Genomic DNA, 51,022 nt, shown 5'->3' on the forward strand with positions numbered 1-51,022 from the left:
CGTCGCCCAGCAAGGTTATGACATTGGTATTGGTACCGATGGTGATGCAGACCGTTTGGGTATTATTGATGAAAAAGGTAACTTCATTCATCCGAACGAAGTGCTCATCTTGTTGTACTACTACTTACTGAAATACAAAGGCTGGAAAGGCTCCGTAGTACGAAACATCGCAACCACACATCTGCTGGACAAAATCGCTGAAGATCACGGAGAAAAATGCTTTGAAGTACCAGTCGGCTTTAAGCACATCAGTTCACAAATGGAAGCCGATGACTCGCTGATCGGTGGTGAAAGCTCTGGCGGTTTGACTATCCGTGGTCACATCAAAGGCAAAGATGGCGTGTTTGCTTCCAGCCTGTTGGTCGAGATGATTTCCGTTACTGGTAAGAAACTCTCCGAGCTTCTCGATGAAATCTACGGTAAGTATGGCTATGCCTATATGGCTGAAGGGGACTGCAAATTCAAACCTGCTCAGAAAGAAGTGCTGTTCAACAAGATTTATGTTGAAAAACAATTGCCAGCGTTCGAGTTTGAGATTGAAAAAGTCAGCTACGAAGACGGTGCAAAAGTTTATTTCAAGAATGGCGGTTGGATCATCGCTCGCTTCTCAGGCACTGAGCCGCTGCTACGAATTTTTGCAGAGATGCAAGACAAAGACACTGCGGAACGTGTTCTTCAACAGTTTAAAGATTTTTTATCTTTATAACTGGTCTTGTGCCCACTTCAAGCACATCGGCTAAAACTGAAGCATTTTGATTAAGTTAAGCTAAAGACGAGGAACACTTGCCCGGCAGTACTGCCGGGCTTTTTTACTTCTAAGGAATAATAAGACTAAGCAAATGCCAGAACGCCCTGAGTCTCCACTCTAACAGCAACACTATCACCAACATTTAAAGCTTCGGTTGATGTTGCTAATAGGCGATCACCATTAACGTCAATCACATATCGACAGTGATCCCCCATAAAGTGCTGCTCTAATACCTTCACTGCACTGTCTTCATCCGCTTGAATTTGCACGTGCTGTGGACGCAGCAACAAAGAACAATCGGCCTGATATTTAATATCCTGTTGCGCGCTCGCTTCTACCACCCCTAAGTGGGTCTCGAATTCACTCTCAGAAACTCTGGTTGCAGCAAGATAACTACCACCACCTAGAAAATCAGCAACGAACTTACTGGAAGGTTGGTAATACAACTCTGAGGCCGTACCGTATTGCTCAATGACACCATTGTTCATCACGGCCATTTTATCGGCAAAAGCAAAGGCTTCTTCACGGCTATGCGTAACGAAAATCGCGGTTACGCCCTGCTGTTTGAAGATCTTACGTATCTCACGAATCAACTCGTGTCGTACTTGGGTATCAATGTTAGAAAACGGCTCGTCCAGCAATAGCAAATCTGGTTTATAAGCCAGTGAACGCGCAATCGCAACACGCTGCTGTTGACCACCGGACAGCTGATGCGGGTAACGATCACCATAGCCTTTGAGATGCACTAAGCCTAACATCTCTTCCACTTTCAAAAGCTTCTGCTGGGCGGTTTCATGCTTTAAGCCAAATGCGATATTCTCAGCCACTGTGAGATGTGGAAATAACGCATAATCTTGGAAAATCATACCAATGTTACGCTGCTCTGGTGGTAGCCAGTTTTCTCCATCATCAATGGTCACGCCATTGAGGCTCATTGTGCCCGAAGATAAGGGAAGCAACCCCGCAACCGCTTTGAGCAATGTTGTTTTACCGCAACCACTAGCACCTAACAGACAAACAATCTGACCTTGCTCAACCTCAAGTGACAGCGACTCTAAAACAGTTTGGGCATCGTACTGACAGGTCAGGTTTTTAATTGATAATGCGCAACTCATCAGTGATTTTGCTCCAGTGAACGGTTAACAACAATAAGCGGGATTAAGCCAACAAGAACCAACAGCACGGCTGGTAAAGCTGCCAACTCTAATTTTTCATCAGAGGCAAAGTTATAAACGTAAGTTGCCAATGTTTCAAAATTAAATGGACGCAACAGCAGTGAGGCATTGAGCTCTTTCATTGATTCGATAAACATCAGCAGAGCAGCAATTAAGGCACCACGTTTTACCAACGGGAAATGAACCCGCCACAACATGGCATTAGGTGTGCAGCCCATGGTACGTGACGCCATATCCAATGAAGGCGAGATTTTATTTAAGTTACTCTCGACACTGCCAATTGCAACGGCGGAGAAACGCACCACCATGGCAAAGATCACAGCGAACATTGAGCCCGAAAAAATCAGTCCCGGCCTGCCCCATTCCATCGCTTTTGCAATATCATTGACTCTATGATCCATAAACAGCACGGCAACCATCACACCAATCGCCAGTACTGTACCTGGAACAGCATATCCCATTGAAGATAAGCGCATAAATGCCAACGATATCCGGTTACCATTGACTCGGTAAGTAAAGTTCACCACTAAAGCGACGGCAACACCGATGAAAGCAGCGATGACAGAAACGACCAAACTGTTCCACGCGTACTCACGGAACTCAGGCGTCCAGCTTTTCGCAAAGTAGGTAATCGAATAATCAATCAATTGTATTAATGGAATAATAAACGCTACGGCAACCAGACCCCAACACCATGCCAGCGCAACCCATTTTTTCCAGCCAGTCAGCTCATAACGAAAATCTTCATGGCTGTTGAACTGACTTTGGAAGAGCTTTTGTTTTCTTCGGCTGTAACGTTCGGTACTCAGTAGCAATACGATAATCACCAGCATCATTGCCGAAATTTTAGCGGCGGCATTAAGATTTGAGTATCCGAGCCAGGTATCGTAAACCGCAGTGGTTAGGGTATTGACGGCAAAATAACTGACGGTGCCAAAGTCACCAATGGTTTCCATCGCGACAAGTGATAAGGCTACCGCTATCGAAGGGCGCACTAAAGGCAGAGATATCCGCCAAAAACTTTCCCAAGGCGAACACTTCAGCAGACGCGCACTTTGCAGCAACGAGACATTCTGCTCCATAAATGCAGCCCGACAAAGGAGATACACATACGGATAGAGAACAAGAGAAAGAACAAATGTTGCACCGGCCAGAGTTCGAATATCAGGGAACCAATATTCCCTCACACCCCATCCCGTGATATCACGCAAGAAAACCTGAATAGGTCCTGCAAAGTCGAACCAATCGGTGAATATGTATCCAATAATGTAACCCGGCATCGCTAAGGGTAAAACCAGAGCCCACTGCAACCACTTCTCGGTGGGTAGTTTGCACATGGCCATCAGCCAGGCACACGGGATACCAAAAATTAGAGACAACACCATCACACCAATAGCCAGTGTGACCGTGTTATAGATGTAGGTCGGCATTACTGTTGCCATTAAATGCGCAAACAGTTCATCCGTTTCACCAATCGCGGTGTAGAAGATCGCTAAGATCGGCAAAACCAGGAACAGAGTTATAACCCCACTGCTGGTTTTCCATGGAGAGTGTTTATCTTTCATTGCCTAATTTACTGCAAGGCTGCATGAAACATAAATGCGGTTGCAAATACATCTCATATCCTTTAATCAAATGGGGGTACTGTTATACCCCCACTAGGGATTAAAGGTCAAATTTGACTTCATCTATTAGCTTGATCGCTTCTTCATGATGAGATGCGATTTCATCTAGAGAAAGAGTGTCCGCTTTAAAGTCACCCCAAGATTCCACAAGGGCAGAACGCTTAACGCCTTCTTTTACTGGGTATTCGAAATTCACTTCTGCGTACATTTTCTGTGCTGTATCACCAGTTAAGAATTCCATCAGCTTAAGCGCGTTTTCTTTGTTTGGTGCATACTTCGCCATCGCCATACCAGAGATGTTTACGTGTGTGCCCGTCGTTTCCTGGCTAGGGAAGTTAATGTAAACCGCATCAGCCCAAGCTTTCTGCTCTTTGTCATTGATCATGTTGCCAAGGTAGTAACTATTACCAAGAGAAACGTCACATAGACCTTCTTTGATTGCTTTCACTTGGTCACGGTCGTTACCTTGAGGCTTACGAGCCAAGTTAGCTTTCACGCCTTCTAGCCACTGTTTAGTTTCCGCTTCACCTTGATGAGCGATCATAGATGCAACTAGAGATACGTTGTAAGGGTGCTTACCGCTACGAGTACAAATTTTACCTTTGTATTCTGGCTTAGTCAGATCAGCATAGTTAAAGTCTGTACCTAGTTTGCCAACACGGTCGCGAGAAGAGTACACACTGCGAGTACGTAGTGTCAGTGCAAACCACTCATTCTCTTTGTCTTGGTATTGAGCTGGTACGTTCTGTTCGATGATTTCGCTATCTACTTTCTGAACAAGACCTTTATTCGTTAGTTCAGCTAGGCGGCTGATATCTGTTGTCAGTAGTACGTCTGCTGGACTGTACTCGCCTTCCTGTGCCAGTTTTTCAGCGATACCTGTTTTCGCGAATTTTACGTTTACTTTAATGCCAGTCTCTTTAGTAAACTCGTTAAACATAGGTTCAACCAGGAAAGGTTGACGGTAAGAGTAGACGTTTACTTCTTCAGCAGCCATTGCTGTAGGAGCCAAAATTGCGCAAGTTAGCGCTGAAAGAGCGAACAGATTTTTCATTGTTTAATCCTTTACCATGCTAATGATAACGTTTATCAGTTGCGTTATTATATGTATCTTCAATAGTAAAACAACGACCAATACAAAAAAACCTGCTACTACGAGCAGGTTTTTGATTATGTGAAGTGTAACAATATGCTACATGGTAAATCTTATTTTGATGTAACGAATTCTGGGTAAGCACCTACGCCACAATCGTGCATATCCATGCCTTCCATCTCTTCTTCTTCGCTTACTCGGATACCAACCGTTGCTTTCAAGATACCCCAAACAACTAGGCTTGCACCAAATACCCAAGCAAAGATAACTGCCGCACCAAGAAGCTGAGAACCAAACGATGCATCACCGTTGCTTAGAGGCACTACCATTAGGCCAAATAAGCCACACACACCGTGAACTGAAATCGCACCCACTGGATCATCAATCTTAAGCTTGTCTAGGCCGATGATGCTGAATACTACTAGTGCACCAGCTACTGCGCCGATAGCAACTGCGTATAGTGGTGATGGTGATAGAGGATCCGCCGTGATAGCAACCAAACCAGCCAACGCACCGTTTAGGATCATAGTAAGGTCAGCTTTGCCCCACGTAGTCTTACATACAAACAGTGCTGCAATTGAACCTGCTGCTGCTGCTGCATTGGTGTTTAGGAAGATTTGACCAACTGCAGTTGCGTTCTCGAAGTCTGAAACCATTAGCTGAGAACCGCCGTTAAAGCCGAACCAACCAAACCATAGAATGAACGTACCTAGTGTTGCTAGAGGCATGTTTGAACCTGGGATTGGGTGGATTTCACCATTTTTGCCGTATTTACCTTTACGAGCACCCAGTAGCAGTACGCCAGCTAGAGCTGCAGATGCACCTGCCAAGTGAACAATACCTGAACCAGCAAAGTCACTGAAACCAGCTTCAGAAAGGAAACCACCGCCCCAAGTCCAGTAACCTTCAATTGGGTAGATAAATGCCGTCAGGATTGCAGAGAAGACTAGGAATGACCATAACTTCATACGCTCAGCAACCGCACCTGACACAACAGACATCGCTGTTGCAACAAATACCACTTGGAAGAAGAAATCTGATTCTAGTGAATGGTCTGCGCCTTCACTTTGTGAACCAATCAAACCACCGAATGATGGTAACCAACCGCCTTCACCGTTACCAACGTACATGATGTTGTAACCAACAACTAAGTAAGTAGTACATGCAATCGCGTACAAGCAAAAGTTTTTGGTTAAAATTTCTGTTGTATTTTTCGAGCGTACTAGACCTGCTTCAAGCATCGCAAAGCCCGCTGCCATCCACATTACCAACGCACCAGAAATGAGGAAGAAAAAGGTGTCAAATGCGTAACGTAACTCCGTTACAGTTGTTGCTAATTCCATAATAATTCTCCAATCCCTTGAAATACTTAAAGTGCTTCTGCGTCCATTTCACCAGTACGGATACGCACAGCATGACTCAGGTCATAAACAAAAATCTTGCCATCGCCGATTTTTCCGGTTTGCGCCGCTTTCGTGATTGCTTCCACCACGCGATCCACATTATCGGCATGGGTTGCAATTTCTATTTTCACTTTTGGCAGAAAATCAACCTGATATTCTGCGCCACGGTACAATTCCGTGTGACCTTTTTGGCGGCCAAAACCTTTAACTTCTGATACTGTCATCCCTTCGATGCCGACGTCAGCTAGCGCTTCACGAACATCGTCTAACTTAAACGGCTTAATAATGGCATTGATTATTTTCATTAAATTCTCTCCGAAGCATTCATCCTGAAACACTTCCTCTAATCCAATCTGCGTGCCAAGTTTTTAAGTAATTGATTTTAAAATACTAACAACTAATTTTATCGATACAAATAAAAAGAGCGCACCATTACGGTGCGCTCGCTTCCCAAAAACAAGGCAATTGCCAGTTCATTACCCAAAACTGTGCATCAAATGTTCAAGAAATCTTTCCATTGCTCTATAAGAGATACAAAGTCCTCTATGCCACAACTGGCAGTACTTTCTGAGTCGTAGAAATCAAATTCATTATCTAAATCTATCGACTCCTCATATCCCTGTGCCAGAGTATTCTCCTGCACCAGAACTTCATCACCATGAACCATAATGCTAATTTCTGTGCCAGTTAAAGTATGCTCTTGAGAAGGCGAAGAAAAAGAAGCTTCGATTAGCGCTTCAACCTGACGCATTTTGGCAGGGTCTTTACCAATTTCCTCTTGCAGCCAGCGCCCTACAATCTCATGCCCCATACTGCATTTTACGTAGTACTCGCCCATCAACGTATTGCGGATGAATTCAAATTCCATTGAGATTGCCTTTTCGTATCAATTTGGTGCGGAGTATACCTAATTAAGCATGGATCCCAAAATGACTTGAAAACGCACCTCTAAAAGCAAGTCAGAGACTGTTTTGGGGCATAAAAAAAGCACCTCTTCTGAGGTGCTTTCTATTGGTGCATTTCGCTAATTATGCAGGCTCTTGGAAGATAACCGTGTCTGCTTTCTTAGTGTACTGATCCATCTTATGGAAGTTTAGGTAGCGATATGTGTCAGCCGCTGTTGCGTTGATCTTCGCTGCGTACTCTAGGTACTCTTCCTTAGTTGGGATACGACCCAGGATTGCACCTACTGCCGCTAGTTCTGCTGAAGAAAGGTAAACGTTAGCACCCGTACCCAGACGGTTCGGGAAGTTACGCGTTGATGTAGACATCACTGTCGCTTTGTCTGCTACGCGAGCTTGGTTACCCATACATAGAGAACATCCCGGAGTTTCGATACGTACACCTGCACGACCGTAGATACCGTAGTAACCTTCTTCCGTTAGCTGGTCACGGTCCATCTTAGTTGGCGGAGCCACCCATAGACGCGTGCTTAGCTGACCACCCCATTGCTCAAGCAGTTTACCTGCAGCACGGAAGTGACCGATGTTAGTCATACATGAACCGATGAATACTTCATCGATTTCAGTACCTTGTACTTCAGATAGTAGACGCGCATCATCTGGATCGTTTGGAGCACATAGAATTGGCTCGTTGATTTCCGCCAGGTCAATCTCGATTACGTGCGCGTATTCCGCATCCGCATCCGCTTCCATCAGCTCAGGGTTAGCCAACCACTCTTGCATCGCAGTAATACGACGCTCGATAGTACGACGGTCACCGTAACCTTCAGAGATCATCCACTTAAGCATGGTGATGTTCGAGTTCAGGTACTCTTCGATCGACGCTTGAGACAGTTTAACTGTACAACCTGCCGCTGAACGCTCTGCCGAAGCATCTGAAAGTTCAAACGCTTGCTCAACCGTTAAGTGCTCAACACCTTCAATCTCTAGTACGCGACCAGAGAATTCGTTGATCTTACCTGCTTTCTCTACTGTCAACAGACCTTGTTTGATCGCGTAGTAAGGGATCGCATGTACCAGGTCACGTAGTGTGATACCCGGTTGCATTTCACCTTTAAAGCGAACCAGGATTGATTCTGGCATATCCAGTGGCATAACACCTGTTGCCGCTGCGAATGCAACCAGACCAGAACCTGCCGGGAATGAAATACCCAGAGGGAAACGAGTATGCGAGTCACCACCTGTACCTACAGTATCAGGCAGAAGCATACGGTTTAGCCATGAGTGGATAACACCGTCACCTGGACGTAGAGAAACACCACCACGGTTCATGATGAAATCAGGTAGAGTGTGATGAGTGTTCACGTCAACTGGTTTAGGGTATGCAGATGTATGACAGAAAGACTGCATTACTAGGTCTGCAGAGAAGCCCAGACACGCAAGATCTTTAAGCTCATCACGAGTCATCGGACCGGTTGTATCCTGAGAACCTACTGTTGTCATCTTAGGCTCACAGTAAGTACCTGGACGTACGCCTTCTACGCCACAAGCTTTACCAACCATCTTCTGTGCAAGCGAGTAACCTTTGCCTGAGTCAGCAACATCACCTGGCTTACGGAAGATAGCTGACGACTCTAGACCTAGAGATTGACGCGCTTTGTCTGTCAGACCACGACCGATGATCAGTGGAATACGACCACCAGCACGTACTTCATCAATCAGTACGTCTGTTTTTAGCTTAAATTCAGCCAGAGTTTCGCCAGTTTCGTGGTTACATACCTTGCCTTCAAATGGGTAAACGTCGATAACATCGCCCATGTTCAGCTTAGATACGTCAACCTCGATTGGTAGCGCGCCCGCGTCTTCCATTGTGTTAAAGAAGATAGGTGCAATTTTACCACCAAGCACGTAACCGCCAGCACGTTTGTTTGGTACGTTAGGGATATCATCGCCCATGAACCAAAGTACTGAGTTAGTTGCAGATTTACGTGAAGAACCTGTACCTACTACGTCACCAACGTAAACTAGCTGATGACCTTTAGATTGAAGATCTTCGATCTGCTTGATTGGACCAATACTACCTGGTTGATCAGGATTGATACCTTCACGCTCGTTTTTAAGCATTGCAAGTGCGTGAACAGGGATATCAGGACGAGACCAAGCATCAGGTGCTGGAGACAGGTCATCGGTGTTTGTTTCACCAGTAACCTTGAATACAGTCAGAGTGATTTTTTCTTGTAGCTCAGGCTTAGACAGGAACCATTCCGCATCAGCCCAAGATTGTAGAACTTGTTGTGCAAACGTATTGCCTGATTTAGCTTTCTCTTCAACATCGTAGAAAGCATCAAACATAAGTAGAGTGTGAGATAGCTCTTTTGCAGCAATTGACGCAAGTGCATCATCGTCCAGTAGATTAACCAATGGTTCGATGTTGTAACCACCTTGCATAGTACCTAGCAATTCAGCAGCTTTTTCACGGCTTACAAGTGGAGAAGAAACATCACCTTTTGTCACAGCTGTTAGGAAACCAGCTTTAACATACGCCGCTTCATCAACGCCTGGTGGAATACGATTCTCTAGCAGGTCAAGAAGAAACTCTTCTTCACCTTGAGGGGGATTTTTAAGAAGCTCCACAAGGCCTGCAACTTGCTCAGCATCTAGTGGTTTAGGTACAACTCCTTCGGCAGCACGCTCTGCGACGTGTTTACGGTAGGCTTCAAGCACGACTTTTTCCTCTCATTGCGGTTCCTCCTCTATTATTACTATTCTTAAAGTAAAGGAGTGAACATCCTTGGAAACTTGGCTCTCCATTGCCCTTGTTTTCATTCAATAATGATTGAGAAACAGCGCCGTAGAGGCCAAACTGTGGGCCAAATAATAGCAAATTTAACCTTCAATTAAAATGTCATCATTTTGACCAACATAGCAACTTACGACTAAAGTCCTGCTAATTTTGACCAAATATGTCGAGGTTAAGCTTTCTTGTGGCAATTAATTAAACGAGGTTCCTACGATCAAATACACAGCTTCCAAGTTCTGCTCTGTACGACCATAAGCCAACATTATAGGCCCGATTGGCGAATCGACCCCAAAAAATACTGAGCCCGCGTTATATAAAGGCGCGTCATTCAGTTTCAAATCATTATCTGACCACACACCGCCATATTCTGCTGATGCGCCTATATACACCGGAGCCTCAAACAACCCGAAATCATTATCGAACCATTTATAGCGGTAGACCAGACTGCTGAAGAATAAATCCTGTCCAATTAAGCTATTTCTCGGAATACCAGAAAGGTTCAAAAAGCCACCTAACTCCCGTGGGTCGAGTGGAATGGTAGAATTTTTGCTCTCAACAAAGCTATATTCAGCATGTCCGACTAAAGTATGACGCTGATAACTCACTGCTCCCTTAAATCGAGCAGAAATTTCATACACGGTATCCTCGACCGTGGCCTCCGAATCTAAGAAGTTGTCGCCTTCCGGACTTTTATCGTGAGAGACCAAATATTCCAGATCAACAAGCAAACCGTGAGTAGGAAAAGCAAAGTCATCCAGAGTATCTAAACGGTATTTCGCGAACAGCCCAAGTCGATCAAAATCCAACGCTCCAGCAGAGGCAAGCGTAGAAAGCTCAACCTTCCCTTTGGAATAGCGGCCACCCAAACGTAACTCTTGCCATAACGTTGGCTGAAGGCCAATCGAAATCTCTGAGGTAAAATCACTGTACGAGACAGGAAAAAAATCATCCACGGCGCTGATATCTGGGTTTTGAAAGTCGCTAAGCGGTAAGTGTCGACTTTCATTACTGTAGGCCATTCTGGCAGAAACAAAAAGCTTCTGGGTGGACAGAATCGGAGAGTACAATTCAGCTTCAATCAACTTATCCGTGCCCATTTCTACATTAAATGCCAGTTCTGCACCGTGAGAGTTCAGGTTGGTAAAGTTGGTGGACATGCCGATGCCGTATTGACTGTCGGTGTCAAAATCATCTTCAAGGAAAAATCTAAAATTGAGATAGTTGGGACCCCATGACTTCTCGTTCACAGTGAATACCAGACGCGTAGAACCTGCGACTTCCTCATAGTCATAAGTAATCAGCTCGAAACGATCGAGTGCGTAAAGGTTTTCAACTGCTTTTTCGATTTCTTCCATCGGGATTTTACGTCCCGTTTCTAAATGCAGGCGATTAGTCAGCAGAACGTCACTATAGTGCGTGTTGTTTACAATCACGACCTCATCGACCACACGGTCATCTCCGTGTACTAATGCTTTTCGCGCATCTTGTTTGCGTTCGATGTATTTCTGGTAATCCGCACTTGATACACTTAACCCCTTGAGTTTCGACGCCATCTCTTTGGTGATCTCATACCCAGACTGAAACGCCGATGGCATTTTATCGAACTCAACGGTTTCCATCTGACCGACATTAGGACGAATGTAAACATCTTGTTCTTCAAGCGCTTCTACTTGTTGTTGAGTACTGCGGCGCACAAGATAGTTAGAGAGTTGGTCTGCGACGGTAAACAGGCCAGTAAAATCTTCCTCGTTTTTATAATCGGTACTGATATCTACGGCGATGACAACATCAGCTCCCATTGCGCGAGCAACATCGACTGGCATGTTATTCACCACGCCACCATCAACCAGCATGTGACCGTTTAACTGGTAAGGAGGAAGCGCGCCGGGCACAGACATGCTGGCCATCATTGCATCGATTAGGTAGCCGTTGCCTATTACCACCTCTTCAAGCTCTAAGATATCAGTCGCAACAGAGCGATAAGGTATGGCTAGTTCATCAAAGGAATCGAAACGCCCCAGATTCCCAGTGGTCTCGCGCAGAATACGCAGCATGTTCTGGCCTTGCACCACGCCGTTAGGAGCACGGATTTCACCAAACCTCAGCCCAAGGTCCGTGTAAATTTGATAACGGTCTTCATATTCTTTATCTCGAACTCGGCGTTGACTTCGGTCTACGCGATCCCGATAGCCACCATTCCAGTCGACAGTGTAGATAAAGCTTTCAATCTCATCGGCACTCATGCCCGTGGCGTACAGACCACCAACATAGGCCCCCATGCTGGTTCCCGTAATGATATCAACAGGGATCTGCATCTCTTCTAGAGCTTTGAGGACACCAATATGAGCCGCACCTTTTGCACCACCACCAGCAAGAACCACAGCAATTTTTGGACGCGATACTGATGTATCGTCCTGAGTTTGAGCCACAGAAGGCGTAACGATCAAAAAGAGGCTAACCCAAAGCGTTAAATAGCGATTTAATGGGCTTAATGACAACTTTTTGAACATTCACATCTTCCTTTATTGAATCTCTGGTCACATGGACGTGCTGATGACAGGTGGTTAACATCACCTTAACTCTTCACACGCCCTAATATGTACTAAGAATTGACCAGTTAAACAAGTTTATGAATTCTATTTAGCGAGTTTACCAATCAAATAACTCATTAAGCCAGCTAGACTTTTTCTCACACTGTTGTTTTATCTGACCTGTTTTATCCCAAACTGGCAGTTTATATTCACTACGACAGTTCATTTCTAAACTTCCGTCAGCGGCTTGTTTAAAGCCCAACGTAGTCACTTCTTTAGGCCAAGGAAGCTCTAAACGTTCAGGGATACGCAGAGACAGATATTCAGAATATACCCGCAAAGCACCGCTTGCCCCTGTCAGATTGGTTGGCTTGTTATCGTCTCGTCCCAACCAAATGGTTGTCACTTCTCGACCATCAACACCAACGAACCAGCTGTCTCGTGTATCGTTACTGGTGCCCGTTTTACCGGCTAGTGCAGCCCATGCAAATTGGTTCTGTAAAAAACGTCCCGTGCCCTGAGCAACACCTTGCTTCATCGCGTACGTGGTCAACCAAGCTGCTTGTTCATCAACCTCTCGCGAGGAGCGAGGGAGTGACTGATACAACACGTTACCGTCCATATCAATAACTGAGCTCAGTGCCGACAATTTAGCGCGCTTACCTGAGTTCGTCAGAGTTTGATACATCTGTGCCACCTCTAAAGGCGTCAAAGAGAACGCGCCAAGGAACATAGAAGGAACTGGACGAATCTCATCTTTATTCACCCCTAAAAGCTCTAGTGTATTGGTAACTTCAGGGATACCAAGCTCCATACCCAAACGAACCGTTGGCACGTTAAGAGAGCTCGCTAATGCAAGATAAAGGGGAACATCACCGCGGTATTTTCGGTCATAATTCCGAGGTGTCCAAACCGTGCCTTCACTGCCTTTCAAACTTAAAGGCGTATCGTGCAAAGTCGTACCCAAGTTGTACTTATCTGGCTGGCCAAGAGCCGTCAGGTAAATAGCTGGTTTCACCAACGAACCAATTGGGCGGCTCGCGTTGAGTGCCCGGTTGAAGCCCTCATAACCGACTCGTTTACCACCAACCATAGCGCGGATTTCACCACTGTGACGGTCAACGGCCACCGCAGCTGCTTCTAGATCTTTGCCGCCTCGCTTGGCCAAATCAGGGATCTTCTTGGCAATCGCCTGTTCCATTTTGCTTTGCGACACCGGATCCAGTGATGTGAATACACGTAAGCCTGTTTCCGCTTTAAACTGATCGCCGACTTTTTCTTTCAGCTCGAGATTCAGCTGCTGGAAATAAGCTGGCTGACGGCTGGCAATACGAGGCGTTTTTTGTGTGTCTAACGATCGGCTCGCAGCTTGTTCATACTCTTGAGCTGTCAGCATATCTTGATCCATCAGCAAACGCAGTACCAAGTCACGGCGCTCTTTGGTGCGTTCTGGATAGCGAACCGGGTTGTAATATGAAGGGCCTTTTACCATCCCCACCAGCATCGCGAGTTGATCAACGCGCAACTCTTGAATCGGAGCGCCGAAGTAATAGCGAGAAGCCAAGCCAAACCCGTGGATCGCTTCACCGCCACTTTGCCCCAAATACACCTCATTTAAGTAGGCTTCCAAGATACGGTCTTTGCTGTAGCGATAATCCAAGATCAACGCGATGTAAGCTTCGCGAAGCTTACGCCACAATGTCTTGTCACGGGTTAAAAATAGGTTTTTAGCAAGCTGCTGTGTCAACGTACTGCCACCTTGAACCGTACGGCCAGCTTTGATGTTGGCAAGGAGAGCACGTCCAATTGCCAGCGGCGAAACACCGTCATGTTGGTAAAAATGACGATCTTCGGTAGCAAGCAGTGCATCGACCAAAATTTCGGGAATTTGATCCCGGCGCAGGAATAGTCGTTGCTCATCCTGATCTTTTTCCAGCATCCCCAGCATTTTTGGTTCAAGACGCAAATAGCCGAGATCACCCTTAGATTCCAGAGACTGGATACGTTGCAAGCCACTGTCAGAGAAATGCAGCATGACATGACGATCCGGCTCCGGACCATCAGCAAATTCAAATGGGCGACGAATTAATTCGATGCGAGTCGAAGAGGAAGAGTATTCACCAGGATAACTAGGGTTACTCACCTTACGGTAGTTGAGTACGTCCAGTTCATTCCTAAGCTCTTTAATGGTGAGGTTTTCACCCGGGTTTAAATTTAAAATTCGGGCATAGACAACCGTAGGTAATTCAAACAGCTGACCATCAAAGCGCTCTTTTACCACGCTATCCAAATAGATGCCGACAAACAGCAATACCGCCGCGAGCGCAATGCCTGCTTTCCAACCAAACGACCACAACGTCTTTAACCAAGAACGTTTGCCATTGGTTGGCTTTTTGCTCGGAGTACGTTTGGTACGCCTAGCCCTACGGTCCGTTGTCTCTTTCTTCGCAGGCGCTTTGCTCGCGCTTGACTTCTTACTGTTAGTCATTATTCAATTGTCTTTTCGTTTTCGTTGTCGCTACATGGTTTGCTGGATCATCTGGCCACACGTGTTTCGGATAACGGCCTTTCATCTCTTTTTGCACGTCTTTATAGCTACCCTTCCAAAAGGCTGAGAGATCCGTGGTCACTTGTAATGGGCGCTGTGCCGGAGAAAGCAACTCAAGTACCAAAGGTTTTCGCCCAAGAGCAACCGTTGGCGAAGCAGACTCTCCAAACATTTCCTGCATCCGCACAGACAATACTGGCTCATGTCCGTATTGATAACGAATGCGTTTTTTGGTGCCCGTTGGTAGCTGATAGTCTTCCGGTAACCATTCATCAAGATTCTGATTCAAAGGCCATCCCAAGCGGGCATTTAATGCTTCGGTTAGATTAACTTTATTCAGTTCCTTTAACGACGATACTGACGCCATGTATGGCTCTAACCACTCTTCTAATGATTCGAGTAAACTTGCTTCATCAAAACCTGGCCACTGTTGTTCAGGTAACCATTCCACGGCGCAGCGAATGCGGGTAAGTAAGCTTTCTGCAGCCGGAGTCCAGTTTAGACTGCCTATGCCCTGACGGCGGACATAAGTGAGTAAAGCTTGTGTCATTTTTTCTTTACCCGGGCTAGGTAACGGCGCTCTATCAACAACTATCTGACCGATTTTTAATTGCTTCTCAGCCACTAAACGCCCTCTTTTTTCATCCCAATCTATTATTTCTTCAGATGAAAATAGCGAGCTAAAAGTCGATTGCAGTATATTAACGTCCAATTCACATGCCAAATGAATTTGACTCGAATTAGAGCGTGAACGCATCAAGTCAACCGTCACTAAATACTCACATTCACCCAAGGTATCTTCTGGACGACACTCCGCTCCATGGCCATTCGCCAGAGTAAATCGACCATCCTGATTGCTGCGTTGCTGCGCAATACGATCCGGAAACGCCAGACTCAGCACCAGCGGCAGTGCACTCTCATCAACATCTGAAAGAGAAAATGCACTATCCAGCTTAAGTGCAAGAGATTGCGCGCGTTTGAACAACAGTGATTTTTTCGGATGCGTGCCCATCACCCAACGATGCAAACTATGCGCGATATTAGTAACGTTTCTTTCCGGCTCTTCAATAAGGGCGACCGCTGCTAGCGCGGTATTTAACATTTTCTCACTGTGATGCGCAGATTTTATCAACATAGCTGCAGCGCGAGGCTCAACACCAAGTTCATGCGCCTGTTTACCGTCAGCAGTTAACTGACCTTGTTCTGTTAACTGCCCGAGAGAAATCAACAGCTGCTTCGCCTGACTCAAAGCTGCATAAGACGGAATATTAAGCCATTTGAGTTCCTGAATGTCGCTCGCGCCCCAAAAGGCTAACTCCATCACCAGACTGGCAAGATCTGAATGCAAAATTTCAGGCTGTGGCACCACAGGTTGCTGTTTTAACTGGCTTTCGGAATACAGACGAACGCAGATCCCCTCTTCGATTCGTCCTGCCCGCCCCATACGCTGAATGGCCGATGACTGGGCAATACGCACTTGTTCAAGACGAGTAAGTCCATTTTTTAGATCAAAACGCGCTATCCGCTCTAACCCTGAGTCAACGACAAGACGAATCCCTTCAATGGTCAGGGAGGTTTCCGCAATATTGGTTGCCAGTACGACTTTGCGCTTCCCCTTCGACGCAGGAGAAATGGCCTTTTGCTGATCGGCAAAACTCAATTGCCCATATAGCGGACATACTTCAACCTCTGCAGGCAAATGAGATAATCGCTCCTCAACCTGCTTGATAGCCGCAACGCCGGGAAGAAACGCCAACAATGAACCTGACTCTTTATTCATCAAGCTCTCAATCGTTTTTGCCATAAGACTTGGCAGATGATCGTTGACGCCTAACGGTGCATAGCGGGTTTCGACATCAAAACTTCGCCCTTCTGACTCAATAAAACTCGCTTCGGGTAACAGCGTTTGCAACGCATCTTGATCGAGTGTTGCCGACATCACCACCAGCTTGAGATCATCACGCAGCGCGTCCTGAACTTCTAAACTGAATGCCAAAGCAGTATCTGCATGAATACTACGCTCATGAAATTCATCGAAAATCAGTAGATCAACACCATCCAGCTCAGGGTCGTTTTGGATCATGCGCGTCATGATCCCTTCAGTCACGATCTCCAATTGCGTTGCAGCGCTTACCTTTGTCTCACCACGGACACGATATCCGACCCTCTGGCCAACTTGTTCACCTAATTGCTCGGCTAAATACCGCGCGATATTGCGTGCTGCTAATCGTCTTGGCTCAAGCATGATGATTTTTCCGGCCACCAGTTGGTGTTCCAGAAGTTGTAGAGGGAAGTAAGTCGACTTACCTGCACCCGGAGCGGCTTTTAAGATCACCTGATGTTGATTTTTGACCGCCGTAAGTAGCTGAGGCATCACGGCTTCAATCGGCAATTGTGACAAAGGAAATACCTTATGGTGTAATGATGGCAACATTGTACATAAAAAGTTTCCCGTCTAAATAAGCAAAATGCATTTCGAACCCGCTTTAGAGTCAGCAACTCTACTCAAACGCTATAAACGCTTTCTTGCCGATATTGAACTTGATAACGGCGAAGTTCGCACTATTCATTGTGCCAACACTGGTGCCATGACTGGTTGTGCCACGCCCGGTAACAAAGTTTGGTACTCAACTTCCGATAATCCTAAGCGGAAATACCCCAATAGTTGGGAGTTGAGTGAGACTGAACTCGGCCACCGTATTTGTATCAATACCGCGCGGGCTAACCAGTTAGCCGTTGAGGCTATTGAAAATAATGTCATTTCAGAGCTTTGCGGTTACGACACACTTCAAACTGAAGTAAAATATGGCAATGAAAATAGTCGAATTGATATCTTGCTCAGCGCAAGTGATAAACCAAAGTGTTATATAGAGGTGAAAAGCGTCACACTTCTTGATGAGACTAGCTCAAATGGGCAAGGATACTTTCCTGATGCGGTCACTACTCGTGGACAAAAGCATTTGAGAGAGCTCACAGAAATGGCACAAACTGGAAGTCGAGCCATACTTTTATTTACTGTTTTACACTCAGGTATTGAAAAAGTATCTGCGGCACACCATATAGACGCACAATATTCACAATTACTTAAACAAGCACAAGAAGCTGGAGTAGAAGTTCTCTGCTACAAAGCTGAACTGAGCAGTACTGACATAACACTGATTTCTGCTGTTGATTTCATCAATTTAGAGAAAAAATGATGTTGTCTTCACATTGACGATAAGTTTGCAAATCAGTATTTGCTTGCACCGCCTCTTTTTGCTATAGATACCCGCCTTAAATAAACTGCGTAGCAGTTGACTAGGTGTAAGTAGGAGATGCTGTATGCCAGAATCAAAGAAGAAAACAATTGGCATCCTAGCCATTGCAGGCGTGGAGCCATATCAGGAAAAACCTGGTGAAGAATACATGTCACCAGCACAAGTTGAACACTTTACTAAAATCCTAACGGCTTGGCGTGATCAACTAAGAGTTGAAGTGGATCGTACTGTTCACCACATGCAGGACGAAGCAGCAAACTTCCCGGATCCAGTTGACCGCGCTTCTCAAGAAGAAGAGTTCAGCCTAGAACTGCGTAATCGTGACCGTGAACGCCGTTTGATCAAGAAGATTGAAAAGACGCTAGACAAAATCAAAGATGATGATTTTGGCTACTGTGAGTCTTGTGGTGTTGAGATTGGCGTTCGCCGTCTTGAAGCACGTCCAACTGCAGACCTTTGTATTGACTGTAAAACACTTGCAGAAATCAAAGAGAAGCAGATGCAAGGTTAATTCCTACGCATTTTGATTATTGAAGGGAGCTCTGGCTCCCTTTTTGTTTTGGCTTATACCAATCTGAATAAGTAAATGACCAATTTATTGCGCAGGAATAATCGCTTAGAGCAAGAATGATTAAGTACTTATTTAGATTGGTATCATCTGAGATACACACGAATGACAAGCTATGTTGGCCGATTCGCTCCATCTCCTTCCGGTCCGCTGCATTTTGGCTCCCTGGTCGCTGCCCTTGGTAGTTATTTCCAGGCAAAAGCTAATCATGGCGAATGGTTAGTTCGAATAGAAGACCTCGATCCACCCAGAGAAATGCCCGGAGCATCAGAAGCAATTTTAGAAGCGCTGCAAGCTTACGAGCTATTCTGGGACGGCGAAGTGGTTTATCAGAGTCAACGTCATCATCTTTACCAAGCCCAAATTGATGCCTGGCTCGAAAACGGCGATGCGTACTACTGCCAATGTACACGTAAGCAAATTAAAGAGCACGGCGGGTTTTATCCGGGTACTTGCCGAGATAAAAACTTGAAAGAAGGCGCGATACGCCTAAAAATGACCAAACCAGTTGCCAGCTTCGTTGACCAGAAACATGGAACAATACAAATCCCTGAGCAGTTGGTTAATGAAGATTTCATTATTAAACGTCGAGATGGGTTATTTGCCTATAATCTTGCGGTAGTATTAGATGACATCGACCAAGGGGTGACCGAAGTCGTTCGAGGTGCTGATTTAATCGAGCCTACAGGACGTCAGATCAGCTTGTACCAAATTCTTGGTCAACCCGAGGTAAGTTACTTGCACTTACCACTGGCGATGGACAAAAACGGCAATAAACTGTCGAAGCAAAATCACGCAACGGCTATTGATATTAATGACCCTAAGCCAGCTCTGCTACGCGCTATGATGTTTTTGGGCTTTGATATTCCCGAAGAGATAAAAGCCAACAAGATTGCAGAGATTCTTCGTTGGGGCTGCGAAAACTGGCGGTTAGAACAACTTCCAGCAGAGATCGAGATCACCGCATGATTCTCAAATGCCCCTGTGTAGTGCTATCATTAGCCGCAAAATCAGCCCTAGGGCACAGAAAACTAACCAAAGCAAAATTGGATTAAACCCAGTTATTGCCAGATGCAGATGAATACAAACGACTATACAACAAGCGAACCTGCCACAATTCCAGAGCTCGCTCTCAATGTAATAACTCGTGAAGAGCACAACATTTCGCGCAAACAGATCAGTGATAATGCACTGAAGGTACTGTACCGCCTTAATGGAGCTGGTTTCGATGCTTTTCTTGTAGGTGGCGGGGTTCGAGACTTACTGCTTGGACAAAAACCTAAAGATTTTGATATTGCGACCAACGCGACGCCAGAGCAAATTAAGCAGCTGTTTAGAAACTGCCGCCTGATTGGCCGTCGTTTCCGTCTGGCTCATATTATGTTTGGGCGAGACATCATTGAGGTCGCGACTTTCCGTGGTCACCATCAAGAGCACAAAAACAAAAGCATCTCCCAGCAATCAAAAGAGGGCATGCTGCTACGTGACAACGTTTACGGCACCATTGATGAAGATGCTGAACGTCGGGATTTCACGATCAACTCGATGTACTACAACATCGCTGATTACTCTATTCATGACTATGCCCGTGGTATCGAAGACTTAGAGGATCGTCTGGTTCGCCTGATTGGTGATCCCGAGACCCGCTACCGCGAAGATCCCGTGCGCATGCTGCGCGCAATTCGTTTCGCGGTAAAACTCGATTTTGATATCGAAGAAGATACAGCGGCACCGATCGAAGAGATGTCAACTCTACTACGTGACATCCCGTCTGCTCGCCTGTTCGAAGAGTCATTAAAGCTACTTCAGTCTGGGCAGGGTCTGGAAACCTACCACCTGCTGCGCGAATATAACCTGTTCCAACAGCTTTTCCCTGCGATTTCTGAGCACTTCACAGAGGATTACTCATCTCACACTGAGCAGATGTTGGATCTGGTACTCGATTCCACAGATATGCGTATGGAAGAAGGTAAACGCATCAACCCTGCGTTTATGTTTGCTGCGATGTTGTGGTATCCACTTTGCGCCGTTGCCGACAAGCTGATGGAGCAACGTCATCTTGGTCACTACGATGCCATTATGGAATCGAGTAACATCATTCTGGATGAGCAAGTTCGCACCATCGCCATACCACGACGTCACACCGCGACTATCCGCGAGATTTGGCAACTGCAATTGCGTCTCCCACGACGCAACGGTAAACGTGCATTCCGCCTAATGGAGCTCAATAAATTTAGAGCTGGTTTCGACTTCCTTGAAATGCGCGGTGAAGTTGAAGGTGGCGAGACTGAGAAACTTGCCAAATGGTGGGGAACTTTCCAAAATGCAGGCCGTGAAATGCGCCAGGCAATGGCAGCCGATCTCGATGATCAGACACCTAAAGGCCCGCGTCGCCGTAAAACCTTCCGTAAGAAAAAGAGTAAGCCTAAATCATGATCACAGCGTACATTGCGGTAGGCAGTAACTTGGCTGAACCCGTCAGCCAAGCAAAGCAAGCGATCGAAGCTCTAAAAGCGTTGCCTGAATCAGAATTTATCAAAGCTTCAGAACTCTACAGCAGCACGCCAATGGGGCCACAGAACCAGCCGGATTACATCAATGCGGTCGTGGAGATCAAAACTAATTTGACGCCTCTGCAACTACTTGATTGCACCCAAGCAATTGAGCTGGAGCAAGGACGTGTCCGTAAAGATGAGCGTTGGGGGCCAAGAACACTGGATCTCGACATCATACTTTATGGCAATGAGGTGATTAATTCCGAAAGACTTACCATTCCTCATTATGGAATGAAAGTACGCGAGTTCGTTCTTTACCCTCTTGCGGAAATTGCACCAAGTTTACAACTCCCTGACGGGACCGAGGTCTCTTCACTACTGAAACAAGTAGATCGAAACGGCCTCAATATTTGGCAGTCATAGCCAACTCCTAGTAAGGATAAAACAATGAAAAAAATGACCATCAACGACCTGATGAAGTGGAAACAAGAAGGTCGTAAATTTGCTACTTCTACCGCTTATGATGCAAGCTTTGCTCAGCTTTTTGAAAGCCAGGAAATGCCAGTACTGCTAGTGGGTGATTCACTGGGTATGGTACTGCAAGGTGAAAACGATACTCTGCCTGTAACGGTAGACGATATCGTATACCACACTCGCTGTGTACGTGCAGGCAGCCCAAATTGTATGCTGATGGCAGATATGCCATTCATGAGCTACACCACACCAGAGCAAGCCTGCGAAAACGCAGCGAAAATCGTTCGTGCTGGCGCAAACATGGTGAAGATCGAAGGTGGTGATTGGTTAGTAGATACCGTTAAAATGCTCACTGAACGTGCTGTTCCTGTATGTGCACACCTTGGCCTGACACCTCAATCTGTAAACATCTTTGGTGGTTACAAAGTACAAGGCCGCGATCAGGATAAAGCGGATCGCATGGTAAAAGATGCACTGGCGCTGCAAGAAGCTGGCGCTCAAATCATACTACTAGAGTGTGTTCCTGCATCACTAGCGGAACGCATCACTCAGTTACTCGACGTGCCTGTAATAGGCATTGGTGCGGGTAATGTGACAGATGGTCAAATTCTTGTGATGCATGATATGTTCGGCATTTCAGCCAACTACATGCCAAAATTCTCCAAAAACTTTCTTGCTGAAACAGGTGATATGCGCAAAGCCGTTGCAAAATACATGGAAGATGTAGCAAACGGCGTATTCCCAGACGACGCTCATACCATTGCCTAGAGGACAAGTTCATGCAAACTTTTGCAGAAATTTCAGCAATTCGTGACCAAATCAAAACCTATAAGCGTGAAGGTCGTAAAATCGCGTTTGTCCCGACAATGGGCAATCTGCACGATGGTCACTTAACATTAGTTCGTAAAGCGCGTGAATACGCGGATATCGTGGTCGTAAGCATCTTTGTCAACCCAATGCAGTTTGAACGAGCTGACGATTTAAATAATTACCCACGCACACTCGATGAAGATCTGAGCAAGCTAGCAGCTGAAGGTGTCGAGTTAGTATTTACCCCAACACCAGAGATTATCTACCCAGAAGGTTTAGATAAGCAGACTTCTGTTGATGTTCCAGGTCTATCAACCATTCTAGAAGGTGCGTCACGTCCGGGTCACTTCCGCGGCGTAACAACCATCGTCAATAAATTGTTTAATATCGTCCAGCCGGACGTGGCTTGCTTTGGCGAAAAAGACTTTCAGCAACTTGCCGTCATCCGCAAGATGGTTGAAGACCTTGCTATCGACCTTGAGATCGTTGGTGTCCCTACTGTACGTGAAATGGACGGACTCGCGATGAGCTCCCGAAATGGTTTGCTCACGCTGGATGAACGTCAGCGCGCTCCCGTTCTTGCTCGTACCATGCGCTGGATTAGTAGTGCAATGCGTGGTGGTCGTGATGACTACGCTTCCATTGTAGAAGATGCGAATGATCAGTTGCGTGCTGCAGGGTTACACCCAGATGAAATCTTTATCCGTGATGCCCGCACGTTACAAGCGATTACTGCTGAAACCACTCAGGCTGTTATTCTGATGTCAGCATTCTTGGGTAAAGCTCGTCTTATCGACAATCAGACCGTTGATATTACGGTAGAAGCCAAAGACACCTCAGAATCTGGCGATGCAAGTGCAGCCAGCGCTGAGTAAGCATTAGCCAAAATAGAAAAGGTCGACTTAGTGTCGACCTTTTTTGTATCTAATCGCTCCCGAAAAACTGCCAGAGAGCGTAAATAAAATTTATGAGCGCAGACCAATACCTTTAGTCACCAAGTAGTGAGCAATGGCATACAGTGCGATCACAAAAACGCCCAGCACACTGAATGACGTCACAATACCCACATCAGAAACGCCTAGGAATCCGTAACGAAATGCGTTCACCATATACACAATCGGGTTGATTTTTGATACGCCCTGCCAGAATTCAGGCAGCAAGCTGATCGAATAAAATACCCCGCCCAGATAGGTCAGTGGCGTCAGCACAAAAGTAGGAATGATCGAAATATCGTCGAAGGTTTTTGCGTATACCGCATTAATTAAGCCTCCGAGTGCAAACACAACTGAGGTTAGGAATACGGTAGCGATAATGATGCCCCAGTGATCCACTTGCAGATCCACAAACAACAGAGAAACACAGGTTACAATCGCGCCGACCAATAAGCCACGTGTCACTCCACCCATCACGTAACCCATGATGATCACATAATTCGGCACTGGCGCAACCAGCAACTCTTCAATATTTTTTTGTAGCTTGGCACTAAAAAAGGACGAAGCGACATTGGAATAAGTGTTGGTGATTACCGACATCATAATCAGGCCAGGAACGATATATTCCATGTAGGTAAAACCACTCATTTCACCGATTCTGGAACCAATCAAATTACCAAAAATGATGAAATAGAGTGTCATCGTAATCGCTGGCGGAACCAGAGTTTGTACCCAAATGCGAGAGAAACGCGTGATTTCTTTGCCCAGCAAACTGCGAAATGCCGTCCAATATAATCCGTACATTTACTTGCTCCCTTCTCTAACAATGCTGACAAACAACTCTTCCAGTCGGTTAGCTTTATTTCGCATCGACAGTACCTTGATACCGTGATCAGTAAGTTGGCTAAACACCGAGTTCAGGCCCTGGCTTTTATCCAGTTCAATCTCAAGCGAACCTTCAGACAAACTCTGGCAATTCACTCCGGCCAGCTCAGGCACGTCACCATCACACTCAATATCAAGAATAAAGGTTTCAACGCTTAGCTTGCTGAGCAACGCCTTCATCGTCGTGTTTTCAATCAGCTCACCACGATTGATGATTCCGATATTACGACACAACATCTCGGCTTCTTCCAAGTAGTGCGTTGTAAGGATAATAGTGATCCCCTGCTCTTGGTTGATCTCTTTAAGGAAGTCCCACATGGAACGACGCAATTCAATATCAACACCGGCAGTAGGTTCATCCAGGATCAACAGTTTTGGTTCATGCATTAAAGCACGGGCGATCATTAGACGACGCTTCATACCGCCAGACAGATTGCGTGCACGCTCTTTACGCTTTTCCCACAGATCAAGCTTCTTGAGGTATTTCTCAGCACGCTCTTTTGCCAGCGCTTTTGGTACGCCGTAATAACCGGCCTGCTGTATGACGATCTGTTCAACCGTTTCAAACTGGTTGAAGTTAAACTCCTGAGGAACCAGACCTAAATTTTGTTTTGCTAATTCCAGATCGGTATCAATGTCGTATCCAAAAACTTTGGTTTTTCCGGAAGTTTTATTAACAAGAGAAGCAATAATGCCGATTGTGGTTGATTTCCCTGCACCGTTTGGGCCGAGAAGCGCATAAAAGTCACCTTTTTTTACTTGTAGACTGATGCCTTTTAACGCTTCAAAGCCGCCTGCATACGTCTTGCGTAGCTGTTCGATTTCTAATGCGTACATAATGGAGCTCTTTTTTTGGAGATACCGTATATGTTCCGATTTTAACGGCAGTTTTCAACCCTAAGCCAAAAATAGTTTTTAACTTCCAGAAGTTGATTCTCGAATACCCTTACCAATCTCGCAGTTGTTAATTGATAGGAATCATGGATAATTTTCTATACTGCTCAGATGAGTGATCTCTAGGCGAAATAGTCAGAGATTGATGTAATGACATTGTGTATAGTTGGAACAGACATTTAAGGGAAGTAACATGCCAGAGATTAAACAACTATTCGATAACAACTCAAAGTGGTCAGAGTCGATTAAAGCAGACCGCCCAGAGTACTTTACTAAGCTCGCTGAAGGGCAAAATCCAGATTTCTTGTGGATTGGTTGTTCAGACAGCCGTGTACCAGCAGAACGTTTAACTGGCCTATATTCAGGCGAATTGTTCGTTCACCGTAACGTTGCGAACCAAGTTGTTCATACTGACTTAAACTGTCTTTCTGTTGTTCAGTATGCAGTTGATGTACTTAAAGTGAAGCACATTATTGTTTGTGGACACTATGGATGTGGTGGTGTTACTGCATCAATCGATAATCCACAACTTGGTTTGATCAATAACTGGTTACTGCACATTCGTGATTTGTACTTTAAGCACCGTAAATACATTGAGTTGATGCCAGAGTCAGAGCGTTCTGACAAGTTAGCGGAAATCAACGTAGCTGAACAAGTTCACAACCTAGCAAACTCCACCATTCTGCAAAATGCATGGGAACGTGGACAAGAAATTGAGCTTCACGGTGTTGTATATGGTATCGAAGATGGCAAGCTAGAGTACTTAGGTGTTCGCTGCAATTCTCGTGAAACCATTAATGACAGCTACAACAAAGCAATGGAAAAAATTCTTAATCCAGAACACAAACTGCTTTGTCGCTAATCTCTTTCTATAAGCTATGAATACAAAAAAGCCCACTGATGTGGGCTTTTTCATTATTAACAACGGCAATTATTCTTGAGGAACTACTTTACCGATGAATGGTAAATGACGGTATTTCTGAGCGTAATCGATACCCACACCTACTACAAACTCATCTGGAATTTCAAAACCGATCCAATCTACCGGTACATTTACTTCACGACGAGATGGCTTATCCAGTAGTGTACAAATTGCGATAGATTTAGGTTCACGAAGAGACAGGATTTCACGAATCTTGTTCAGCGTGTTACCCGTGTCGATAATATCTTCAACAAGCAGAACGTCTTTGCCTTTGATATCGTCGTCTAAATCTTTCAGGATACGTACATCACGTGAGCTTTCCATCGTGTTGCCGTAACTTGATGCTGTCATGAAATCAACTTGGTGAGTCAGGTTAATAGCACGTGCTAAGTCGGCCATAAATACAAATGAACCACGTAATAAGCCAACCAAAACAAGGTCTTCGCTGCCTTGGTAGCGCTCTGTTATTTGCTTGCCTATTTCACGAACTCGCTCCTGAACTTCTTGCTCAGAAATCATGACTTCTACTGTGTGTTTCATACTGTGCTCAATTTAATTGTTGGGTTGAGGTAAGTCGCACGCAAACGATCACCTAATCTTACGGCGTGTAGTGTATCACCACGCTCATTGGGTTGAAAGTCACAACCCAATGCCAACATTTCTTGGAAGCTCGACCTCATTTTCTCAAAATGACGGGAAATGCATCAACAATCATGAAATTGCTGTCTACAAATCACACAACAACTGTTGACCTTGCACATATGCACCATTACACTCATCAATTGCTTTAAGCAATTATTAAAATAATCAATTAGGGGGATTTCCCCCCATATACAACTAAAATGGCAAGGTAAATATAATGGACTCAATTGTAAAGAGAGCCCGTACTAGGCTTTCCCCTATCAAACGTAAGCAACAACTCATGGAAATCGCGTTGGAAGTGTTTGCTCGTCGTGGCATTGGCCGTGGTGGTCACGCAGACATTGCAGAAATAGCGCAAGTTTCGGTTGCTACCGTATTTAACTATTTCCCAACCCGAGAAGATCTTGTTGATGAAGTGTTGAACCACGTAGTACGTCAGTTCTCTAACTTCCTTTCAGATAACATCGACTTAGATATACACGCTCGCGAGAATATTGCCAATATCACCAGCGCAATGATCGAGTTGGTAAACCAAGATTGCCATTGGCTTAAAGTATGGTTTGAGTGGAGTGCGTCAACACGTGATGAGGTTTGGCCGTTGTTCGTGTCAACCAACCGCACCAATCAGCTACTGGTACAAAACATGTTCATTAAAGCGATTGAACGTGGTGAAGTGTGCACCACACATAATCCAGAGCATTTAACGAACCTTTTCCATGGTATTTGCTACTCGTTGTTTGTTCAGGCAAACCGTTTTAAAAGCGAAGATGAACTGAAGAGCCTCATCGACTCATACCTTGATATGCTTTCTATTTACGATTGCGTTCAATAAAGTTTTAAATCAGAACTAACCAAGCCCAGCGTCTGGGCTTTTTTGTATCTAAAAACTAACCTTTCACGTACAAAAAAGCCGCTGAAATTTCAGCGGCTTTCGTTAATCAGTCAGTAAAGAATCTTACTTCTTCTTAACTGCTTTTTTGTTTGGAAGGTCAGTGATTGAACCTTCAAATACTTCAGCAGCCAGACCTACAGACTCGTGTAGAGTTGGGTGAGCGTGAATAGTCAGAGCGATATCTTCTGCATCACAACCCATCTCGATCGCAAGACCGATTTCGCCTAGTAGTTCACCACCGTTAGTACCAACGATAGCACCACCGATAACGCGGTGAGTTTCTTTGTCGAAGATTAGCTTAGTCATACCGTCTGAACAGTCAGATGCGATTGCACGACCTGATGCTGCCCATGGGAATGTTGCCACTTCGTACTTGATACCAGCTTCTTTCGCTTCTTTTTCAGTCTTACCAACCCAAGCAACTTCTGGCTCAGTGTACGCGATTGAAGGAATAACTTTAGGGTCGAAGTAGTGCTTCTTACCAGAGATAACTTCAGCAGCTACGTGACCTTCGTGCACACCTTTGTGAGCAAGCATTGGTTGGCCAACAACATCACCGATAGCGAAGATGTGAGGAACGTTAGTACGCATTTGCTTGTCAACGTTGATGAAGCCACGCTCGTCGATTTCCAGACCCGCTTTTTCACCGTCGATTAGCTTACCGTTTGGTACACGGCCGATAGCAACTAGAACAGCATCGTAGCGCTCTGCTTCAGCAGGTGCTTTCTTGCCTTCCATTGAAACGTAGATACCGTCTTCTTTCGCTTCAACTGCCGTTACTTTAGTTTCTAGCATCAGCTTGAACTTGTTTTGGATACGTTTGGTGAAAACCTTAACGATATCTTTATCTGCCGCAGGGATTACCTGGTCAAACATCTCAACAACGTCAACTTTAGAACCTAGAGAGTGGTAAACCGTACCCATCTCCAGACCGATGATACCACCACCCATGATAAGTAGTTTTTCTGGCACTTCTTTTAGTTCAAGAGCGTCAGTTGAGTCCCAAATACGTGGGTCTTCATGTGGGATAAATGGCAGTTTGATTGGGCGAGAACCCGCCGCAATGATTGCGTTGTCGAAGTTAACAACCGTTGACTCGCCTTCACCTTCTACAAGGATAGATTTAGGGCCAGTAAACTTACCGTAACCGTTAACAACCGTTACGTTACGCATCTTAGCCATGCCACCTAGGCCGCCAGTCAGTTGGTTAACAACTTTCTCTTTCCAGATACGGATTTTGTTGATGTCAGTTTGCGGTTCGCCAAATACAACGCCGTGTTCAGCCATTGCTTTCGCTTCTTCAATCACTTTAGAAACGTGAAGAAGTGCTTTCGATGGGATACAACCCACGTTCAGACAAACACCGCCAAGAGTGCTGTAACGTTCAACTAGTACAGTTTCAAGACCTAGATCCGCACAACGGAATGCAGCGGAGTAACCAGCAGGACCAGAACCAAGTACAACAACTTGGGCTTTAATTTCTTTGCTCATTTTGACCTCTTGTAGTCATTATCCCTAACAGGCTGAGTAGTTTTTTGATTCTTTTTGTTTAAGTAAGACTTTTAAACAGTGATTTTCAGACCGCTAACAGTTTACAGAGATGTTAATGGCGTGAAAAGTAAATCAATTTAGCCTGTGAGCTAGACAACAATTCATTTATGAAAACCCTGAAGAGAGTAAGGGACATAACCAAATTGTCGATAATTGTTATTCGTTATTCGCTATAAACAGAGGCGGCTAAATTGCCGCCTCTCATTCATCCACTTCTTAAAGAACTAGACGACGAATGTCAGATAGACATGCGTTTAGGTAAGTGATGAAACGCGCACCTTCTGCACCATCAATCACACGGTGGTCGTATGATAGAGATAGTGGAAGTTGTAGACGCGGTTCGAACTCTTTACCGTTCCATACTGGTTTCATCTCTGACTTAGACACACCCAGGATACCAACTTCTGGCGCGTTTACGATTGGAGTAAACGCCGTACCGCCGATACCACCAAGGCTAGAGATTGTGAAACAGCCGCCTTGCATGTCTGCTGCAGTTAGTTTGCCTGCACGAGCTTTCTTAGAAACTACTGCTAGTTCTTCCGATAGTTCGTAAATGCCTTTCTTGTTCACGTCTTTGAATACTGGAACAACCAGGCCGTTTGGCGTATCAACTGCAATACCAACGTTCACATATTTCTTCAGAATCAAGCTTTCGCCATCTTCAGAAAGAGAAGAGTTAAATGCAGGGAACGCTTCAAGCGCTTTAGCAACAGCTTTCATGATGAACACTAGTGGAGTGATCTTCATGCCAGTGTCTTTCTTCGCTTCAATCGCGTTCTGCTCTTTACGGAAGTTTTCTAGCTCAGTGATGTCTGCGTTATCCCACTGTGTAACGTGCGGGATCATCACCCAGTTACGGTGTAGGTTAGCACCAGAAATCTTCTTAATACGAGATAGAGGTTGAACTTCTGTCTCACCGAACTTGCTGAAGTCCACTTTTGGCCAAGGTAGTAGACCAAGAACTGCACCGTCGCCTTTGCCAGATGCTGCTGCACCAGACTCAAGACGCTTAAGCGCTTCTTTCACGTAGTTCTGAACGTCTTCTTTCAGGATACGGCTCTTACGACCAGAACCTTTAACGTTAGAAAGATTTACGCCAAACTCACGAGCTAGACGACGAACAACTGGAGACGCGTGAGCATACTCATCGTTCTCTTTGAAATCACCAGTCGCTGCTGGAGCTGCTGCCGCTGGAGATTCTGCTTTAGGAGCTGGAGCTGCTGCAGGCGCTGCTGCTTGAGCTGGAGCCGCTGCAGGAGCAGGTGCTGCGCCAGCCACTTCGAATACCATGATTAGTGAGCCAGTAGACACTTTGTCGCCAGCTGCAATCTTGATTTCTTTAACCGTACCAGCAAATGGTGCAGGTACTTCCATAGAAGCTTTGTCACCTTCTACAGTGATCAGAGATTGCTCTTCTGTAACTGTATCGCCAACTGCTACCATGATTTCAGTAACTTCTACTTCGTCGCCGCCGATATCTGGAACGTTAACTTCTTTTGCTGCAGACGCTGCTGGTGCTGCCGCTGGAGCCGCTGGAGCCGCAGCTGCAACAGGTGCTGCTGGAGCGCCTGAACCTGCAACTTCGAATACCATGATTAGAGAGCCAGTCGATACTTTATCGCCTGCTGCTACTTTGATCTCTTTTAGTGTACCCGCGAATGGTGCAGGTACTTCCATAGAAGCTTTGTCGCCTTCTACAGTAATCAGAGATTGCTCTTCTTCGATGCTGTCGCCGATAGCTACCATGATTTCAGTAACTTCAACTTCGTCACCACCGATGTCTGGTACGTGAACTTCTTTCAGTTCTGCTGCCGCTGCTACTGCTGGAGCTGCTGCTGGAGCTGCTGCCGCAGGAGCAGGTGCAGCTTCAGCTGCACCCTCGGCTTCGAAAATCATGATTAGAGAACCAGTAGAAACCTTGTCGCCTTCTGCAACTTTGATTTCTTTAACGATACCCGCTTGAGAAGCAGGAACTTCCATAGAAGCTTTATCGCCTTCAACAGTGATCAGAGACTGCTCTTCTTCAACCTTGTCGCCAACGCTCACAAGAATCTCAGTAACTTCAACCTCATCCGCACCGATGTCTGGTACATTAATTTCGATTGCCATTTCTTATCTACCTTCTTTATTAAGCGTATAGCGGGTTAGTTTTTTCAGTGTCGATGTCGAATTTCTTAATTGCTTCAGCAATTACAGATTTCTCAACGTCGCCACGCTTCGCTAGTTCAGTTAGCGCTGCCACTACTACGTAACCTGCGTTCACTTCGAAGTGACGACGTAGGTTTTCACGGCTGTCTGAGCGACCGAAGCCGTCAGTACCAAGAACTTTGAAAGACTCAGCAGGGATGAATGCACGAACCTGCTCTGCGTAGTTCTTCATGTAGTCAGTTGCTGCGATAGCTGGCTCAGTACCCATTACAGTTTGGATGTAAGGAACTTGCGCTTCCGCTTCTGGGTGTAGCATGTTGTAACGCTCTGCTGCTTGACCGTCGCGAGTCACTTCGTTGAATGATGTTACAGAGTAAACATCAGACGCGATGCCGTAGTCGTCGCTTAGGATTTGAGCTGCTTTACGTACTTCGTTCATGATAGTACCAGAGCTCATTAGCTGAACTTTCGCTTTATCACCAGCGTAGGTTTCTAGCTTGTAGATACCCTTACGAATGCCTTCTTCAGCGCCTTCTGGCATTGCTGGCATTGCGTAGTTCTCGTTCATTAGCGTTAGGTAGTAGTAAACGTTCTCTTGCTCACCGTACATACGACGGATACCGTCTTGCATGATTACTGCAACTTCGTATGCGAATGTTGGGTCATAAGAGATACAGTTAGGAACCGTACCCGCCATGATGTGCGAGTGACCGTCTTCATGCTGTAGACCTTCACCGTTCAGCGTTGTACGACCAGCCGTTGCACCTAGTAGGAAACCACGAGCTTGTTGGTCACCAGCCATCCACGCCATGTCGCCAACACGTTGGAAACCGAACATTGAGTAGTAGATGTAGAACGGGATCATTGGTAGATCGTTCGTGCTGTATGACGTTGCCGCTGCAACCCATGAAGACATCGCACCCAGCTCGTTGATACCTTCCTGAAGTACCTGACCAGATGTCGCTTCTTTGTAGTAAGACACTACGCCACGGTCTTCTGGAGTGTAAGTCTGGCCGTGTGGGTTGTAGATACCAATTTGACGGAACAGACCTTCCATACCGAAAGTACGAGCTTCGTCAGCAATAATAGGAACGATGTTCTTACCAATGCCTTTGTCTTTTAGCAGTACGTTCAGAGTACGTACAAACGCCATAGTGGTAGAGATTTCACGCTTCTGCTCTTCAAGTAGAGGCTTGAACTCGTCAACCGCTGGAATCACTAGCTCTTGAGTAAAGTTAGGCAGACGCTGTGGCGTGTAACCGTGTAGCGCTTTACGACGAGCGTGTAGGTATTCGTACTCTTTAGAACCTTCTTCAAGTTTCAGGTACGGAAGTTCTTTCACTGCTTCGTCAGTCAGAATGTCTTGAAGACCCAGACGATCACGCATGTGTAGTACGTGAGTCATATCCATCTTCTTAACTTGGTGCGCGATGTTCTTACCTTCTGCCGCTTCACCCATGCCGTAACCTTTAACAGTCTTAGCTAGGATAACCGTTGGACGACCTTTAGTTTCTTGTGCGTTCTTGTACGCAGCGTACAGCTTAGAAGACTCGTGACCACCACGTTTAAGTGCGAAGACTTCGTCGTCAGTCATGTCTGCTACAAGTGCTGCAGTTTCTGGGTACTTACCAAAGAAGTGCTCACGTACGTATGCACCATCTTTAGATTTGAATGTTTGGTAGTCGCCATCGATAGTTTCGTTCATAAGCTGAAGAAGCTTACCAGTCGTATCTTTAGCTAGTAGTGAATCCCAGTTGTTACCCCAGATTACTTTTACTACGTTCCAGCCAGCACCTTTGAACAGACCTTCAAGTTCTTGAATGATCTTACCGTTACCCATTACAGGGCCGTCTAGACGCTGAAGGTTACAGTTGATTAGGAAACATAGGTTGTCTAGCTTCTCACGCGCAGCGAAAGAGATAGCACCACGTGATTCTGGCTCATCCATCTCACCATCACCCAGGAACGCGTATACGCGCTGCTCAGAAGTATCTTTTAGACCACGGCCTTCCAGGTACTTAAGGAAACGAGCTTGGTAGATAGAAGCAATTGGACCCAGACCCATAGATACGGTCGGGAACTGCCAGAATTCAGGCATTAGTTTAGGGTGTGGGTATGACGGGATACCTTTACCATCTACTTCTTGACGGAAGTTATCTAGCTGCTCTTCAGTTAGACGGCCTTCAACGAATGCACGAGAGTAGATACCTGGAGAGATGTGACCTTGGTAGTAAACTAGGTCGCCACCATCCTTCTCGTTTGGAGCACGGAAGAAATGGTTGAAACATGTTTCGTAGAATGCAGCAGAAGACTGGAAAGACGCCATGTGGCCGCCTAGTTCTAGGTCTTTCTTCGATGCACGCAGAACGATCATAATTGCGTTCCAGCGAATGATGGAACGAATACGACGCTCAAGTGTTGTGTCACCAGGGTAAGCTGGTTCTTGATCTGCAGGAATCGTGTTGATGTAGTTGGTGGTGATTCCAGTTGGCATGTCAACACCGCCTAGACGTGCTTTATCTAGAACTTGCTCAAGTAGGAACTGAGCACGCTCTACGCCTTCTTCACGTACAACTGACTCAAGTGCTTCTAGCCATTCTTGAGTTTCCAGTGCATCTACGTCATGCTTCATATCAGACATGGCGATCTATCCTTCTGTTGGTTGGATCTATAAAACAAACAAATCGTCGTTACGAGTCATTGCCCTGTTGCATTCGACGTAAAGAGCGTTCACGACGAGACTCTTCTCTGGTCAAATCCAACAATGTTTCTTCAATATAAGCTAAGTGTGAATGAGACATCTCACGTGCCTTTTCTGGCTGACCAGATACGATCGCATCCACGATATTAGCTCGGTGTTTACTTACTTTTTCGACCGCTTCAGGGCGGCGACGTAACAATTTAAAATTCTGTAGAATATTTTGCTCAAGCAAAGGCGCCAAACTACGCACAATGTGCAGTAACACAACGTTATGAGCGGCTTCCGTTAAAGCAATCAAGAATTGCATCACCTCAGCAGATTCAGCTTCGACGTCATTGTTTGATTGCACTTTACCAATTCGTTCAAGGCAGGCTTGAATACGCGCAAAATCTTCTTCGGTACCACGAACAGCTGCAAAATAAGCGGCAATACCTTCCATCGCGTGACGCGTTTCCAGTAAATCCAGCTGAGTTTCAGAGTGACTAGACAATAAATTTAGCAAAGGATCTGAAAAACTTTTCCAGATGTTATCGCTAACAAACGTGCCACCACCCTGACGACGAGTAAGAAGACGCTTGGCTTCAAGGCGTTGAATCGCTTCACGGACAGATGGACGAGACACATCAAACTGTTTTGCCAGTTCGCGCTCTGGTGGCAACTGCTGCCCCGGAGACAATGTTCCTTCCACAATCAACCGTTCTAACTCTTGTTCAATAACATCAGAGAGTTTTGGCTGACGAATCCTTTGATAAGCCATAATTTATTATTCTTTTACTCTTGCAGGTAATTGGTAATACCAATTTTAAGTTGGGGCAGAAATTAACATAATTAAAACGTCACTGTCCAGCCAAAAATTGACCTAAATCATAGAACAGGCCTAGTAAGAACAGTCCGATAACAATTGACCATTAAAACGGCAATAAAATTGGTCTTACCAATTACAATAAAAAAACAACTGGGTGAATAACGTGCTAGCGATTTTGGAAAGCAATTACAGGAAATGCCAAAACAATCCGCTCATTTATTAACCATTTTTTTAGGGTCACTTGCAAAAATGTAGTTAACTTTCTACAAAAGAAATTTTTTCATATACAAAAAAAGCATGTGCGAACACATGCCTTATTGATATTAGCCTCTGCAATTTACATATTTATCACAACTTTATTTCAAATAAGTTGTCGATATTTCACCCAGTCAAAGCTAAGACCAGGATCACTTTTTCTAAGAGGCGCTATATATTGATGCCCCGTAATTCTATGGGGAGTGACTTTAGGATAATGCGACATGATCGCTTGAGTTAAATCCGCAAGTGATTGATATTGCTCGTCGGTGTACGCAACAAATTCGGTACCTTCCAGCTCAATTCCTATCGAATAGTCATTACAACCCGTCCGACCAGCAAAGCTTGATTGCCCCGCATGCCATGCCCTATCAAGAAACGAGACAAACTGTACAACCTCTCCATTTCTCTTGATTAAGCAATGTGCCGAAACTCTCATTTTGTGAATCACATCAAAAAATGGATGCTCATTCGGATCCAGATTTCCAAGAAAAAAGTCCTCTATGTAAGAACCTCCGAACTGACCTGGCGGCAAACTGATGTTGTGCACCACTAAGAGAGAGATATCTTTTACATCTGAGCGAGCATCAAAAAATGGCGATGGGACGTGCTTGGCTTGCGTCAGCCAGCCATTCTCGATAATTGGGCGCATATCAACCTCACTTGTTTGAAAATTAACTGCTGAAATTATTGACACCGGAGAGTATCATTCGTTGCCATCTCCCTTTCAATACTAGATTTGCGATGAAGAACAAACACAACAGCCAAGAACGCCTGGAATTCCTGAAACAACAACTTCCTTTGGAAATCACCCGATCCGTCGCCGATACCTTAAAAGAAGACCTGGGTGGCACTGTGGATATCAATAACGATATCACCGCATCGCTTATCCCTGCAGATGCTGTCAATACCGCGACCATTATCACTCGTGAACACGGTGTGTTTTGTGGTCAGGCGTGGGCAGATGAAGTCTTTAAGCAGCTTGGTGGTAAAGTGACCATCGATTGGCACGTAAAAGACGGCGATAAAGTAGAACCAAACCAAACGCTTTGTACGCTTTCTGGCCCGGCTCGTGATTTGCTGACGGGCGAGCGTAACGCAATGAATTTTATTCAGACGCTTTCAGGCTGTGCAACTATCACTGCTGAGTATGCGGCGAAAATTGCCCATACGGAATGTCGTCTATTAGATACTCGTAAAACCATTCCGGGTCTGCGCAGCGCACTGAAATACGCGGTGGCTTGCGGCGGTGGCTTTAACCATCGTATCGGCGTATTTGATGCTTACCTGATTAAAGAGAACCACATCATCGCCTGCGGTGGTATTACTCAAGCTATTAAAACGGCCAAAGAGTTGAATCCGGGCAAGCCTGTAGAAGTAGAAACAGAAAGCTTAGACGAGCTAAAAGAAGCGATTAACGCAGGTGCCGATATCATCATGCTCGACAACTTCACCAAAGAGATGATGCGCGAAGCAGTAGAAATCAACGCTGGCCGCGCTGCACTAGAAAACTCTGGCAATATCACCTTAGAAACCATCGCAGAATACGCAGAAACTGGTGTGGATTACATCTCCGTCGGTGCGCTAACCAAGCACCTGAAAGCGATGGATCTTTCGATGCGCTTCAAATAAGCACCACAGACCGAAATCAGATTAATTTAATCAACTCAGATAGTTGTAGTCTAATTGTTGTAAATAGAGGGCCATTTGGTCCTCTATTTTTTTAGCCATAAAATAGAACCACTCGCAAATCGTTGCACATGATATGCAACTGAACATCAAAGATTTTTATCTCACTCGAGCACTCTTTTTTTGCTGGTTTTCACCCCTTCCAACTCTCCCTACTCTTGCGCCAATGCAACTGCATTATTTATGTCATGAGAAGGAAGAAAAAATGAAATCAACTAAACAGAAAAAACAGCAGGGTTTTACGCTGATTGAATTAATGATTGTGGTGGCAGTGATTGGTGTTTTGGCAGCTATTGCTATTCCTCAATATCAAAACTATGTAGCCAAGTCTGAACTGGGAGCTGGCTTAGCAACAATTACCTCTGTACGTACAAATGTTGAAGACTATATGGTAACAAATGGCTCTTTTCCCGATGGAACTACGGCAGGCCAATCACTTGCGGATCTGGGTGTAATTCAACCTAAAAATGGAACTATCTCATTTGACTCAGCAAAAGGAAATATACTCCTTACTTTCGCAGCTGCCGGAAACAGCCCTGACATCAACAACGCCAAAATTGCCCTTAACAGAGCTGCTGGCGGGAAATGGGAGTGTAAGGCCAGTCCTGCACAAAAACTTCTGCCAAAATCATGTACACAAGACGCTACCTTGTAATCAATGCTAACCAACCTCTCAACAATTCTTCGCCAATCAGGGTTCCTTAGCTTAGCCCAAGAAGAATCGTTAATAGAGCAAGTTAACGCTTCTGGTATTTCGATGCCAGAGGCGTTAGTCAATTCTGGTATATTCACTACCAGCGAACTCGCGTCTCACCTGAGCTCAACCTTCGGTCTCCCCTGCTCTAGATTATCTGACTATGCTTACACGCCATTGTGTCAGCAACTGGGGCTGCGTGAACTGATCACTAGTCACCATGCATTGCCACTGGAGCGAACGCCATCAACCTTAACCCTAGCCATTGCCGATCCCACCAATCAGCAAGCTGAAGATGATTTTCGCTTTGCTACCGGATTACAAGTCGATCTCGTCATTGCGGATTTTTCTGAACTTGACGCAGCTATCCGGCGCTTATATGGGCGCTCTATCGGTCAGGAGAAACCTGGCTTAAAAGAGATCAATCAGGATGAGCTTGCCAACCTCGTTGACGTCGATGCCGACGAAGTTGACAACATTGAAGACTTAAGCCAAGACGAATCACCAGTTAGCCGTTATATCAACCAGATTTTGCTCGATGCTGTGCGTAAAGGGGCATCCGATATCCACTTTGAACCTTACGAAAAAATGTACCGGGTAAGGCTGCGTTGTGACGGTATTTTGATTGAAACTCAACAGCCGCCCAGCCTGTTAAGCCGTCGTCTTTCTGCCCGCATAAAAATTCTATCCAAGCTTGATATTGCAGAAAGGCGCTTACCACAAGACGGGCGAATCAAGCTTAAACTCAATCAAGACACCGCGATTGATATGCGAGTGTCAACCTTACCGACGCTATTCGGCGAGAAAATCGTATTGCGGTTGCTCGACAGCAGCTCCGCGTCACTCGATATCGACAAACTGGGCTACAGCGACCAGCAAAAGCAGTGGTACTTAGATGCATTACGTCAACCACAGGGGATGATTTTGATGACCGGCCCGACGGGAAGCGGTAAAACGGTTTCGTTGTACACCGGCCTAAATATTCTCAACAAACCAGAAATCAACATCTCGACGGCTGAAGACCCCGTTGAAATCAACCTATCAGGCATTAACCAGGTTCAGGTTCAACCTAAGATCGGATTTGGTTTCGCCGAGGCACTGCGCTCCTTCCTGCGCCAAGACCCTGATGTCGTCATGGTAGGTGAAATTCGTGACCTTGATACCGCAGAGATCGCGATTAAAGCCGCACAAACCGGCCACTTAGTGCTCTCCACTCTGCACACTAATTCAGCGGCGGAGACCGTTGTCCGCTTATCCAATATGGGGGTTGAGAGCTTTAACCTCGCCTCTTCACTCAGTCTTATTATTGCCCAACGCTTGGCTCGTAAGCTGTGTCCTCACTGTAAACAACCACAAGCACTGACCGCACCGTTGCAACATCTTGGGATTCAGGTGTCAGACGATATTTACCAAGCTAACCCCAATGGCTGTAACCATTGTACACATGGCTATTCGGGACGAACTGGCATTTATGAAGTGATGCGTTTTGATGAATCGTTATCTGAAGCGATGATTAAAGGTGTTTCGGTACACGAACTCGAAAAAATCGCCATCCGTAACGGCATGAGCACACTGCAAATGTCAGGTATCACAAAACTCAAACAAGGGATCACCAGCTTTAGTGAACTACAACGCGTGCTCTATTTTTAATTCATTTTTTAATCAGTAGTCATGTAGCCTATGAAAACCACAACGCCACAACTCAAGAACTTCCGCTGGAAAGGCATTAATAGCTCAGGAAAAAAGACCTCAGGGCAAACTCTGGCCATGAGCGAAATTGAAGTACGCGAACGCCTCAACGCCCAGCATATAAAAATCAAAAAACTGAAAAAAGGCAGTATTTCTTTTCTGTCCAGGCTGAGCCACCGCGTAAAAGGCAAAGACATCACCGTGTTTACCCGCCAAATTTCTACCATGCTGGTTACTGGCGTCCCACTCGTTCAGGCTTTGAAGCTGGTCTCCAATAACCATAAAAAAGCTGAAATGAAATCTATTTTGATGAGCGTAACGCGAGCGGTAGAAGCCGGTACACCGATGTCTAAAGCGATGCGCACTGCCAGTACACACTTTGATGCGCTCTATACCGACCTCATCGCGACGGGAGAGCTATCGGGTAATCTGGCCGAGGTGTTTGAACGGCTGGCAACTTATCGGGAAAAAAGTGAGGAACTCAGAGCCAAAGTCATTAAGGCACTGATATATCCGGCAATGGTTATATTAGTTGCATTAGGCGTTTCCTTCCTTATGCTGACGCAAGTGATTCCTGAGTTTGAAAAAATGTTCGTCGGCTTCGGTGCAGACTTACCTTGGTTCACCAGACAAGTATTAGACCTGTCCAAGTGGATGCAAACTTGGGGAGCGTTTATTGGCCTAGGAACACTGAGTCTTGGGATATCGGCGCGCATAATGGTTAAACGCTCTGACTCCTTCCGCTTAATGATGGATCGAGCCATACTCAAAATCCCCGTGTTAGGACCTGTGCTATCAAAGGCGGCTATTGCCAAGTTTAGCCGGACTCTGGCCACCAGCTTTAGTGCAGGTATTCCTATTCTGACCAGTTTAAAAACCACATCGAAAACGTCTGGCAACCTGCATTATCAACTGGCGATTGAAGAGGTCCATCGTGATACCGCTGCTGGCATGCCGATGTATGTCGCAATGCGTAACTGTGACGTATTCCCTGAGCTGGTACTGCAAATGGTCATGATTGGTGAAGAGTCAGGGCGACTCGATGATATGCTCAATAAAGTTGCGACGATTTATGAATTCGAGGTAGACAATACCGTCGATAACTTAAGTAAAATTCTCGAACCCCTGATTATTGTTTTTCTCGGTGTGGTTGTTGGTGGATTAGTCACAGCAATGTATCTGCCAATCTTTAACTTAATGAGCGTAATGGGCTAGAATGGAGCCATATCCAAATGGCTTTGTAATTAATCCCATCAAAACAGCACCTTGCTCGTTTGATTTACCAATCAAGAGACAAATATGGAAGTGTTCCAGTACTACCCATGGTTATTCGTTGTATTCGCCGTGGTTTTCGGCTTGATCGTGGGAAGTTTCCTGAATGTCGTCATTTATCGACTACCTAAAATCATGGAATTGGAATGGCGACGTGAATGCGCGGAATCATTCCCAGAATACAATATCGATCCTCCGAAAGAAGTGCTCACCCTGAGCGTACCCCGCTCTTCTTGCCAACAATGTGGTACGCCTATTCGTATTCGCGATAACATCCCAGTTATCAGTTGGTTACTTCTGAAAGGTAAGTGCCACAACTGCAGCGCCCCGATTAGCGCAAGGTATCCACTTATAGAAATACTGACAGCAGCATGCTCTGGCTATGTCGCATTTCATTTTGGCTTCAGTTATTTCACCATTGCACTGATTTTTTTCACCTTCATTCTGATAGCAGCAACATTTATCGACCTGGATACCATGCTTCTGCCAGATCAATTAACATTGCCATTAACTTGGGCTGGCATTGCCCTAGCATTGATAGAAGTAAGTCCTGTTAGTCTGAAAGACGCCGTGATCGGTGCCATCGCTGGCTATTTATGCCTCTGGTCGGTGTATTGGGGCTTTAAGCTGCTTACCGGTAAAGAAGGCATGGGTTACGGCGATTTTAAACTGCTGGCTGCTCTCGGTGCTTGGCTAGGTTGGCAATCTTTACCTATGATCATTTTGCTTTCTTCCGTCGTAGGCGTCATATTTGGAATAATTCAGCTACGATTGCAGAAAAAGGGGATCGAAAAGGCCTTCCCTTTTGGTCCTTACTTAGCGATTGCCGGATGGGTAAGCATGCTCTGGGGTGATCGGATTCTAAATTGGTATTTCACATCAATTCTGGGAGTGTAAATGGCATTGGTTATAGGCTTAACAGGCGGTATCGCCAGTGGTAAAACCACTGTGGCGAATCTGTTCAAGCAACAATTTAAAATCGACATCGTTGATGCGGACATTGTTGCAAGAGAAGTAGTAGAACCCGGAACTCCAGGGCTAAATGCAATTATTGAGCACTTTGGTAACGATATTGTTCTTGATAACCAATTGCTTGATAGAGCTAAATTGAGAGAACGTATATTTTCCAATCCGGAAGAGAAAGAGTGGCTCAATCAGTTATTGCATCCGATTATTCGAGAAAAAATGCTCGAGGATTTACAGCAAGTCACATCAGATTACGCATTGCTCGTTGTACCATTACTGATAGAAAATAATCTTGAAAGTCTGTGTGATCGCGTTCTGGTGGTCGATGTCGATCCAAATACGCAAATATCTCGCACAATGAAACGAGATAACGTCAGTGAAGAACAGGCTCGTGCGATACTCGCATCTCAAGTGTCTAGGCAGCAACGACTCGATATCGCCGACGATGTGGTTAAAAATAACCCAGACGACCATGAACTTTTGCTTCAAATCACAGATTTGCATGAAAAGTATCTAGCCATGTGTAAGAAAGATCTGCGAAAATAAGAATGAAACTCACCAAGGCTTACGTCGATGACCACGCACAAATTTGAACATCCTTTAAATGAGAAAACTCGTATCTATCTAAGAGTAGAGTCTCTACTGCGTCAGGCTCACTTGGCTTCTGGTTTTGCTGACAGCCATCAGCACCAGCTATTTTTCCGTGCTTTATTTGATATGGTCGAGATCTTTGAACAGCTTCAGCTTAAGAGTGAGCTAGCCAAAGATCTTGAAAAGCAACGCCTATCCTATCGCCACTGGCTGAACGTAGAAGGCGTTGACCAAGATGCACTGACTGCGTTACTCAATGAGATTGATGTTGTGCATAGCCAACTGATGTCGGCTGAACGTTTTGGGCAAGCAATTAAAGATGATCGCTTCTTAAGTTCAATCAGGCAGAGATTCAACCTACCTGGTGGTGCTTGTTGCTTTGACTTGCCAGCGCTGCATTTTTGGTTGCATTTACCAATCGAACGTAAAAAGCACGACGCGCAAAAATGGCTACAGAGTCTAAAACCACTTTCTGATGCATTAAACTTATGGCTTAAATTAACCCGTGAAACCGGGCAGTTTAAAGCTCAAATCGGACGTGCTGGCTTCTTCCAAAGTGATGCTGATGAAGCCAACATTCTTCGTCTCCATATTCCTATGGAACACGGCGTTTACCCTATGATTTCAGGTCATAAAAACCGCTTTGCGATTAAATTTATGTCTTTTGAAAGTGGGCAAGCCTGCACACAAGATGTTGAGTTCGAGCTAGCAGTTTGTAGCTAGCCTAAATTCACTCTACTACAATTTTTATACCCTTCTTATTATCTATATATTTGTTAGTACACAGAACACAAAGGGACGAACAATCCATGTCTAAAATTATTATCGTTCAATGCCCCCAGTGTGGCGCCGACGTTGAGTGGGGAGAGCAAAGCCCACATCGACCTTTCTGTAGCAAAAAATGCCAAATGATTGATTTTGGTGAATGGGCAGATGAAGAGAATGCCATTGCTGGCGCGCCAGATATGTCGGATAGCGACGGCTGGTCAGAAGATCAGTATTAAAAAGAGCCTAGATCCCAGGTTATAGATCCTAGGGGGCGATTGTTGGAAGCACTCTGCAAAACTTAAGCTTAGGTATATGTTGCTTGGGATTACGGATTACGGATTACGGATTACGGATTATTTTTCAATCAACCTCATTTGACGTCAAATACTTCTGTATTCTGTAATCAGTATTCCAAAACAACAAGCACTTGAGCTCCCATTTCTAACTGAACTGACCACATATACTCCTAGAACCTAGGACCTAGCCACTCAGGACCTGTCATTTCCTGTATTCGGTAATCTGTATTCCAAAACAACAAGCACCTGAGCTTCCATTTTTAACTGAACTTACAACAGACACTCATAGAACCTAGGACCCTAGCCACCTAGGACCTTTCTTTACCTAGGACCTATAAATAAAAAAACGGAGCCCTAATGGACTCCGTTTAATGAGAACGCTTGTTATAGCATTACTTCTTAGCAAGTTTCTCTTTGATACGAGCAGACTTACCAGAACGCTCACGTAGGTAGTACAACTTGGCACGACGTACTGCACCACGGCGTTTAACTTCGATGCTATCAACGATTGGAGAGTGTGTTTGGAACGTACGCTCAACACCTTCACCGTTAGAGATCTTACGTACAGTGAAAGCAGAGTGTAGACCACGGTTACGGATTGCGATTACAACGCCTTCGAAAGCCTGTAGACGCTCACGGTCACCTTCTTTTACCTTAACTTGAACAACAACAGTGTCACCTGGTGCAAATTTAGGTAGGTCTTGTTTCATTTGCTCTTCTTCAAGAGCTTTGATGATGTTACTCATTTTTAAAATTCCTAGAATAAACTGATACTAAATAAATTAGGTTACTTTGCATTATGTTCGTTAACGGCTTTATGCTCATTAACAAACTCGGCAAGTAATTGTTCCTGTTCGTCAGTCAGAGCTAGGTTTTCCAGGAGCTCTGGTCTTCTTAGCCAAGTTCGGCCTAGCGACTGCTTTAGTCGCCATTGACGAATATCCTTATGATTGCCTGACATCAGCACCGCAGGTACCTCTTTGCCATCCAACACTTCAGGGCGCGTGTAATGAGGGCAATCCAACAAGCCATTAGCAAAAGAATCTTCTTCCGCTGACGAAAAATCCCCTAATACGCCCGGAATAAACCGAGAGACAGAGTCAATTAACGTCATGGCTGGTATCTCACCACCCGTCATCACAAAATCTCCAATCGACCATTCTTCATCGACTTCAGATTGAATGATGCGCTCATCTACCCCTTCATAGCGACCACAGATAAGAAGTAAATTCTCATTTGTTGCCAGCTCTTCAACTCCTTGCTGGTCGAGCTTGCGACCTTGAGGAGAAAGGTAAATGACTTTCGTCTTACCCGGTGAGGCATTTTTAGCAGCATGAATGGCATCGCGCAAAGGCTGAACCATCATCAACATGCCAGGGCCACCACCGTACGGTCGGTCATCGACAGTTCGATGTTTGTCGTGAGTGAAATCTCGAGGATTCCAAGTCTCAATCGACAAAAGACCTTTTTTAACCGCTTGACCTGTTACTCCAAAATCAGTAACAGAACGGAACATTTCAGGAAAAAGGCTAATAACGCCAACCCACATGTTTATCTCGCCCTGTATTTTTGGAGATTAGAATCCAGGATCCCAGTCAACTTCGATCCGTTGAGCTTCGCGATCAACTTTAATGATCACTTGCTCTTCAAGAAACGGGATTAATCGTTCCTTTTGCCCGAAAGCATCTTTAAGATTTGCTTTAACAACCAAAACATCGTTTGAGCCAGTTTCTAGCATGTCAGTGACGACACCCAGATCGTAACCTTTAGTGGTTACTACTTGCATCCCAAACAATTCACGCCAGTAGAATTCATCTTCTGACAATTCCGGAAGTGCTGCAGGGTCAATAGCAATTTCAAAGTTAGTCAGTAAATGCGCGTCTTCGCGAATATCCAGACCTTCCAGCTTCACCACCATACCTTTGTTATGGCGCTTCCAGCCTTCTACTTTGTATTCAACCCAGTTGCCCTTATGGTTTATAAACCAAGGGCTGTAATCGAAAATGCTTTCAGCATTGTCTGTGTAGGAAAAAACTTTAAGCCAACCACGAATGCCGTAAGTAGCACCTAACTTGCCTACAACAATCTTTTCGTTGCTCATTGTTTCTTTACCTTTCATCGACATAAACTAGTTTCTACTTCTAAAGTAAGAATTAAGCCGCTTTTTGAGCGTCTTTAACTAGTTTTGCAACGCGGTCAGATAGAGACGCGCCTTGACCAACCCAATGGTTAACGCGGTCTAGGTCTAGACGTAGACCTTCTTCTTGACCTTGAGCTGTTGGGTTAAAGAAACCAACTTTCTCGATGAAACGGCCAGTTGCAGAGTTACGGCTATCTGCTACTACGATTTGATAAAATGGACGCTTTTTAGCGCCGTGACGTGCCAAACGAATGGTTACCATGTCGTCCTCTTTTGCTTTCTCAAAAATAAAATTAACCCCAAAAATCATTCAATATACTGAACAACCTGGGGTCTCGTGCCAAAATAAAGCTCCGGAATTCTACTCTTATCCCGGAGCAATGCAAGGGGTTTAGATACTTTTTCACCAACATAAATTGAAATTAAAGTTTGTGATGTAGCTAACACCCTGAAACTATAGTGTGATTGACTGGTTATCGACCAAATGGGTTGAAACCACCGCCTCCGCCCATGCCACCCATCATGCCTTGCATGTTGCGCATCATACCTTTCATGCCGCCCTTTTGCATTTTCTTCATCATCTTCTGCATTTGGGTGAACTGTTTTAGCAGGCGGTTAACGTCTTGCACCTGTACACCTGAACCCGCTGCGATACGTTTCTTACGCGAACCTTTGATGATTTCCGGGCGCTGACGCTCTTTCATTGTCATCGAGCTGATGATCGCTTCCATCTGCTTGAACATCTTGTCATCAACTTTGTCTTTTACATCAGACGGTAGCTGAGACATGCCTGGAAGCTTGTCGAGCATACCCATCATGCCGCCCATGTTTTGCATTTGACCTAGCTGTTCGCGGAAGTCTTCCAAATCGAAGCCTTTCTTCTCTTTGAACTTCTTAGCCAGTCTTTCTGCTTTCTCTTGGTCAACGTTACGTTGCAGGTCTTCAATCAAAGACAGAACGTCACCCATGCCAAGAATACGTGATGCAACACGATCTGGGTGGAATGGTTCTAGTGCGTCAGTTTTCTCACCAACACCCAAGAACTTAATTGGTTTACCTGTGATATGACGAACCGATAGCGCCGCACCACCACGCGCGTCACCATCAACCTTGGTAAGAATCACACCAGTAAGTGGTAGTGCATCACCAAAAGCTTTTGCCGTATTCGCCGCATCCTGACCTGTCATTGCATCAACAACAAACAGAGTTTCTACAGGTTTGATCGCAGAGTGGAGATCTTTAATCTCTCCCATCATCTCTTCGTCAATCGCCAAACGACCCGCAGTATCGACAATCAACACGTCGTAGAATTTTTTCTTTGCGTGATCGATCGCAGCGTTGGCGATATCAATTGGCTTTTGGTCTGGTGACGATGGGAAGAAGTCTACACCGATGTCAGAAGCTAGCGTCTCTAGCTGTTTGATTGCCGCAGGACGGTAAACGTCGGCAGAAACAACCAGTACTTTCTTCTTATCACGTTCTTTTAAAAGCTTAGACAGTTTACCTACAGATGTGGTTTTACCAGCACCTTGTAGACCCGCCATCAGAAGTACAGCTGGCGGTTGAGCGGCTAGGTTAAGTGCTTCGTTAGACTCACCCATAACAGCTTCAAGCTCAGCTTGAACAATCTTAATGAACTCTTGACCTGGAGTCAGAGATTTAGAAACCTCTACACCCACCGCTTTTTCTTTAACGCGGTTTACAAACTCACGCACAACTGGAAGTGCGACGTCCGCTTCCAGAAGCGCCATACGTACTTCACGTAGGGTCTCTTTAATGTTGTCTTCTGTCAGACGACCTTTGCCACTGATATTTTTCAGCGTTTTGGATAATCGATCCGTTAAATTCTCAAACATCTTTGTCTCTTCGCTAAAATGGCGATTAATTAAGGTGAGTATACCTTAGCCAAGGTCACAGTCATACCCGTACAGCTGCTCTATTGCTATATGATGGGCTAACTTATTAATTTCAATATCTCATCTAACACGATTGTTGTCGTATAGAACGTAGCCCCAAAGTGTAATGCAAGGTATAATTTCTCCATTGTGCACAACAACATTTAGGATTCATGGATAGCGTAATTGCCATTGCAGCCGTCATACTTTACGTATTGGCGATTGCGACCATCATACCTGGGCTCTCACACCAGTCAGTTATCAAAACAAAAACAGTGTTTGTCAGCGCTGCCTGCGCGCTTGTTTTTCATGCATGGCTACTGAGTGATCTGATTCTGGATGGTTCTGGTCAAAACCTCAGTATTCTTAATGTCGCATCTCTGATCAGCTTTATTATTTCTCTGGCCATGAGCATCGCGATGTTAAAGAACCGACTGTGGTTTCTGTTGCCTGTCGTTTATAGCTTTGCTGCTATCAACTTATCTGCTGCGGCTTTTCTACCAAGCACCTTCATCAAGCATTTAGAAAACGACCCTAAGCTACTCATTCATATATCTTTAGCGCTGTTTTCTTATGCCACACTAAGTATAGGGGCATTGTATGCGCTGCAACTTGCGTGGCTTGACCATAAGTTAAAAAACAAGAAGTCTTTAGCGATCAATCCTAATTTGCCGCCATTACTCATGGTCGAGCGTCAATTGTTTAAAATTATTTTGATTGGTAATTTGCTGCTGACTGCTACGCTAATAACAGGCTATGTGTTTGTTCAGGACATGTTTGCAGAAGGGAAAGCCCACAAAGCTATTCTTTCTTTCATCGCTTGGGTGGTTTATTCCATCTTACTTTGGGGTCATTACCAAAAAGGTTGGCGTGGAAGAAAAGTGACATGGTTTGCCGTAGCAGGAGCTACATTACTTACACTGGCTTATTTTGGTAGCCGCTTTGTAAGAGAGATCATATTGAATTAAGGCGCTTATCGGCTCTTTATATCCGCGTTCAAATAAAATAAAGTACGCGTAACTCATAACTTAGCAGCTTTACAGAGCTTTAAATAACCAAAAACTTACAAGGAACAGAAACGTTTTGGACGACATATCTACGGGTATCTTATTTGCGCTACTCGCGTGTCTTATCGTCATATCAGCTTACTTTTCCGGTTCAGAAACAGGGATGATGTCTCTGAACCGTTATCGCTTGAAACACCTGGCCAAAAATGGCCATAAGGGTGCGAAGCGTGTCGAAAAATTATTGGACCGTCCAGATCGCTTGATCGGTCTTATTCTTATCGGCAACAACCTCGTCAATATTCTTGCCTCGGCGATCGCGACTATTATCGGTATGCGCTTGTACGGTGATATAGGCGTCGCTATCGCAACAGGTGCGCTAACCATGGTTGTGCTGGTATTTGCAGAAGTAACGCCAAAAACCATCGCAGCTCTCTATCCGGAGCGCGTATCGTATGCAAGCAGCGTGCTTCTAGCGATTTTAATGAAGTTACTTTCACCATTGGTGCTGTTAGTTAACTTTATTACCAACGGTTTCATTCGCCTCCTCGGAGTTAAGGCTGATCACACTGTAGAAGATCACCTGAGTTCAGAAGAGCTGCGAACAGTGGTAAACGAAGCTGGCGGTCTTATTCCTCGTCGACATCAGGACATGTTGGTATCCATTCTGGATCTTGAGCATGTCACCGTAAACGACATTATGGTGCCTCGTAATGAGATTACGGGTATCGACATCAATGACGACTGGAAATCTATCGTTCGCCAATTGACTCACTCGCCACATGGGCGCATTGTTTTTTACCGCGACAAAATTGATGAAGTCGTTGGTATGCTGCGTTTACGTGAAGCGTACCGTCTGATGCTTGAAAAGAATGAGTTCACTAAAGAGACGTTACTGCGTGCAGCCGATGAAGTGTATTACATTCCAGAAGGCACACCGCTGAACGTGCAGATGTTGAAGTTCCAACGCAACAAACAACGTATTGGTCTTATCGTTGATGAATATGGTGACATTATTGGCTTAGTGACACTTGAAGATATTCTGGAAGAGATCATCGGTGAATTTACGACCTCAATTTCGCCAAGCTTATCCGATGAAATCAGTCCGCAAGGCGACGGCAGTTTCTTAATCGAGGGCAGCACAAACATTCGCGATATCAACAAAGGATTAAAGTGGCATCTGCCCACTAATGGTCCGCGAACCCTTAATGGCTTAATCCTGGAGCATTTAGAAGATATTCCAGAAAGCCATCTGAGTGTAAAAGTATCCGGACATCCGATGGAGATCGTCGAGATAGAAGAAAACCGAATAAAGTTAGTTCGAGTTTATCCGAAGAAGAAGAAAGGCGGTAACTAACCGCACTACTATCCAAAAAAAGAGCCTGACATAGTCAGGCTCAGATTGATGACGAACCCCACTTTTAAGGTGGGGTTCTGTTTTTTTTGCGGCCGCAGGCCGCGATCGCGATATTTTTTGTTAGATAAACTCTAGAGCGTTAGTGTTCTTAAATTGGCGTATATAAGTGAGGATTTGCGCTATTTCACCTCGATTTAGGCCGAGTTTACGCAGAGTGCTCACCACCAACGCTATCTTCTTGATGTTTTGAGCAGCCGCCGCCAACCAGCACTGCATCTGCACCTTGGCTAACCCTCGAAAGCGAGCGTATCGATGACCGTGATGTTGTTTTGCATCGGCGAAGCTTCTTTCTACCGTTTCACTTCTCCGCCTGTAGGTTTTCTTTCCATAAGCAGAGAGCCGCATCTGGTTGGCTCTATCCATGGCCTCCGTATAGATATGCCTCGTGATGACCTTCTTCATGTTTTTACTTTGAGTACAGTCATCACGCATTGGGCAGAACGCACATTCTTTAGGGTCTGAGTGATACTCTCGGTAAGCGCCGCGTGACGTCGTCTTGTAGATAAGGTCCTGTCCGTTGGGGCAACGATAGCTGTCTTTTTCTTTGTTATAGATAAAGTGTTTCTTCTTGAAGGCATTCTTTGTGCGTGATGGTCGGCGATAGCCGAACACGCCAAGTATCCCTCGGCGCTCAAGGGATTCAGCAACAGGGGCCGTGAAGTAACCGGCATCAAGACCAACGGCGATAGGATTGAGGTTAAACTGTTCAAGCGTGTGGTCGAGACGGCAGATATAAGGCTGGGAGTCATTGACATTCCCCGCGGTCGCATGGGTATCAACGATGATGCCATGCTGACCATCAACCGTGCGATGGTCGAGATAGAAGAACCCTTGCGGCTTATTGTCTCGGGTCATGAAGCCACTTTCTGGGTCAGTCGTACTGCTCTTCGTGTTATTAGCTTTCTGCTCAGAAGTTCGTTCTTTAAGTGGCTTCTTTCCCTCTTTTGCTCGGTCTAGTGCAACGTCTTCATCCAGCATATCTAAATATGCACTCGCTCGGACTGCCGTTTGTTTATTGGTGTGCTTGTTTTTGTTCGCGTTCGCTTTGAGGTGAGTGCTGTCAGTAAAGAGCTCTTGTCCAGCGACTAAGCCTTTAGCCATCGCTTGTTGAACGATGTTAATAAAGATACGTTCGAAGACATCCGTACCATTGAAGCGACGGATACGGTTTTGACTGAGTGTCGAGGCATGGATGACCTTTTCAGTGAGGGACATGCGGAGGAACCAACGATATGCGACATTCACTTCGATTTCTTTGACAAGCTGACGCTCGCTTTTTACGCCGAAGATGTACCCCAGTAGGATAATTTTGAATAGGCGGACAGGGTCTACAGGTGGTCGGCCATTGTCTTTGCAATAGAGGTGGGCGACTTCATCACGAATGAATTCAAAATCGATAGCAGAGTCAATTTTACGCACAAGGTGGTCTTTGGGAACAAGTTGTTCCATCGTCACCATTTCAAGTTCGTATTGTTGTGGAGAAGGTTCTTGAAGCATGTCGAGGTATCCAGATTTCGATACTCCTATTAGATCAAAGGACTAGCC

At 45.3% G+C, this 51,022-nt stretch carries 44 protein-coding genes (1 of these 44 running past the window's edge); 20 read left to right on the forward strand and 24 right to left on the reverse strand.

Annotation, left to right across the window (positions count from 1 at the left end; all coding sequences use genetic code 11):
- Window positions 1-706, forward strand: the 3' end of a protein-coding gene (locus WJM94_RS15385) for a phosphoglucomutase/phosphomannomutase family protein (RefSeq protein ID WP_444495070.1). Its footprint begins 707 nt before the window's first position; only the last 706 of its 1,413 coding nucleotides appear in the window; its start codon lies off the left edge, out of view; the stop codon is at window positions 704-706.
- A gap of 125 nt (window positions 707-831) precedes the next feature.
- Here the strand turns inward: WJM94_RS15385 and WJM94_RS15390 are convergent, their stop codons facing one another.
- The 10 genes from WJM94_RS15390 to hrpB all read right to left on the reverse strand — a co-directional run bounded on the left by WJM94_RS15390 (window position 832) and on the right by hrpB (window position 17,226).
- Window positions 832-1,863 carry an ABC transporter ATP-binding protein gene (locus tag WJM94_RS15390; RefSeq protein WP_444495071.1) on the reverse strand — a complete coding sequence of 344 codons (1,032 nt, stop codon included), beginning with the start codon at window positions 1,861-1,863 and terminating at the stop codon, window positions 832-834.
- On the reverse strand, window positions 1,863-3,488 hold the full coding sequence (locus WJM94_RS15395) for an ABC transporter permease (RefSeq protein ID WP_444495072.1): 1,626 nt from the start codon (window positions 3,486-3,488) through the stop codon (window positions 1,863-1,865). The genes WJM94_RS15390 and WJM94_RS15395 overlap by 1 nt, the downstream gene beginning before the upstream one ends.
- Before the next feature lie 100 nt (window positions 3,489-3,588).
- Window positions 3,589-4,602, reverse strand: a complete 1,014-nt coding sequence (locus WJM94_RS15400) for a Fe(3+) ABC transporter substrate-binding protein (RefSeq protein WP_444495073.1) — start codon at window positions 4,600-4,602, stop codon at window positions 3,589-3,591.
- A 152-nt stretch (window positions 4,603-4,754) separates the two neighbouring features.
- Entirely contained in the window at window positions 4,755-5,984 is a 1,230-nt protein-coding gene (locus WJM94_RS15405) for an ammonium transporter (RefSeq protein WP_444495074.1), read from the reverse strand.
- Window positions 5,985-6,010: 26 nt separating this feature from the next.
- Window positions 6,011-6,349: a P-II family nitrogen regulator gene (locus WJM94_RS15410; RefSeq protein WP_444495075.1), complete on the reverse strand. Its 339-nt coding sequence runs from the start codon at window positions 6,347-6,349 to the stop codon at window positions 6,011-6,013.
- A 188-nt stretch (window positions 6,350-6,537) separates the two neighbouring features.
- The gene (locus tag WJM94_RS15415; RefSeq protein WP_444495076.1) at window positions 6,538-6,912 is read right to left on the reverse strand and encodes a YacL family protein; all 375 of its coding nucleotides are present in this window, start codon (window positions 6,910-6,912) and stop codon (window positions 6,538-6,540) included.
- Between the two features lie 160 nt (window positions 6,913-7,072).
- Window positions 7,073-9,670, reverse strand: a complete 2,598-nt coding sequence (gene acnB / locus WJM94_RS15420; RefSeq protein ID WP_444495077.1) for a bifunctional aconitate hydratase 2/2-methylisocitrate dehydratase — start codon at window positions 9,668-9,670, stop codon at window positions 7,073-7,075.
- A gap of 267 nt (window positions 9,671-9,937) precedes the next feature.
- Entirely contained in the window at window positions 9,938-12,256 is a 2,319-nt protein-coding gene (locus tag WJM94_RS15425; RefSeq protein WP_444495078.1) for a patatin-like phospholipase family protein, read from the reverse strand.
- Window positions 12,257-12,395: 139 nt separating this feature from the next.
- Window positions 12,396-14,765: a penicillin-binding protein 1B gene (gene mrcB, locus WJM94_RS15430; RefSeq protein WP_444495079.1), complete on the reverse strand. Its 2,370-nt coding sequence runs from the start codon at window positions 14,763-14,765 to the stop codon at window positions 12,396-12,398.
- Entirely contained in the window at window positions 14,758-17,226 is a 2,469-nt protein-coding gene (hrpB, locus tag WJM94_RS15435) for an ATP-dependent helicase HrpB (protein ID WP_444495118.1), read from the reverse strand. Before hrpB ends, mrcB begins: the two co-directional genes overlap by 8 nt.
- Window positions 17,227-17,293: 67 nt before the next feature.
- On the opposite strand from hrpB, the gene sfsA reads away from it, so the two are divergent.
- From sfsA to panC, 7 genes are all read left to right on the forward strand, one after another.
- Complete coding sequence (gene sfsA / locus WJM94_RS15440) at window positions 17,294-18,022, forward strand: DNA/RNA nuclease SfsA (RefSeq protein WP_444495080.1); 729 nt, start codon at window positions 17,294-17,296, stop codon at window positions 18,020-18,022.
- A 124-nt stretch (window positions 18,023-18,146) separates the two neighbouring features.
- Complete coding sequence (gene dksA, locus WJM94_RS15445; protein WP_444495081.1) at window positions 18,147-18,593, forward strand: RNA polymerase-binding protein DksA; 447 nt, start codon at window positions 18,147-18,149, stop codon at window positions 18,591-18,593.
- A 162-nt stretch (window positions 18,594-18,755) separates the two neighbouring features.
- Window positions 18,756-19,619, forward strand: coding sequence for a tRNA glutamyl-Q(34) synthetase GluQRS (gene gluQRS / locus WJM94_RS15450; RefSeq protein WP_444495082.1), 864 nt, complete (start codon window positions 18,756-18,758; stop codon window positions 19,617-19,619).
- 102 nt (window positions 19,620-19,721) lie between these two features.
- The gene (gene pcnB, locus WJM94_RS15455) at window positions 19,722-21,086 is read left to right on the forward strand and encodes a polynucleotide adenylyltransferase PcnB (protein ID WP_444495083.1); all 1,365 of its coding nucleotides are present in this window, start codon (window positions 19,722-19,724) and stop codon (window positions 21,084-21,086) included.
- Window positions 21,083-21,568 (forward strand): 2-amino-4-hydroxy-6-hydroxymethyldihydropteridine diphosphokinase, encoded by a 486-nt coding sequence (gene folK, locus WJM94_RS15460; protein ID WP_444495084.1) that lies wholly within the window; start codon window positions 21,083-21,085, stop codon window positions 21,566-21,568. Before pcnB ends, folK begins: the two co-directional genes overlap by 4 nt.
- 24 nt (window positions 21,569-21,592) lie before the next feature.
- The gene (gene panB / locus WJM94_RS15465; protein ID WP_444495085.1) at window positions 21,593-22,387 is read left to right on the forward strand and encodes a 3-methyl-2-oxobutanoate hydroxymethyltransferase; all 795 of its coding nucleotides are present in this window, start codon (window positions 21,593-21,595) and stop codon (window positions 22,385-22,387) included.
- An 11-nt stretch (window positions 22,388-22,398) separates the two neighbouring features.
- Window positions 22,399-23,304 carry a pantoate--beta-alanine ligase gene (panC, locus tag WJM94_RS15470; RefSeq protein ID WP_444495086.1) on the forward strand — a complete coding sequence of 302 codons (906 nt, stop codon included), beginning with the start codon at window positions 22,399-22,401 and terminating at the stop codon, window positions 23,302-23,304.
- A gap of 90 nt (window positions 23,305-23,394) precedes the next feature.
- On the opposite strand, the gene WJM94_RS15475 is transcribed toward panC, so the two are convergent.
- A complete protein-coding gene (locus tag WJM94_RS15475) occupies window positions 23,395-24,165 on the reverse strand; it encodes an ABC transporter permease (RefSeq protein WP_444495087.1) in 771 nt (256 codons plus the stop codon).
- Window positions 24,166-25,083 carry an ABC transporter ATP-binding protein gene (locus WJM94_RS15480; RefSeq protein ID WP_444495088.1) on the reverse strand — a complete coding sequence of 306 codons (918 nt, stop codon included), beginning with the start codon at window positions 25,081-25,083 and terminating at the stop codon, window positions 24,166-24,168. It lies immediately after the preceding gene.
- Between the two features lie 250 nt (window positions 25,084-25,333).
- Here WJM94_RS15480 and can point away from each other — a divergent pair, with 250 nt between their 5' ends.
- On the forward strand, window positions 25,334-26,002 hold the full coding sequence (can, locus tag WJM94_RS15485) for a carbonate dehydratase (protein WP_444495089.1): 669 nt from the start codon (window positions 25,334-25,336) through the stop codon (window positions 26,000-26,002).
- 69 nt (window positions 26,003-26,071) lie between these two features.
- On the opposite strand, the gene hpt is transcribed toward can, so the two are convergent.
- Entirely contained in the window at window positions 26,072-26,602 is a 531-nt protein-coding gene (gene hpt / locus WJM94_RS15490; protein ID WP_444495090.1) for a hypoxanthine phosphoribosyltransferase, read from the reverse strand.
- Between the two features lie 319 nt (window positions 26,603-26,921).
- Here hpt and WJM94_RS15495 point away from each other — a divergent pair, with 319 nt between their 5' ends.
- Window positions 26,922-27,536 (forward strand): LuxR/HapR/OpaR family quorum-sensing transcriptional regulator, encoded by a 615-nt coding sequence (locus WJM94_RS15495; protein ID WP_444495091.1) that lies wholly within the window; start codon window positions 26,922-26,924, stop codon window positions 27,534-27,536.
- 123 nt (window positions 27,537-27,659) lie between these two features.
- On the opposite strand, the gene lpdA is transcribed toward WJM94_RS15495, so the two are convergent.
- The 5 genes from lpdA to ampD all read right to left on the reverse strand — a co-directional run bounded on the left by lpdA (window position 27,660) and on the right by ampD (window position 35,708).
- Window positions 27,660-29,087: a dihydrolipoyl dehydrogenase gene (gene lpdA, locus WJM94_RS15500; protein ID WP_444495092.1), complete on the reverse strand. Its 1,428-nt coding sequence runs from the start codon at window positions 29,085-29,087 to the stop codon at window positions 27,660-27,662.
- Window positions 29,088-29,363: 276 nt separating this feature from the next.
- Window positions 29,364-31,256 carry a pyruvate dehydrogenase complex dihydrolipoyllysine-residue acetyltransferase gene (gene aceF, locus WJM94_RS15505; protein WP_444495093.1) on the reverse strand — a complete coding sequence of 631 codons (1,893 nt, stop codon included), beginning with the start codon at window positions 31,254-31,256 and terminating at the stop codon, window positions 29,364-29,366.
- A gap of 19 nt (window positions 31,257-31,275) precedes the next feature.
- The gene (gene aceE, locus WJM94_RS15510) at window positions 31,276-33,936 is read right to left on the reverse strand and encodes a pyruvate dehydrogenase (acetyl-transferring), homodimeric type (protein WP_444495094.1); all 2,661 of its coding nucleotides are present in this window, start codon (window positions 33,934-33,936) and stop codon (window positions 31,276-31,278) included.
- Window positions 33,937-33,985: 49 nt separating this feature from the next.
- The gene (gene pdhR, locus WJM94_RS15515) at window positions 33,986-34,753 is read right to left on the reverse strand and encodes a pyruvate dehydrogenase complex transcriptional repressor PdhR (RefSeq protein WP_444495095.1); all 768 of its coding nucleotides are present in this window, start codon (window positions 34,751-34,753) and stop codon (window positions 33,986-33,988) included.
- Between the two features lie 409 nt (window positions 34,754-35,162).
- On the reverse strand, window positions 35,163-35,708 hold the full coding sequence (gene ampD, locus WJM94_RS15520; protein WP_444495096.1) for a 1,6-anhydro-N-acetylmuramyl-L-alanine amidase AmpD: 546 nt from the start codon (window positions 35,706-35,708) through the stop codon (window positions 35,163-35,165).
- Between the two features lie 92 nt (window positions 35,709-35,800).
- Between ampD and nadC the strand changes: the two genes are divergently transcribed.
- The 8 genes from nadC (at window position 35,801) to yacG (ending at window position 42,961) form a co-directional block, all read left to right on the forward strand.
- The gene (gene nadC / locus WJM94_RS15525; protein ID WP_444495097.1) at window positions 35,801-36,688 is read left to right on the forward strand and encodes a carboxylating nicotinate-nucleotide diphosphorylase; all 888 of its coding nucleotides are present in this window, start codon (window positions 35,801-35,803) and stop codon (window positions 36,686-36,688) included.
- A 262-nt stretch (window positions 36,689-36,950) separates the two neighbouring features.
- The gene (locus WJM94_RS15530; RefSeq protein ID WP_444495119.1) at window positions 36,951-37,400 is read left to right on the forward strand and encodes a pilin; all 450 of its coding nucleotides are present in this window, start codon (window positions 36,951-36,953) and stop codon (window positions 37,398-37,400) included.
- Window positions 37,401-37,403: 3 nt separating this feature from the next.
- The gene (gene pilB / locus WJM94_RS15535) at window positions 37,404-39,089 is read left to right on the forward strand and encodes a type IV-A pilus assembly ATPase PilB (protein WP_444495098.1); all 1,686 of its coding nucleotides are present in this window, start codon (window positions 37,404-37,406) and stop codon (window positions 39,087-39,089) included.
- A gap of 30 nt (window positions 39,090-39,119) precedes the next feature.
- A complete protein-coding gene (locus tag WJM94_RS15540; RefSeq protein ID WP_444495099.1) occupies window positions 39,120-40,343 on the forward strand; it encodes a type II secretion system F family protein in 1,224 nt (407 codons plus the stop codon).
- Window positions 40,344-40,427: 84 nt separating this feature from the next.
- Window positions 40,428-41,297, forward strand: coding sequence for a prepilin peptidase (locus WJM94_RS15545; RefSeq protein WP_444495100.1), 870 nt, complete (start codon window positions 40,428-40,430; stop codon window positions 41,295-41,297).
- Window positions 41,298-41,912 carry a dephospho-CoA kinase gene (coaE, locus tag WJM94_RS15550; protein ID WP_444495101.1) on the forward strand — a complete coding sequence of 205 codons (615 nt, stop codon included), beginning with the start codon at window positions 41,298-41,300 and terminating at the stop codon, window positions 41,910-41,912.
- Between the two features lie 27 nt (window positions 41,913-41,939).
- Window positions 41,940-42,680 (forward strand): cell division protein ZapD, encoded by a 741-nt coding sequence (gene zapD / locus WJM94_RS15555; RefSeq protein WP_444495102.1) that lies wholly within the window; start codon window positions 41,940-41,942, stop codon window positions 42,678-42,680.
- An 86-nt stretch (window positions 42,681-42,766) separates the two neighbouring features.
- The gene (yacG, locus tag WJM94_RS15560; RefSeq protein ID WP_444495103.1) at window positions 42,767-42,961 is read left to right on the forward strand and encodes a DNA gyrase inhibitor YacG; all 195 of its coding nucleotides are present in this window, start codon (window positions 42,767-42,769) and stop codon (window positions 42,959-42,961) included.
- A gap of 452 nt (window positions 42,962-43,413) precedes the next feature.
- Here the strand turns inward: yacG and rplS are convergent, their stop codons facing one another.
- The 5 genes from rplS to ffh all read right to left on the reverse strand — a co-directional run bounded on the left by rplS (window position 43,414) and on the right by ffh (window position 47,017).
- Window positions 43,414-43,767, reverse strand: coding sequence for a 50S ribosomal protein L19 (gene rplS, locus WJM94_RS15565; RefSeq protein WP_145532528.1), 354 nt, complete (start codon window positions 43,765-43,767; stop codon window positions 43,414-43,416).
- Window positions 43,768-43,808: 41 nt separating this feature from the next.
- Window positions 43,809-44,570 (reverse strand): tRNA (guanosine(37)-N1)-methyltransferase TrmD, encoded by a 762-nt coding sequence (gene trmD, locus WJM94_RS15570; RefSeq protein WP_444495104.1) that lies wholly within the window; start codon window positions 44,568-44,570, stop codon window positions 43,809-43,811.
- 27 nt (window positions 44,571-44,597) lie between these two features.
- Window positions 44,598-45,146, reverse strand: a complete 549-nt coding sequence (rimM, locus tag WJM94_RS15575; protein ID WP_444495105.1) for a ribosome maturation factor RimM — start codon at window positions 45,144-45,146, stop codon at window positions 44,598-44,600.
- 28 nt (window positions 45,147-45,174) lie between these two features.
- Window positions 45,175-45,423: a 30S ribosomal protein S16 gene (gene rpsP, locus WJM94_RS15580; protein WP_021705764.1), complete on the reverse strand. Its 249-nt coding sequence runs from the start codon at window positions 45,421-45,423 to the stop codon at window positions 45,175-45,177.
- A gap of 211 nt (window positions 45,424-45,634) precedes the next feature.
- The gene (ffh, locus tag WJM94_RS15585) at window positions 45,635-47,017 is read right to left on the reverse strand and encodes a signal recognition particle protein (protein WP_444495106.1); all 1,383 of its coding nucleotides are present in this window, start codon (window positions 47,015-47,017) and stop codon (window positions 45,635-45,637) included.
- Between the two features lie 212 nt (window positions 47,018-47,229).
- Here ffh and WJM94_RS15590 point away from each other — a divergent pair, with 212 nt between their 5' ends.
- Together WJM94_RS15590 and WJM94_RS15595 are read left to right on the forward strand one after the other, a co-directional pair.
- A complete protein-coding gene (locus WJM94_RS15590; protein ID WP_444495107.1) occupies window positions 47,230-48,024 on the forward strand; it encodes a cytochrome C assembly family protein in 795 nt (264 codons plus the stop codon).
- Window positions 48,025-48,139: 115 nt separating this feature from the next.
- A complete protein-coding gene (locus WJM94_RS15595; protein ID WP_444495108.1) occupies window positions 48,140-49,417 on the forward strand; it encodes an HlyC/CorC family transporter in 1,278 nt (425 codons plus the stop codon).
- Between the two features lie 120 nt (window positions 49,418-49,537).
- Here the strand turns inward: WJM94_RS15595 and WJM94_RS15600 are convergent, their stop codons facing one another.
- Window positions 49,538-50,974 carry an IS1182 family transposase gene (locus tag WJM94_RS15600; protein WP_444493534.1) on the reverse strand — a complete coding sequence of 479 codons (1,437 nt, stop codon included), beginning with the start codon at window positions 50,972-50,974 and terminating at the stop codon, window positions 49,538-49,540.
- Window positions 50,975-51,022 lie beyond the last annotated feature (48 nt).

It is taken from the genome of Vibrio sp. YIC-376 (genome assembly GCF_052353105.1).
Classification (GTDB): domain Bacteria; phylum Pseudomonadota; class Gammaproteobacteria; order Enterobacterales; family Vibrionaceae; genus Vibrio.

What these genes read in the sequence shown, in the direction of transcription:
- WJM94_RS15390 (WP_444495071.1), bottom strand. Translation starts at nt 1,863, where the DNA reads ATGAGTTGCGCATTATCAATTAAAAACCTGACCTGTCAGTACGATGCC.
- WJM94_RS15395 (WP_444495072.1), bottom strand. Translation starts at nt 3,488, where the DNA reads ATGAAAGATAAACACTCTCCATGGAAAACCAGCAGTGGGGTTATAACT.
- WJM94_RS15400 (WP_444495073.1), bottom strand. Translation starts at nt 4,602, where the DNA reads ATGAAAAATCTGTTCGCTCTTTCAGCGCTAACTTGCGCAATTTTGGCT.
- WJM94_RS15405 (WP_444495074.1), bottom strand. Translation starts at nt 5,984, where the DNA reads ATGGAATTAGCAACAACTGTAACGGAGTTACGTTACGCATTTGACACC.
- WJM94_RS15410 (WP_444495075.1), bottom strand. Translation starts at nt 6,349, where the DNA reads ATGAAAATAATCAATGCCATTATTAAGCCGTTTAAGTTAGACGATGTT.
- WJM94_RS15415 (WP_444495076.1), bottom strand. Translation starts at nt 6,912, where the DNA reads ATGGAATTTGAATTCATCCGCAATACGTTGATGGGCGAGTACTACGTA.
- WJM94_RS15425 (WP_444495078.1), bottom strand. Translation starts at nt 12,256, where the DNA reads ATGTTCAAAAAGTTGTCATTAAGCCCATTAAATCGCTATTTAACGCTT.
- mrcB (WP_444495079.1), bottom strand. Translation starts at nt 14,765, where the DNA reads ATGACTAACAGTAAGAAGTCAAGCGCGAGCAAAGCGCCTGCGAAGAAA.
- sfsA (WP_444495080.1), top strand. Translation starts at nt 17,294, where the DNA reads ATGCATTTCGAACCCGCTTTAGAGTCAGCAACTCTACTCAAACGCTAT.
- dksA (WP_444495081.1), top strand. Translation starts at nt 18,147, where the DNA reads ATGCCAGAATCAAAGAAGAAAACAATTGGCATCCTAGCCATTGCAGGC.
- gluQRS (WP_444495082.1), top strand. Translation starts at nt 18,756, where the DNA reads ATGACAAGCTATGTTGGCCGATTCGCTCCATCTCCTTCCGGTCCGCTG.
- pcnB (WP_444495083.1), top strand. Translation starts at nt 19,722, where the DNA reads ATGCAGATGAATACAAACGACTATACAACAAGCGAACCTGCCACAATT.
- folK (WP_444495084.1), top strand. Translation starts at nt 21,083, where the DNA reads ATGATCACAGCGTACATTGCGGTAGGCAGTAACTTGGCTGAACCCGTC.
- panB (WP_444495085.1), top strand. Translation starts at nt 21,593, where the DNA reads ATGAAAAAAATGACCATCAACGACCTGATGAAGTGGAAACAAGAAGGT.
- panC (WP_444495086.1), top strand. Translation starts at nt 22,399, where the DNA reads ATGCAAACTTTTGCAGAAATTTCAGCAATTCGTGACCAAATCAAAACC.
- WJM94_RS15475 (WP_444495087.1), bottom strand. Translation starts at nt 24,165, where the DNA reads ATGTACGGATTATATTGGACGGCATTTCGCAGTTTGCTGGGCAAAGAA.
- WJM94_RS15480 (WP_444495088.1), bottom strand. Translation starts at nt 25,083, where the DNA reads ATGTACGCATTAGAAATCGAACAGCTACGCAAGACGTATGCAGGCGGC.
- can (WP_444495089.1), top strand. Translation starts at nt 25,334, where the DNA reads ATGCCAGAGATTAAACAACTATTCGATAACAACTCAAAGTGGTCAGAG.
- hpt (WP_444495090.1), bottom strand. Translation starts at nt 26,602, where the DNA reads ATGAAACACACAGTAGAAGTCATGATTTCTGAGCAAGAAGTTCAGGAG.
- WJM94_RS15495 (WP_444495091.1), top strand. Translation starts at nt 26,922, where the DNA reads ATGGACTCAATTGTAAAGAGAGCCCGTACTAGGCTTTCCCCTATCAAA.
- lpdA (WP_444495092.1), bottom strand. Translation starts at nt 29,087, where the DNA reads ATGAGCAAAGAAATTAAAGCCCAAGTTGTTGTACTTGGTTCTGGTCCT.
- aceF (WP_444495093.1), bottom strand. Translation starts at nt 31,256, where the DNA reads ATGGCAATCGAAATTAATGTACCAGACATCGGTGCGGATGAGGTTGAA.
- aceE (WP_444495094.1), bottom strand. Translation starts at nt 33,936, where the DNA reads ATGTCTGATATGAAGCATGACGTAGATGCACTGGAAACTCAAGAATGG.
- pdhR (WP_444495095.1), bottom strand. Translation starts at nt 34,753, where the DNA reads ATGGCTTATCAAAGGATTCGTCAGCCAAAACTCTCTGATGTTATTGAA.
- ampD (WP_444495096.1), bottom strand. Translation starts at nt 35,708, where the DNA reads ATGCGCCCAATTATCGAGAATGGCTGGCTGACGCAAGCCAAGCACGTC.
- nadC (WP_444495097.1), top strand. Translation starts at nt 35,801, where the DNA reads ATGAAGAACAAACACAACAGCCAAGAACGCCTGGAATTCCTGAAACAA.
- WJM94_RS15530 (WP_444495119.1), top strand. Translation starts at nt 36,951, where the DNA reads ATGAAATCAACTAAACAGAAAAAACAGCAGGGTTTTACGCTGATTGAA.
- pilB (WP_444495098.1), top strand. Translation starts at nt 37,404, where the DNA reads ATGCTAACCAACCTCTCAACAATTCTTCGCCAATCAGGGTTCCTTAGC.
- WJM94_RS15540 (WP_444495099.1), top strand. Translation starts at nt 39,120, where the DNA reads ATGAAAACCACAACGCCACAACTCAAGAACTTCCGCTGGAAAGGCATT.
- WJM94_RS15545 (WP_444495100.1), top strand. Translation starts at nt 40,428, where the DNA reads ATGGAAGTGTTCCAGTACTACCCATGGTTATTCGTTGTATTCGCCGTG.
- coaE (WP_444495101.1), top strand. Translation starts at nt 41,298, where the DNA reads ATGGCATTGGTTATAGGCTTAACAGGCGGTATCGCCAGTGGTAAAACC.
- zapD (WP_444495102.1), top strand. Translation starts at nt 41,940, where the DNA reads ATGACCACGCACAAATTTGAACATCCTTTAAATGAGAAAACTCGTATC.
- yacG (WP_444495103.1), top strand. Translation starts at nt 42,767, where the DNA reads ATGTCTAAAATTATTATCGTTCAATGCCCCCAGTGTGGCGCCGACGTT.
- rplS (WP_145532528.1), bottom strand. Translation starts at nt 43,767, where the DNA reads ATGAGTAACATCATCAAAGCTCTTGAAGAAGAGCAAATGAAACAAGAC.
- trmD (WP_444495104.1), bottom strand. Translation starts at nt 44,570, where the DNA reads ATGTGGGTTGGCGTTATTAGCCTTTTTCCTGAAATGTTCCGTTCTGTT.
- rimM (WP_444495105.1), bottom strand. Translation starts at nt 45,146, where the DNA reads ATGTCGATGAAAGGTAAAGAAACAATGAGCAACGAAAAGATTGTTGTA.
- rpsP (WP_021705764.1), bottom strand. Translation starts at nt 45,423, where the DNA reads ATGGTAACCATTCGTTTGGCACGTCACGGCGCTAAAAAGCGTCCATTT.
- ffh (WP_444495106.1), bottom strand. Translation starts at nt 47,017, where the DNA reads ATGTTTGAGAATTTAACGGATCGATTATCCAAAACGCTGAAAAATATC.
- WJM94_RS15590 (WP_444495107.1), top strand. Translation starts at nt 47,230, where the DNA reads ATGGATAGCGTAATTGCCATTGCAGCCGTCATACTTTACGTATTGGCG.
- WJM94_RS15600 (WP_444493534.1), bottom strand. Translation starts at nt 50,974, where the DNA reads ATGCTTCAAGAACCTTCTCCACAACAATACGAACTTGAAATGGTGACG.